Raw genomic sequence first — 57,671 nt, forward strand, 5'->3', positions numbered from 1 at the left:
TCAATGGCCTTGCAGTAGCTACTTGTAATAAGCAGTTGTATATGCTATCCGACTGTTGGGAAGTATACAGGTAGTGGTTACAGATATAGCTCTCATAATTACATGCTATACAGCTATTCTACTCTATTATTAAGCTTTATTGGCAAATGTCATTAGCCACATAAGTTGATCTTCTTATTTACACATCCTGATCAGGAACGTAATATAACATTATACCTGCAGCTATACCTCTGTGTAGTTACAATTGTATAACGATAGCAAATGCAGCTCGATATTCCCTGCTAGGGTAACCGGTTATGATGGGCTTATCCTATCAGGGATTTCATTATTGAAAACTTTGTGGCTGATGAATATCGATTGAAAAACAACGAAGATAAAAAATTAAGCAATCGTTTGTGTAGATTAAGCAAACGATTGCTTTCAAGTTTCATTTTTTATTTAGAAAAAAGTGTTATATTATTGTTATAGAGATTAAGTTCTTACATAAGAACCAAATATAAATCCAATCCAAAAGGATTTTTCTATTGACTGTTTAGTTTGTTTTAAAATAGGTGATTTTTTAGAGGGACCAATTGGTCCCTTTAAATTTATATGAACTTTAAATTATGGATTCTAGAAGAGATTTTCTAAAAAAGGCCGGAATATTGTCATCACTGGCTGTTTCACTCCCTACTTTGGTCAATGCCAATACGGCAGCAGAGTCGTTTAATATGTGTGGCCATGCAGCTCCAAAAATTGATAAAGTCAGAGTAGCGGTGATTGGACTGGGCATGCGCGGTCCTGGTGCTGTTGAACGGTTATCCTTTATTGAGGGATGCGAAATTGTCGCACTTTGCGACAAACATCCGGATCGGGTTGAGCGCGCAACAAAAATCGTTACATCGAAAGGTCTAACAGCTCCGAAAGCGTATTCAGGTGAAGATGGCTGGAAATCCTTGTTGAAAGAAGAGAAACTCGATCTCGTCTATATTTGTACGCCTTGGGATTATCATACTCCGATGAGTATTGCCGCGATGAAAGCGGGTAATCACGTGGCTTGTGAAGTGCCGATTGCTTTGACGATCAAAGATTGTTGGGAGGTCGTGAAGACATCTGAAGCGACTAAAAAGCATTGTATGATGCTGGAAAATTGCTGTTATGATTTCTTCGAAATGCTGACATTGAATATGGTGCGCCAAGGCTTGTTTGGCGAACTCGTCCATGCCGAGGGTGCTTATATTCACGATTTGCTTGATCTTAATTTTGCAAAGAATGGCTATGATAACATGTGGCGCCTGAGAGAAAATATAAAATTAAATGGAAATCTATATCCTACTCATGGACTTGGGCCTGTGGCACAATGCTTAAATATCAATAGAGGGGATAAGATGGATCATCTTGTGGCAATGTCTTCCAATGATTTTATGATGGGAGAAAAAGCAAAAGAGCTAGCGGCCAAGGATTCTTTTTTTCAGGAATTTGTCGGAAAGAAATACCGCGGTAATATGAATACAACGCTTATCCGCACCGCAAAAGGAAAAACGATTATGCTGCAGCATGATGTCACTTCTCCTAGACCTTACTCTAGATTACATACACTAAGTGGAACCAAAGGGTTTGCACAAAAGTATCCTACGGAGAATATTGCTTTTGGCCATGAATTCATTACAGAACAGAAATTAAAAGAACTGTACGATAAATACACACCAGAATTGGTGAAATATATTGGTGAGCAGGCAAAACAGGTTGGTGGACACGGTGGGATGGATTTTATGATGGACTGGCGTCTGATTGACTGTTTGCGCAACGGATTACCTTTGGACCAGGATGTCTATGATGCTGCTTCATGGAGCTGTATCGTGCCATTGAGTTTCGAATCTGTAGAAAAGAACTGTAAAACAGTTGATGTACCGGATTTTACAAAGGGTGCATGGAAAAATAATACGCCGGTAGAAATCACGTTAAAAGGCGGTGGAAATACGCCTATTCGTTCTAGATCAGCGAAAAAAGAAAATATACAATTGGGCGTATAGCCCTCTTATATAAAATGACTTATTGAAGGGGAACTTTTTATTGTTCCCCTTTTATGTTTATCTTTAATTATGTTATTCAATCTGACTCTAATTACCTGTTTATCGTTATTTTCCACCAAGGATACACTTTCCTGTTGTGTTGGGGAAAATATACCTACGCGCGCAGGTATGATAAAATCCCAAATTGCTCAGTTAAAAAGTAAGACTACGGACAAGATGATATTAGTCGAAGGGGGCAAATTTTTGATGGGAAGTTCGAACTTTGAAGATAGTAAGCCTTTACATCAGGTGCAACTGAATTCATTTTATATGGACGAACATGAGGTCACAAATGCACAGTTTGCGCAGTTTGTAAAGGAGACAGGTTATATAACTGTTGCTGAGCGGGAGCTGGATCCGAAAGATTTTCCAGGGGTGGATCCCAAGATGTTAGTTCCGGGATCGGCTGTATTTTCCAAACCTAAAGAACTCAATTCATTAAACAATTATCTGATGTGGTGGGAGTATGTCCCTGGTGCAAACTGGCAACATCCCGAGGGACCGAATAGCTCGATAAAGGATAAAATGAATTATCCGGTTGTTCAGGTTGCCTATGAAGATGCTGCAGCTTACGCGAAATGGGCAGGCCAACGATTACCTACAGAAGCGGAATGGGAATATGCGGCTAGAGGACGTAAAGATGCAAACGATGACTTGTATTATTGGGGCAAGGACTTGAAGCCTAATGGTAAATGGAGCGCCAATATTTACCAGGGAAAATTTCCTGTACAAGATTCGAAAGAAGATGGCTTTGAGGGGACTGCGCCTGTAAAATCATTTCGGGCAAATGCGTTGGGACTGTACGATATGGAAGGGAATGTGTGGGAATGGTGTGCTGATTTTTATAGACCCGATTATTATCAGCATAGTACAACTGCTAACCCCAAAGGACCACAAGATTCTTATGATCCGCAGGAACCAAATCTTGAAAAACGCGTTCAGCGGGGAGGGTCATTTCTTTGCAATGATCAATATTGCGAAAGGTATAAAGCCGGAAGCAGAGGAAAAGGGGAGGTCAACAGTCCTACAAATAATGTTGGGTTTCGCTGTGTAAAAGATATAAAATAGAAAAGGCTTGCATTTGCAAGCCTTTTCTATTTTATATTATTGATATGTCTTATTGTGCATTCAAAAACATTGATTTTTGATTGTACAATTCTCTGAAATAAGGATCTTGAAGATCTTTGATAAAGCGAATTGCTTCACCAGTTGATTTCATCTCAGGGCCTAATTGCTTGTCTACTTCAGGGAATTTATTGAAAGAGAATACAGGTTCTTTAATCGCGTATCCTTTCAGTTTACGTTCTATTGTAAAGTCTTTCAATTTATTAACACCCAACATAACTTTAGTTGCAATATTGATGTAAGGAACATCATAAGCTTTAGCGATGAAAGGAACCGTACGTGATGCACGTGGATTAGCCTCGATAACATATACATTTTCACCTTTTACAGCAAACTGAATGTTTAATAGACCTCTTACGTTCAATGCTTTTGCTAGTTTAATGGAATATTCTTCCATTTTATCCTGAACAGCTTGTGATAGGCCAAATGGAGGCAATACAGCTGAAGAGTCTCCCGAGTGGATACCAGCAGGTTCAATATGTTCCATCATACCAATGATGTGTACATCTTCACCATCACAGATTGAATCTGATTCAGCTTCTTCTGCACGATCCAAGAAGTGGTCGATCAGGATATGGTTTCCAGGAAGGTTTTTCAACAAGTTGACAACAGCTTTTTCTAAATCTTCATCGTTGATAACAATGCTCATGCCTTGTCCACCCAATACGTAAGAAGGACGAACCAATACTGGATATCCAACTTCGTTTGCAACTTGTAATGCTTCTTCTGCTGAAGTTGCTACACCGTATCTTGGATATGGAATTTCCAATTCTTTCAATAGATCGGAGAAACGGCCACGATCTTCTGCCAAGTCCATATTCTCAAATGAAGTACCGATGATTTTTACGCCAAGTTGCTCTAGACGCTCAGCCATTTTAAGAGCCGTTTGTCCACCCAACTGAACGATAACACCTTCTGGTTTTTCTAATTCGATGATCTCACGTACATGCTCCCAGAATACGGGCTCGAAGTATAATTTGTCAGCCATATTGAAGTCTGTCGATACAGTCTCTGGGTTACAGTTAACCATAATCGCTTCGTAACCACATTCTTTAGCCGCCAATAAACCGTGTACACAGGAGTAATCGAACTCGATACCTTGACCGATACGGTTAGGACCTGAGCCTAAAACGATGATTTTCTTTTTATCTGAAGAGATCGATTCGTTTTCTTCTTCGAATGTCGAATAGTAGTATGGTGTTTGTGCAGGGAATTCTGCAGCACAAGTATCTACCATTTTGTAAACACGGTTGATACCTAACTCCTTACGACGATCGTAAACTTGATCCTCTGTTACATTTCCTAATAACCATGCGATTTGTACATCTGAATAACCTTTTTGTTTTAAGGTCATGAAGAAATCGCGTGGAATATTATTCAATTGATAACGACGTAATTCTTGCTCAAGGTGTACCAACTCTTGGATCTGTACTAAGAACCATTTGTCGATACGTGTTGCCTTACGGATAGATTCCAAAGGAACGCCTAATTCGAAAGCATCTTTGATATGGAATAAACGGTCACCACTTGGATGTTCCAAACTGTCCATGATTTCGTCAAGGTTTCTCCATTGACGACCGTCAGCACCTAAACCAGCGCGGCCAGTCTCCAATGATTGACAAGCTTTCTGTAAAGCTTCGATAAATGTACGGCCGATTGCCATTACTTCACCTACCGCTTTCATCTGTAGACCTAATTCCTTGTTTGCTCCTTTGAATTTATCGAAGTTGAAACGAGGGATCTTAACGATCACATAGTCTAATGTTGGTTCAAAATATGCGGATGTTGTCTTTGTGATCTGATTTTGCAATTCATCCAAGTTGTAACCAATCGCCAATTTAGCTGCAATCTTCGCAATCGGATAACCCGTTGCTTTCGATGCTAAAGCCGAAGAGCGTGATACACGTGGATTGATTTCGATGGCAATGATCTCTTCGTTTTCTGGGTTTACAGAGAACTGAACGTTACATCCACCTGCAAATGTACCAATAGAACGCATCATCAGAATAGCCTGATTACGCATATCTTGATAACATTTGTCTGACAATGTCATGCCTGGTGCAACAGTGATTGAGTCTCCAGTGTGGATACCCATTGGATCGAAGTTTTCAATGGTACAGATGATGATAACATTGTCGTTGGTATCACGAAGTAATTCCAACTCAAATTCTTTCCAGCCTAATACCGCTTGTTCTACCAAAACTTCGTGTGTTGGTGAAGCGTGTAAACCTCTATTTAAGGCCGCATCAAAATCTTCTTTTCTGTGAACAAATCCACCTCCTGTACCTGCAAGAGTATAAGATGGACGTATAACAAGCGGATAGCCAATTTCTTGTGCCGCTTCTTTACCTTCAAGGAATGAGTTTGCAATTTTGGATGTTGCAACGCCCACACCGATATCAACCATTAATTGACGGAATTCTTCACGGTTTTCAGTTTTTTCAATGGCAGCAACATCAACACCGATAACTTTTACATTGTATTTTTCCCAAAGACCTAGGTTAGAAGCTTCGATACATAAGTTCAAAGCAGTCTGGCCACCCATGGTAGGAAGTACAGCGTCAATGTTGTGTTTTTGCAAAATTTCTTCAATACTTTCGCATGTTAATGGAAGTAAGTAGACATTGTCTGCAACAACTTTGTCCGTCATGATTGTTGCAGGGTTTGAGTTGATGATGGATACTTCAATACCTTCTTCTTTCAATGAAAGGGATGCTTGAGATCCAGAATAATCAAATTCACAAGCTTGACCGATAACGATGGGACCTGATCCGATGATTAAAACCGACTTAATGGAAGTGTTTCTTGGCATTATATCTAGTTCAAAAAATTAAATTTCCTATTGTAAATCTGAGCAAAGACAATCAAAAGTAGCTCATGGGGAAGGGTCATTCCGACTGCTTTGTCGGAGTGCAAAGTTACATTTTAAATTTTGAAAATTAACTATTTATTTTAAGAATATTTCAGAAAAAATGTAGTTTTTTAGAAAAGTGGTCCTGAAAAAACAAAAACGAGTTGGAAAACATAAGCGATATGTTTTCCAACTCGTAGGCAATAATGGGGTTGATTTGTTTAATAAATGATGATTTCGTCCGTAAACAAGTAGCCTTTTTTTGGATTGCTGGCTTTGATTTTTATATAACGAGCCTGTTGGGCTTTGTCAAGTTTGAGTTCAAACCTTTTGAAAGTCAACTTGGATTCTTTATCGGATATGTCATTTTTGATTGTTCCTACGGATCTGAAGGTACGGCCATTATCCGAAAGTAGGACTTCCATTTCTCCTGGCATATAAACGCCCGGGCCAATCATCTGCATAAAATTCATGGCTACCAGGTGTATTTCTTCTCTTCGTTCCATATCGACAACAACATCAATCGGACTGGTGAATCCTTGCCATTGACCATCGTGATAGGAAAGACCGCCCATGATTCCGTTAGTTAAGGTAGAATCTTTTTGTGCTGGATATCCAGACCATGCTGTGTTGTACGTTACTTTTTTTCCGATAGCACGATGAATGTCAATATCAAAGGATAGGGTTGGACCTATTTTGATAGAATCTTGAAAATAAGCGGCATTGATATGACCTGTTGAGCTGAGTTCAAATGGTCCAGTATATGGCGTAGACAAGATCGTAGGCTCACTGCTATCAATAGTATATCGGATCTGATCCGTTTTTAGTTGCTCCGTTGTCAGCGTAATTTTATTGTTGTTTTTAGCGGCATTGTATGTTGCTGTATAAGCGACATTAAAGGAAGGACGATAATAATTGACGTTTAGATCTTGTAAAAGCTTATAATGTGATTGCAGTCTTCGCTGAAAGTCAGTCCAGCTTTTTCCATCTTTATTCGTCCAATTGACCTCCGCCAAAGCCAATGCCCGTGGGAAAACCATATATTCGAGGTGCTCGGTGGTAGGTACATATTCTGTCCATATATTCGCCTGTGCTCCGAGGATATGCTTCGCCTTATCTCCTTGTATGGCAGCTGGAATAGGATCATACGAATAAACCTTATCAAGTGTAAGGTAACCTCCGATGGCCTCAGGCTGTGTCCGAGGGTCTGTCTGATAAGAATCAAAATAAAGGTGTGAACCGGGAGTCATGATGACATCATGGCCTGCATTTGCGGCCTTTATGCCGCCATCTTCACCGCGCCAGCTCATGACGGTAGCTCCTTCGGTGAGCCCCCCTTGGAGGATTTCGTCCCAACCGATCAGCTTTCTACCCTTGGATTGCAGGTATAGATCCATTTGTTTGATAGCATAGCTCTGCAATTCGTCGACAGATTTTAATCCTTCTTTTTGCATGAGCGCCTGATCTTTTGGGCAGGTTTCCCAATGCTTTTTCTCAGCTTCATCACCGCCGATATGAATGTACTGGGAAGGGAATATCGTGAGGACTTCATCCAAAACATTTTTTAAAAATTCAAAGGTTTTTTCATTGCCGATACAGAATTCTCCCTGACCATAGGGCTTTCCGGAACAGGAGAGTTCTGGATATACGGCCAATACTTCTTCCGAATGCCCGGGCATTTCTATCTCAGGAATAACATTGATTCCTTTGCGGGCTGCATAGTCGACCAATTCGCGGGCTTCTTCCTGCGTATAGAATCCACCGCTGGCATTTGGCTTCCCTTTTTCTACATACTGACGACCATTGTTCCACCAATCTTTCCAGCCCGTATGTGTACGCCAGGCCGCCTTTTGTGTTAACTCGGGGTATTTCTTAATCTCCAGCCGCCATCCCGCTCCATCAGTTAAATGCCAATGAAAGTTGTTGAATTTATAGATGGCCATGATGTCGATATACTTTTTTACAAAAGATAGCGGCATAAAATGGCGCGATACATCCAGGTGTAAGCCACGGTAGGCAAATCGTGGCTCATCGACTATAGTCGCATAGGCTATTTTACTTGGATCAGCTTGTAGATAGCCCAATTGAACCAGTGTGTAAATCCCATTGATAACCTGGGGTACATTCCAGGCCCTGAGCAGCAGGCCTTTTTCATCGATTTGGATGGAATAGGCGTTCTTGCTAAGGTTATCTGCATCAACTGCTTTAATAATGCGAAAGCCTTCTTTTGGACCTTTTTTATTTTTCTTGAGTACTTCGACAGCTAGGCTTTTGATAGCTGGGTGTTCAGTAAGCAGTTGTGTCGCCTCCTGAAATTCATCTGAAACAATAACCTGAAGATGTGTAGAGATAGCGTATGTTCCCGTAGCCAATGTGATTTTCGAAGGTTTGGGTATAATGTCAAAGTTGGTTTGGGCATGTGCAGTAAAGATGGTTGCACCCCCAAGTAACAACATGGATAAAGATCGGCTCAGTCGCATAGTTTTGTTATTAGATTAATGATAATCAACACAAATATCCTAATTTTTGTTTCATAATTCTATTATTGGTGGCAATCGGTCATTTTTTATGATATAAAACCAACAAATTGACGGTTAGAAATTACATTTTTAATCCTTAACTTTGTTGTATGATTGAACTTCCAGTTATTCCGGCAACTCCTGCACAACGCAAGCCTGATTGGTTGCGTGTCAAATTGCCTGTTGGTAAAGAGTATAGACATGTCAGAAGTCTTGTAGACGAGCATAAATTACATACAATTTGTGAGAGTGGAAATTGCCCGAATATGGGCGAATGTTGGGGGGCTGGAACGGCAACCTTCATGATTTTGGGAAATATCTGTACGCGTTCTTGTTCATTTTGTGCGGTAGCAACCGGTCGTCCTTTGGCGGTTGATTTGGATGAACCCAATCGTGTCGCCAATTCTGTCAAGTTAATGCAGGTGAAACACTGTGTGATCACTTCGGTAGATCGTGATGACCTAAAAGATGGTGGCTCGATAATATGGGCGGAGACAATCAATGCAATCCGTAGAGAAAGCCCAGAAACAACCCTGGAAACACTTTTGCCAGATTTTAAAGGACAATGGGATAATTTGGACCGCGTGATCGCAGTACGTCCCGAAGTTGTTTCGCACAACCTCGAAACTGTCCGTCGTTTGACAAGAGAAGTTCGCGTTCAGGCTAAATACGATCGTTCACTCGAGTGCCTACGTCGCATTTCTGAAGCTGGACTCCGTACAAAATCTGGTATTATGCTTGGCTTAGGTGAAACTGAGGAAGATGTTATCGAGGCAATGCAAGATTTATATAACGTCGGGGTGCATATTTTGACATTAGGTCAATATTTACAGCCTACGAAAGCTCACCATCCTGTAATCGAATGGATTACACCTGCACAATTTGAGAAATATCAGAAAATTGGTTTAGAAATGGGATTCAAGTATGTGGAGTCTGGACCGTTGGTTCGTTCTTCTTATCATGCTGAGAAACATTTATTCGATATGCAATAGAAAACAGTTCTAAAGTTTTTTAACAAAGAATACTTTTCGCAAGATATAAAAAGAAGCCTGAGTGATTTTTTTGCTCAGGCTTCTTTTTTTTATAGCCCAACGCAATTGTTTCTTTCCGATGTGGTCTGATGCTTTAAAGGTTAAAAACTGTGCGGAGTAAAATTGTTCTTCCGCGAAGTTCAAATTCATTCTGGGAAATCATATTGGCCGTCATCAGATAAGTACGATAGTTTTTGATATTGGCCAAATTATTCATTTCCAATTCGAAATCCATTTTCCACTTGTTGACCTTGTAGCGCGTAAAAAAGTCTATGAAGGTATAACTTGCATTCTTCATGTTTGTTTGAAAGGTGGCAAGATTGCGCAGGTTTAGCCGCATAAAGCCGTTTTTGAAGGGGCTGGTCGGAAAACCTATATTATGCATCATTGTGGTGGTTTTATTTTGGATCGTATTGTCCAGACCCTGTTGTTTACTCCTGCTCCAATTGAATAGTCCTGAATAGGAAATGTTATAAGATTTAAAGACTTTAGCTTCTATACTGGGTTGAAATAGATAGCTCATACTTCGAATAGGGACTAGGGCATTGTTTAACAATTGATTGTATTTGAAGTGAGAAATGCTTGCTTTTAGTTTGAGGGTACTTGCCAGGGGGAAAATATATTTATCAAACCCGATCTGAGAAGACCAGCGCTCCTGAAGGTTATCCATATTGACCAAGATATTTTCGGTGATGTTATTTTTTATAACGGAAGATAATATCGTGTTGGAAAGCGATCTTGAATAGCTAATACCAGCATTTGCAAATAATACTTTTAGGGTACGGGCTAAGTTATAATTGAGATTAAATGTATGTTTTTTTGATTCATTTAGCGTTGCATTATTTTGGCTGAGCATTCTATAGTTCCGTAATACTGCACCACGGTATATATCTTCTATGTTGCCAATGTCCTGCGCAAATTGATAGTTAAATTGAAGATAGTCTTCTTGAGAAACCTGCCATCTCGCTTTTAAATTAGGATTGATCAGCACAGAATTTTTGGAAGTGGACAGCTGATGACTGACGTCTTCATAATGCGTAAATAAATAGGTGACCGGGATGTCGAGCTGGGTTTCAAACCGATTTGTTTTCCATGAATATTGAGGAGTAATAAATGCTTGGGACCTGCTCCAATGCAGATCATTACGGGTATTATCGCCCAATGTTCGAATATGTTGATCATTATCCGCTATTGCAAGGAGCGAGTTGAAGTGTTGGCGATCTGTATTGAAGCCAATTTGATAGTATTGCTTGATTCTGCCTTTATTGAAGCGATAACCTGTACTGATCTCCGTAAAAAAGGAAGGAACTTCAATTTGCTGGCGACTACTTTTATAGGGAATGCTATCGTTGAGTATTTCTGGAAAAACCCCAGGATAGATCTGTAAAGTCTGTGGTTTATTACCATAATTTAAAGACCAGTTGATTGCAATAATGTCATTGTTTTTAAGTTGGGGTATATAGCTGAACAAGTTGCTGAATCCCTTGATGTGGTGTTTTTGGAACTGCTCGATCTGGCCTGAAGAGTTTGCCAACAATGCTGTTATATCTTTTTTTTCATACTCAAATGACAAGGCATTACTCGCATATTTCTTTTCCGTATTGGTGGATGCCGAAAGTCTGGCTGCGCCGAGCCATCGCGCTGTTTTCAGGTGATTTTGCTCATTAAAATAGACGTCGCCATCATCGAGCAGGTATTGTGTGCTTGAGGTATTATTTTGCCTATCGTTGTCGTATAAAACCTGAATATTTGATTTTAGCTGCCAGTGATTCTTAAGGTTATATAGGTTATTGGTGTTTAGCGAACCTGTATTGTTGAAATAATAGTTGCTTTTAGGAATATTTGGACTGCCTGTTGTGCTCGTCGCCAGGAGATTGTTGATGGGCGAGCTGCCAAACTTGGCCAGTAAAGAGGACTGATTGGCGCCGATGATATCTCCGGAAAGATCATTGCCGGTATTATTACCGCTGAGGACATTCAACATCTTAACTTTTTTGTTGAATAGGATTGAGTTCAATTCAGGATCATAGAGATTGGGCGTGCCGACGCCAATTTTGGCCTGCCCAGTGAGTTTTAGCTTTGCTTCCTCTTTGATAACGAGATTTATGGCGACGTCGTCTGTAAACCTTTTATTTTTAAGGACTTTATAATGTTCGTGATTGTCGAGTACCTGAATGTCCTTTACCATTTTATGCGGGATTGTCCGTGTACCTACACCATAGCGATTTTCCAATAGATCGTCACCGTCAATGTAAAGTTTAGAAACGGTTTTGTCCTGGTATTTAATAAGACCCGATTCAGTAACTTCCATACCCGGAAGACGTTTGATTACGTCGCCTATATTTCGATCCTCTTCTTTGGCAAAAGATCCGACGTCGTAAGAGATTGTATCATTTGAACGGCTTACTTTAGGTTTGCTCTTTACAATGACATCTTGTAGTAGATTGGTTTTTGGTACGAGGGCGATCCGAAGATTGGATGTCTGCGTGCCAAGTTTGAGCTCAAATTTTTCGTAAGTAAGGTGATTGATCTGCAGGTAGAGGCTTGCATAGTCCTTTGTTAATGTAATTGTAAAACGCCCTTCTTTATCTGTCGGTTTGAAAGCGATGATTTTGTTGTCTGAAAGGATGTTGACACTGGCAAAGGGTACGGGATGCTGCATCTTATCCACTTGGACCGTTCCACTAATCGTTTGCTGGGCAAAGGTCATTTGCCCAAGCAAAACGACTATAAATAAACATAAAAATACTTTCATTAAGGCGTCAGCTCTATCGGATTGTTGGTAACTTTTGAAGGTTTGTATTTATCGTCTCTTGAAATATTGAAACTCTTTATTTTTGACGGATCCAAAGCACCAGCAGGGGAGCCTCCTCCGGAGCCGGAACTGGATCTCACTGCAACCATATTTCCCGATGAACCTACACTGATGGTTCTGTTTTTTCCCGATTGGGCTTGCATATAAGCTTGTGGATTGGCCTTAAAGGCTTCCTGAACTTTTTTCACCTCTTCTGCAGTACTTACGATGGCGTTTTGCGGCAGGGCCACCGATGTTTTGCCATCCTCAATTTTGTCGAATCCGGCGTAAGCAAAAATCACTTCATTTTTTGTGTCACGGGCATCCAGAATTAGGCCAGGAAGGCCATGAAGTTTCCACGGACCATAGGAAAACGGCAGTTCGGTTGTAAACCAGGCGATATAGGTTCGGCCTTTGAATGTTGTTTTTGCGTTCTGGCAATTGTAGCCACCAATTTCTTTGCGGTCACCCAGTATTTCCCAATCTTGAATAGGGTAAACCTGTGGAATGGCAAAATTGTCACTGGCAACGCTGACCACTTCGGTCATTTTGTTTTGATTGGCGTCTAATAAATAGGAGGAGCTCGATGGTGTCGAACGAGTAGTAATGTTTAGTGTACCGTCGAAACTGGGGCCCTCCATTTGTTTTTTGACCTCATCTTGCATGCGCTTGGATGAATATGATGTGTAGTAGCTCGCCTGTTGATTCAGGTAAACGACTGTTTCATCGCGTATAAATTGATCCCGTTGGGTACTGTCATTTACATGCTTGAATTCGTAATGTACTTTAGCGATTGCTGGAGTACGCTCTTGTGCAAATAACAGCTGTGTCGCTAAGGATAATAGGAGTGGTAATGAATATTTCATAAATGTATGTTTATATCGTAAATATACGAAATATTCGTAATCATGAAAATTTATTCAAACTTTTCCTTGTAATCCTCCCTAGAGGAGGTTGCTGCAGGTGAAGAAATGTTTGATTTGTTAGCGATTTTTTTGTTAACTATGTTGTATTGTTAGCGATATAAGTTTAGTAGACATGTTTAGGCATATGAGCTATTGTTATCTTTTAAACACAGTCTCACCTGCAATTACTGTCCGTTCTGTTTTTACATTTCGCAGTTGCTCATTCGGGATTTTCAAGATATCCTTTTCGAGGATAACAAAATCGGCATCTTTTCCTACTTCGATACTTCCTCTTTTTTTCTCCTGAAAACAGGAGTATGCCGCCCAGATTGTCATTCCTTTCAAAGCGTCTTCACGGCTTATCGCGTCTTGCATCTGAAATCCGTGGCTAGGATACCCTTTTTTGTCGACACGGGCTACTGCCGCGTGGAAACCATATAAGGGATTGAAATGTTCGACCGGAAAATCACTCCCCAATGCGAGTTTTCCATATTCTTTCAACAGATGCTTATAAGCGTAAGCGCCTTTCATACGTTCTTCACCGAGTCGATCTTTGGCCCAGTACATATCGGAGGTTGCATGTGTGGGTTGTACAGATGGTATGATTTGATACTTTCGAAACTTATCAAAATCTGCAGGCGATATAATTTGGGCGTGCTCGATTCGCCATCTACGATCGCCATTATTATGGAGGTATTTGCCATAAATATCCAATATAATACGATTGGCCGAATCGCCTATCGCATGGGTATTTGCCTGAAACTTACTTTCGGCAATCTGTTTGATCATTGCTTCGTATTCTTGAGGGCTATGGAGGAGAAAGCCGTGGGTGGGTGCATCATGGTAATGCGCAAGGAGGCATGCACCACGGGATCCCAATGCGCCATCGGCGAGCAGTTTAAATCCTTTGATCTCGAAACGGTCTGTTTCATAGAAACCCTGATCGATAAATGACTTTATATTTTGGGGATTGCCTAGGATCATGGCATAATCTCTAATTTTCAACTGCCCTTCCCGATAGTATTTCTTTAGCAGATCGAGTCTTTCTTTTGATAAACCTGCGTCTACAATGGAGGTAAGGCCAACGGAAAGGAGAGAGTCTTGCGTCCGCTTGAGCATTCTTAAATATTCTTTTTCACTCGGAACCGGAATTTTCTTATTGACAAGATCCATTGCATTGTCGATCAAGAGACCATTGGGAGTATCATTAGTCCCGCCGACCACACCGCCGCGAATGATGGGGATACTCATTAATTTTGCCCATTCGAGCGCTTTGGAGTTCGCAACCGCCGCATGATAATCTACACGCATGAGGTAGACGGGGATATCCGGGAAAGCTGTGTCGAGTAGATCCTTGGTTGGGAAAGTTTTATCTTTCCAGCGATTTTGGTCCCAGCCACCACCGATCAGCCAAGTTTTGTGCGGATTTTTTTGTTGGTAGTTTTTGACACGTTGAATAACCTCCTCGAAAGAATCGGCGCCGTTTAGATCGACTTGATCCATTAGTTCGGCTTCGTCAAATAAATGCGCATGGGCATCGTAGAATCCCGGATAAATGGCCTTCCCCTGTGCGTCAATTTTTTCTACTGCTTTGTACTTTCGCTGTATTTCTTCATCGGAACCGATGGCAATAAACTTACCATCTTTGACTGCAAAAGCATGTGCTGTACTAAAAGCCGAATCTACAGTATATACTTGCGCATGATAAACAATAAGGTCCACTTTCGTTTGCGGTGAACATGATATGATCGTCAAGCAGAATAAAAAAATGATTATTGGGAAGGTTTTCATAACCTAAAAATAGGAAAAAGCTTTTAATAAACTAAAACTAGACTTGGGGCTAGGTCTGCTGGATATGCGGACTTGAGGTTTTGGCTGATCGAATTGCTTTACGTGAAGCGCCTATGCTGGGTTGCCGCATATTGTTCGGACAGGGGACCATCAGTAAAGTTATGAAAGGGGACGTGCAGGAAAAGTAAGGAAAATACGAATTATCCAATAGACAAAAAAGGCTATCAAAATAACTTGGACAGCCTTTTTAATTCAAAAATCAAAATACGTGATTAACAGTACTCGTCAAATGCTGCAACTAAATTGTCAGCAATCATTTGTGCCGGGCGACCTTCAATCATATGTCTTTCAATCATGTGTACCAATTTCCCGTCTTTAAATAAAGCCATTGCTGGTGAAGATGGAGGGTAAGGCAACATGTAGTTACGTGCAGTGTTTACTGCATCAGTTTCCATACCTGCGAAAACAGTCACCAATTTGGCTGGGTGTTTTTCGTTTTTTACAGCAGCTTTTGCAGCTGGACGTGCATTTGCAGCAGCGCAACCACAAACAGAGTTTACAACCACAAAAACAGTTCCTTCTGATGCGATAGCCTGATCAACTGCTTCAGGTGTTTTTAATTCTTCGAATCCCGCATCAACTAACTCTTGACGCATTGGAGTTACTAAATATTCTGGATACATTATTTCTTAAGTAAAATGTTAATATTCTATTTTAATTGTGTCTATAAAGCTTTCTGTCGCCGGGCAAGTATACTTACTCCGCATAAACAATAAGCTATATTTTATTCCTACAAATATAGCTGTAAAAGGCTGCTTCGTCAAGACACTTGTCTCAAATCAATGTCAGAAAATCTTTTACAGTATGAAGTCCATTTTCAAGACGTTGGTCGCCGAGCCCCGAAATAAGATGATAATTCGCACTAATGGCGTTCAATTCGCTTTTCCAGATCTCCATGAAATGTTCACGCTGTTCGGGAAAATCCCGTAGTGGGTCATCCTGCCAGGGTAGATCGATATCCATCAGCAGATAAAGGTCATAAACATGTTGTTGAATTTTATCGGTGACTTCCTGTGGAGTATGACCGAAAAGATGATCTGACCAAATTTTGACCGTAAGGAAGGTGGTGTCACAGATGAGGAGCTGTCCTTGTGCTAAAGGGACCAGCGCTTCCTCCAAAGCGACCTGTCCATAAAACATATTGATTTCGTCCTGTAAGGTATATTTATTGTTGAGGCTTTGGCAATAATAACGTGAATATTCGGGCACGCATACCGTCTGAAATTCCTTCGCAAGAAATTGTGCCATCGTTGATTTTCCGGTGGACTCGGGGCCAACAACGGCAATTTTTATGAAATCTTTTCCCACATCGATCGTTTTGATAGGCAATATTACGCAAAATTTTTATAGGTTTTCTGCCAATCGCGATAGCCATTCCAAGCAATGAGTGTGAAAACAAGGTAGAGTACTGCGGTCAGCATAAGGTCTTTGTGTATATAGAGCGGGATATAACAAATATCCACAAATACCCATAAGAGCCAGTTTTGAAGCACTTTGCGTGTCATCAGAAATTGAGCAACAAAACTTACGGACGTGCAGAAAGCGTCAATATAAGGAACATCGGAATTTGTCTTGCTATCGAGGAGATAACCGATTGACAGTGTCAGGACGAGGATTGCCAGGAGGCAAAGGAGCAACTGCCCCTTGCTGGCTTTGACGATGGGTTTCTTTTTTTCCTCTTTTCGTTTTATCCAATAATACCAGCCATAAACAGCAGTAGACAGAAAGTAGAATTGCAGTACAGTATCTCCGTATAGTTTGGCATCATAAAACAGAATAGCATAGGACGCCACGCTGATGATACTAATCGGCCAGTTCCATATATTTTGCTTAGCGGCCAAATAGACGCAAAGAAAGCCTGTCAGGGTACCTAACCATTCGAGCCAAGAGGTCTGGGCAAATTGACGTGCAATCTGCTGAAAAAATTCATGCATGTGGTGTATTAAAAATTACACCCTAAATATACAAAGTCTGCCTTATAGTCAATTATTGAACCTGTTTATTAGCGCAATTGGTACTGGCAAAAGACTCGGGCTTGGCCTTAAAAACAAATCCCATACCCATAATATAGCCCATGGCTTCTTTCAGGGCAACATTTGACTGGAAATTTGGATTGGTGTTGATGTCGGCGTGGACTTCGAGGTCTACTTTGTGTTTTTCGAGGAGGGGGCAGAGTTGATAGGCTATATCGATGGATTTTTGGACTTCGAGTAGCATCCTTTCTTTAATGCTCATTCGGTGGTGCCTTTTGTCCCGTTGGATAAACATAAATCCACCTTTATGTTCCCGGAGAAAGACGATGACTGTTGCGAAGTCGATGATGCCTCTCTTGACTTGGGAATCGGTGCCGATATAAACCTTGAGCTTATTCCCTAGGGCATCTTCTCGTTTAATGACTTCTTCAACAGCATCGAAAATCGTGGAGCGAATGGATTCGCCATTGTATTTTTGCCATCTCATAGCGATATAAATTAGATATAAAAAAATTAAACTTCATCATTGACATAAATTTACTGAATTTCAATGAGCTAAGTGTTAATTTAGTTTTAAATAATTTATCCACATTAATGGTGTTTTACACCATAGGCCAGGTCTCCGGCATCACCGAGCCCAGGTACAATATAGGCTTTTGAGGTCAGTTCGTGGTCGACGTCACCAACCCAGATATGCGCCGTGGGTACAAAAGCCTGAACGTGGTTTAGTCCTTCTTCGGATGCAATGGCCGCAACAATGTGTAATTCTTTGATATCATATTCGGCCAGTAGATCCTTACAGCATAAAACAAGGCTCTTTCCTGTGGCCAGCATGGGGTCTACAATGATTACTGTACGGTTGTCTAAGTTTGGTGTATTGACATATTCCTTATGAATTTCAAACTCACCGCTCTTTTTTGTATGCCGATAGGCCGCAATGAAGGTGTTGTCGGCCTGATCAAATACGTTTAAAAGTCCCTGATGAAAGGGAAGGCCCGCTCTCAGAATTGTTGCGAGCACGGGTTGTTCCATCAAGAGATGGGTTTTGGCCACACCTAACGGAGTTTCAACTTCAACAGGTTTGTAGGCCATCGTCTTGCTGATTTCATAAGCGAAAATTTCACCTAATCGTTCCAGATTCCGACGAAAGCGCATGCGATCCTGTTGAATGCTGATATCTCTCAGCTCGGCAATAAAATGATTTGCAATGCTATTTTGGGTAGATAGAATAGTGACCATGGCGTGTGTGCTAGTTCAATTAAACTAAAGATAATAAATAATCAATTGAAAGTAATAACATCTATGGTATTATTATAGTTTGCGCTAAAATGGTAAAATTTTTAGTAAATTTGTGTAAGACCGTAGGAGGATATGGCCTGGACCACAGGTCGAAAAATCCTCTTTTTTGCAGATTGAAACCATCGGATCACAAAAGCTGTTTTTGAGCCTACGGCTCAAGCAATTCGTGGTGCAATGTTTGCTGGAAAAGGCCTGAATAGTTTTCTTTAAGAAATAGGAAGTATATGAAATTTGAATTGACATCGGAGTACAAACCCACAGGCGATCAGCCAGAAGCAATTAAGCAGTTGGTTGCAGGTGTAGAGCAGGCAGAGCAATACCAGACGCTTTTGGGGGTAACGGGATCGGGTAAGACCTTTACTGTTGCCAATGTGATTCAGGAAACACAAAAGCCAACATTGATTTTAAGCCACAATAAAACATTGGCGGCTCAGTTGTACGGTGAATTCAAGCAGTTCTTTCCCAATAATTCGGTCAACTATTTTGTATCTTATTATGATTATTATCAACCCGAAGCTTTTATTGCTTCGACGAATACCTACATCGAGAAGGATTTAGCGATTAACGAAGAAATCGAGAAGTTGCGTTTGGCAACCACGTCGTCATTGATGTCGGGGCGGCGTGATATCGTAGTCGTTTCTTCGGTATCCTGTATCTACGGTATGGGAAATCCGGAGGATTTCTCCCGGTCTATTTTTCGTTTTGGTGTCGGTATGACTGTCACAAGAAATGCTTTCCTGCATAAATTGGTGGAGATCTTATATTCACGTACCACCACAGAGTTTAAACGGGGTACTTTTCGTGTTAAAGGTGATACGGTGGATATCTATCCCGCCTATTTGGATTTTGCAATTCGCGTTTCCTTTTTTGGTGATGAAATTGATGAACTGAGTGAAATCGACCCTGTTTCAGGAAAAACGCTCAACAAGATGGAAGATCTTGCTCTTTTTCCGGCGAATCTCTTCGTCACACCGAAGGAAAAATTCAAAGAATCGATCTGGGCTATTCAAGATGAATTGATGCAACGGAAAACGCAACTGGAAGAGGAAGGCTTAATGCTTGAAGCGAAGCGTTTGGAAGAGCGGGTCAATTATGATTTGGAAATGATGCGTGAACTGGGCTATTGCTCGGGAATTGAAAATTATTCCCGCTTTTTCGATGGTAGACAACCGGGGATGCGTCCGTTCTGTTTGCTGGATTATTTTCCGGAGGATTACCTGTTGGTCATCGATGAAAGCCACGTGACCTTACCGCAATTGCGTGCGATGTATGGCGGAGATCGATCGCGAAAAGTTTCCTTGGTGGAACATGGATTTAGGTTACCCGCTGCAATGGATAATAGGCCACTGAACTTTCCGGAGTTTGAATCCCTGACGAATCAGACAATCTATGTATCGGCGACTCCGGGCGATTACGAACTGCAGCAGACCGAAGGTGTTGTCGTTGAGCAGGTCATTCGTCCAACAGGACTTCTGGATCCGATTATTGAAGTGCGGCCAGCGATCAATCAGGTGGATGACTTATTGGAGGAAGTGGATAAGACCATCAAAGAAGGAGGACGTATTTTGGCTACTACATTGACCAAACGCATGGCCGAAGAACTTTCCAAATATATGACCAAGCTGAACTTAAAAGTCCGTTATATACACTCCGAAATTAAAACCTTGGAGCGGGTGGAAATCTTACGGGGTCTTCGCTTGGGTGAATTTGATATCCTGGTCGGGGTGAACTTACTCCGTGAGGGGCTTGATTTACCTGAGGTCACGCTTGTTGCTATTCTCGATGCAGATAAGGAAGGCTTTCTGCGTTCCGAACGATCGCTTATCCAGACGATTGGTCGTGCCGCCAGAAATGATAAGGGAAAAGTAATCATGTATGCGGATAAAATGACCGATAGCATGCGTGTTACGATAGACGAGACCAATCGTCGTCGAGACAAGCAGATGAAATATAACTTGGAACATGGCATTACACCGCGTACAGTCGGCAAAACAAGAGAGGAGATCTTAGAGCAGACTTCTGTTGCTGATTTCTCGGGTATTGAACCTAAAATTTATGTTGAACCTGATCCGTCGCAGGCCATTGCAGCTGATCCAGTGATGCAGTATCTCAGTGAGAAGGATCTGAAGAAAGCGATCGATAACGTACGGAAGAAAATGGATAAAGCAGCAAAAGAAATGGACTTCTTGGAAGCAGCGAAATACCGTGATGAAATGTTCTCCTTGGAGAAGCTCTATGAAGAGCGATTCCCATGGTAAAGGAAGGCGGTTTGTTAATATGTATTAATTATTGTTAATCAATATTAAGATTTGTTAAACAACGCTAAATAGCGTTTAAATTAAGATTCCGCCGTGCATATTTGTGGCAATTGTAAATAAATTGACCACATATGAAACATTTAATCTGCAGTATAATACTGTTTTCTGTGTTTTCCACAGCATGCTGCCAAAGTAAAATTTCCTACGGTATAAACGCAGGGTACACAAATGCCGGATCATTGGTATCCAATAAACGAACGCACAGTTATAGCTTCCGAAGCATTTCGGGTGTTACAGCAGGGCTTTTTCTTGAAATATCGCTCGTTGGTGGACTCTCTATTCAGCCTGAAGTAAACTTTACCCAAAATGGTATGGAGGCAAAGCATGCTCTTGAAAATAACTGGACAACATACCGAAGAAATGCGATCGATCTTCCTTTAAACATAGCTTATAATATTACGGTTGGAGAAGGTCGGATTTATCTTGCTGCTAGTCCCTATTATGGTATACAGATGTCTGTGAATAATAATGATGGAAAATTTTACGATGCAACGACCAATCCTTCAGACTATGGTTTGGGTTTTAACTTAGGTTACAAATGGAATGGGGGCTATGGTTTCTTCATTGGCTCTAATTATGGGATGAAGGATATGAGCGTCAATGAAAATGTAAAACTCTATAACCGTACGTTCAATGTTGGCTTACGATTTGACCTCCATTAGATACTGAAAAAATAGCAACTAATATAACTTTAACGGGAAGCAGCACTCCATCAATTATATCGCCTCAGAAAGAACCTGTTTTTTTTAAATCGTTATCATCGGATTTGCTGCTTTTTTGTAAGCTCAAGTTTTATGTTTTCATCTTCAGGTCATTTGTACTGATCTCTGAGATCTGTATTGACCTCTGGGATCTATTCTAATTCTTTTCCTTTCTTTCACATCGGATGTCTCCTGATCCATTGGAATCGACCTTATTTCATGAGTTTTTCAATTGAATTATATTGTTCAATTGTTAACATATTTTGCGTAAATCAAATTCTTCTCAGTAAATTAGTGCTCAAATCTAAACTAAAACATACTAAAAAATGAAAAAGCCAATTCTCGTTGTCAAATTTGGATCGGCTTCTATTACCACGAAAGAGGGAGAAGTTGATGAACGTATTGTTTTGGAGATCGCTAGGCAGATTGCTTCCTTACAAAAGAAATACAATATTGTCTTGGTCTCTTCAGGTGCTGTTGCTGCCGGTAAACGTTTTCTGCCCAGTTATACGGGGACGTTATCCGAACGAAAGGCCGCTGCTGCAATTGGGAACCCCATATTGATTAATACTTATTCAACTTATTTCCGACCGTTTAAAATTTCATTGGCGCAAAGTTTATGCGAGCGACATCATTTTTCCAATCGGGATCAATTTCTACAATTAAAAAATACCTACGAGGAATTGTGGCGGAACAATGTTATTCCAATCGCAAATGAAAATGATGTGGTGAGTAATAAAGAACTGAAGTTTTCAGATAATGATGAGCTGGCAACCTTGATTGCTGTTGGTTTTGGGGCCGAAAAGTTATTGTTTAGCACTTCCGTCCCCGGTGTGTTGGATGCAAACAACAAGATTATACCGCAAATTGAAACCATCGATCGGGATATCTTAGGTTTGGCAAGGAAGGACAAATCTTCAGTGGGATTGGGGGGAATGACTTCGAAATTGAACTTTGCCCGATTGGCCAATCAGATGGGGATCGCTGTTGTCATTTTTAGTATGCAAACCGAAGAGGCGATCCAAAAAGCGGTTAAGCACGAGACTGGCACATTGTGTCTGGCTCAAAGTAAGAAGATCTCTTCCCGCAAGAAATGGCTTGCGAGTGGAAGTTTGATAAAAGGGGAATTGATGGTTGACCGTGGAGCGGAGGAAGCATTATTGAAGCACAAAAGTTTACTAGCCGTGGGGGTAACCCGTATCGTTGAACATTTTGAAAAAGGAGAAGTGTTAAATATCGTCAATCTAGAAGGCTTAACCGTTGCCGTTGCCCGGGCGAAGATGGATTCATCTGCTTTGTCCCAAACCAGTAAAAAAAATGTAGAAATTGCACATGCAAATGATATCGTATTGTTATGAGTGAATCCATCGTAAAACAACTTCAGGCGGCGGCCAAAGCAAAACAAATTTTGCAACAACTGGCTCCTGATACCAAAATAGCTATTTTAAATGCCATCGCAGATGGTCTTGTCACACATACTGCGGATATATTACAAGCCAATAAGATTGATTTGGATCGTATGTCTGATGACGACCCCAAAAAGGATCGTCTTTTGCTCAATAGCGATCGTCTAAAAGGTTTGGCAGACAGTGTTAAGCAGATCGCTCAGTTAGCGGATCCAACAGATCAGCTATTACTAAAAAAGATATTGCCGAATGGATTGGAGATCGAGAAAATTACGGTGCCGCTTGGTGTCGTTGGGGTAATCTATGAATCGCGACCCAATGTGACGATAGATGTTGCTGCACTATGTATTCAATCGGGTAACGTTTGTTTATTGCGTGGTGGTTCTGATGCATTATACACCAACGAAGCGCTGTTGAAAGTGATCCATAATATTTTGGAACTGCATGGTATTGCAACAACTATTGTGCAACTGTTGCCTGTTGAGAGGAAGCATGTTTCGGAATTATTGGAGGCTACCGAATATGTTGATATTATCATACCACGTGGCTCACAGTCGTTGATTGATTATGTCAGGGAGCACGCTAAGGTGCCTGTCATTGAAACAGGAGCGGGAGTATGCCATACTTATGTGGACCGTACAGCAGATTTGGATATGGCAGCTAAAATTGTTGCTAATGCTAAAATTTCCAGGCCATCGGTGTGTAATTCTTTAGATACTGTTTTGGTCGATCGCGCTATTGCTCCCGAGTTTCTACGGAAATTGAAAACTTATTTTGAAGATGCTCAGGTGGAAGTTTTCGCGGATTCTACGGCTTATGAGGTACTGCAGGGTGAAAGTTTTTCAAATTTAAAGCACGCAGAAGAAGAGGATTTTGGAAGAGAATTTTTAGATTTGAAGTGTTCAATAAAGACGGTTGGGAGTTTAGATGAAGCGTTGGAGCATATTGCAAAATATTCCTCTAAACATTCGGAATGTATTGTTTCCTCTAACGAACTTCATATTGAACAATTTTTAAATACAGTGGATGCAGCTGCGGTGTATGCCAATGCGTCAACACGATTTACGGATGGTGGTGAGTTTGGCTTGGGGGCAGAAATCGGTATCTCTACCCAAAAGTTACATGCCCGCGGACCATTTGCATTGGAAAAATTGGTAACAGAGAAATGGATTGTCCGTGGAAATGGACAGATCAGATAAGCATAGATCATGGGATTAAGTTTTAAAAAAGATGTATTGATGAATTGGATCGAAGAAATTGGTAAATTTCTTCGCATTTGGACAGATGGCCATGATGCCTTTACGGAGCCTACTGATCCAACAGTGTTTGAAGATTCTTATGAGAAATTCTTCGAAAAGAGTAGAGCCTATTTTTTAAATCTTTCCGAAAGCGAGCTTTCGGCATACCTCAAAACAGATCTTCAAATACAGCAACTACATCCATTGGCTTTAACCTTGTTGTTTGATGGTTTGAATGCTACAGATGGCAATCAGGAGAACCTACTTCGCAAAGCAAAGTTTATTTTGAATCTGGCGATGGCCGAAACGGCAAGCTTTGCCTTTCAGGATTATCAATATCTTGCCATGATCGACAACAAGTTGAAGAGCCTTTAAATTTAAAAAGCTGTCAGTCATGCAATGCCACAAAAAAGTTAGACACTTTTTGGGTTCATAGCATGACTGACAGCTTAGCGCAGAATCTCGCGGGCGATCACCAGACGTTGGATTTCAGAGGTCCCCTCGTAGATTTGTGTGATTTTTGCGTCGCGCATTAACCTTTCGACGTGATATTCTTTTACGTAACCATAGCCACCGTGGATCTGTACAGCTTCTACGGTGTGTTTCATGGCGACTTCCGATGCATGTAGTTTGGCCATGGCAGCTTCTTTACCGTAAGGAAGTCCCTGGTCTTTCGTCCAGGCAGCTTTATACGTCAAAAGTCGAGCTGCCTCGATATCGACTTCCATATCGGCCAATTTAAACTGTATGGCCTGATGGTCCGAAATTGGTTTTCCAAAGGTCTTTCGCTCTTTTGAGTAAGCCAAAGCGAGATCATAAGCACCGGCAGCAATTCCTAAGGCCTGTGCTGCAATGCCGATACGACCGCCATCGAGTGTTTTCATGGCAAATTTAAACCCGAAGCCATCTTCTCCGATGCGGTTTTCCTTAGGAACCTGAACATCGGAAAATAGGAGTGAATGGGTATCAGAACTGCGGATACCCAATTTGTTTTCTTTAGGACCAATAGTAAATCCCGTCAGCCCTTTTTCAACGATCAATACATTGATTCCTTTGTGGCCTTTTTCAGGATGTGTCTGTGCAACGACAAGGTAGATATCGGCATGGCCACCGTTGGTGATCCAATTTTTTGTGCCATTTAGTAGATAGTGATCTCCTTTATCTTCGGCGGTTGTGTGTTGCGAGGAGGCGTCCGAACCGGCTTCAGGTTCTGATAACGCAAAAGCGCCAAGTTTCTCGCCCTTCGCTAAAGGAACTAGGTACTTTTGTTTTTGCTCCTCTGTACCAAAAGCATTGAGTCCATATAATACCAGGGAATTGTGGGCGGATACAATAACGGCCGCAGAGGCATCAATTTTGGCAATTTCTTCGAGAACAAGAACATAGGCCAAGGTATCCATGCCAGCTCCACCATAAGCTTCGGGGGTCATGATACCCATAAATCCTAATTCGGCCATCTGCTTGACAAAATCTGTTGGAAATTTTGCGGCTTCATCGCGCTCGATTGCCCCAGCCTTTAGCTCCTGGGCGAATTCCCGCGCTGCGTCGCGGATCATTTTATGTTCTTCGCTTAATTCAAAATTCATGGCATTTCAGTTTTTTTGGTTCATCAGTTACCAAGCCGATAACTTATATATCTAATAAGGTTTGCTGTCAAAAAGTTTTCTCCCAACTCACAATCATTTTATGAGATTGGTGTATCACCATACTCAAATATACAAAATATATATTATGCAAGCATAGTAATTAGGCAAATTACTTTTTATACTACTTTAGTTAATCATAATAAACTTTTTGGTGAATAATGGGCTGGATAGGGCATCTAGTCTCGTTTAATCTGGAGACGTATTTGCAGAGGGAAGTCAACCTCTCCATGGGATAAACATAAAGGATCATGTTGATTTTCCATTTTGTTTATAGGTGTAAAATCCTTACTTTCAATTGGATTAAGTTTAGTTTTTTCATCTTAATTTAAAAAATTGAAGAATTACTTGTTTGCTAAATTTAATCTACTATATTTGTAGACTATATGATTTAAACACATTTAAAAAATAAGATTATGAGTTTAAGATTAGGGGATGAAGCGCCAAATTTTAAAGCGCAAACAACCATTGGTGAAATAGACTTTCACGATTATATCAAAGATAGCTGGGTCGTTTTCTTTTCGCACCCATCAGATTATACGCCGGTATGTACAACAGAGTTGGGCCGTACTGCAAAATTGAAATCTGAATTTGACAAGAGAGGTGTGAAGGCCATTGCGCTAAGCGTCGATAATGTAAACGATCACTTGAATTGGATTAAGGATATCAATGAAACGCAAAATACCGAAGTGAATTTCCCGGTTATCGCTGATGAAGATCATCATGTATCCGAATTGTACGATATGATCCATCCAAATGCTTCCGCAACAGTGACCGTACGTTCCGTATTTATTATTGGCCCTGACAAAAAGATCAAATTGACGTTGACTTATCCAGCATCAACAGGTCGTAATTTTGATGAAATCTTACGAGTCATTGATTCTTTACAGTTAACAGCCGATTATCAAGTGGCTACACCTGCTGACTGGAAGCATGGTGAAGATGTTATTGTTGTTCCAGCGATAAAGACAGAAGATATTCCTGCTAAATTTCCAAAAGGGTTTAAGGAGATCAAACCGTATTTGAGAACGACGCCACAACCTAATCTGTAAGGATTAGGCTTGTATTAAGGGACAAAAAAAGGCAACGTTGGGAAAACGTTGCCTTTTTTTTTAAGTTATAAATGCGTCCTAATAGACTTTAACCATGTAGATATAGTCTTGCATTTTCTTGATTTGTTCTGTTCTTGGTAAACCTGCCAAGCTATTCTTTTTGTTGATCTTAAGACCAGTAACCAGTGAATCACTTGGGATGTCCGCTAAAGCATTCAAGATTGATTTCGTTTTGATTGCAAAGGCAGCACCATCGATGCCACGTTGTTTTCCGGAAATAATACCAATCACATTACCTCTGCTATCCAATACCGGACCGCCACTGTTACCTGGATTGACAGGCACGGAGATCTGATAAGCGATGGTATCGCCGGCATAACCTGTTGATGAGCTTAGGTATCCCTGACCATATACTGCTTCGTCACGAGGAAAGCCGATCGTATAAATATCTTCGCCAAGATCTGAAGTCGATGTTTTGAATGTATAAGGTAAGCTTTTAGCTTTCTTAAAGGTCTTATCTGCAATGTATAAAATAGCCAAGTCTTTGCTTGGATCGGTATGTACGATTTGTGCTTTATACGATTCGCCCTTACTATTTTGTAAATAGATCGAATCAGCCCCACTGATGACATGGTAGTTGGTGACGACATAGCCATCTGTTGTCAACATAAATCCTGTTGCGCCAAACTGGCTTTCGGTACCTTTTACTGATTTTTTGTCATTGATATCCCTGATTGCAGCGTTGTGTGCGTTGACGTTCTTTTTGACATTGTTCATGTCTCTACGTAGCGCACTGTAATCGGAAGATGCTTTCTCGAGGTTGCTGTAATAACCGCTCAGCCATAATGTGCCAAATACTGCAAATACCGCTACCACTGCAGCCACCAAAGAACTTGCTTTGATGCGTTCCCAAAGTGAAATTACCGTTGATTGTTTTATAGGAACGACCTTTGCGGGTTTGTTTTGGGTTTTATGGTATTCTTTTGCTGATTGCGCTAATGCATTTTTGAAATCCAGCCGTTGACTAGTTTCTTTCATATTGGCAACAAATTCCCGGTGTTGTTGTAATTGGGCAGCATAGGAGGGCTGATCAGCACAAAAAGATTCAAATGCAGCATTTTCTTCGGCCGATAATTCGCCGCGAAGATACTGGTCTGCTAATTCGAAAAATTCTTTTTGATTCATTGTTCCCATGGTGTTACACTAGTTTTAATCTGTTGAAAAAAATATTTTTTTCAGCCGTTGTAGGCATTTATACTTCTGAGTCTTGGCATTATCTGTATTGGTATAACCAAATTTTTCACAGATGTCCTGCATCGAATGGTTTAAGATGTAGAAATCATGTAAGATTGTCTTACAAGGTTCTCCCATTTTCTCTAAGGCAAGCTCCATTTGATCGAACTTTTTTTCAAGTTCTTGATGCTGTTGAAGATCTTCTTCCTCAAATAAGGAATCTTCATAACCGCGAATGTCACTATTGCCAAAACCAGCACGATTGAGTTGCTTAAGCCAAAGCCTTCTGCAAATCGAGTAAAGATATGTTTTTAGTTTGCTGCTGAGCTCAAAGTTCCCTTTGGAAACTTTATCGTAGAGCACAATGACAGCTTCTTGAAAAATATCTTTCGCTTCGTCCTCACTTCCATTGTTTTGCAAGATCATATGGCTTATAGACGGATAGTACCGCTTATAGATAGCATCTATCGCCAAGCTGTTGCCGTCTTTGATGCCTTCAATGATTTGCTCATCATTTTCTAGCAGGACTGATTTACTGAATTTACTCACCTATTAATACCTTAATGCTTAAATTGTAACCCTTTGAAAAATAAAATTCTTCGAAATATTTTCAAACGTAAACTTTTATTTGTTTAAAGCGAAATCTATCCCCAAAAATAAGGCTTATTCCTTGAAACCGAAAGCATTTGTTTTTTATTGAAATCAGCTGCTTTTGGGAGGAAATAGTGATTTTTCGCCGCCTCTATTTTTTATGTTTTTGCTTTGTTTTATGTACAATTCTCGAAAGAAGATCTTATGGGACGATTTTAACGTTCTATATGATCTTTTTTTGTATCGAAAAAGTTTCGCAATCGAGTGCTTTAATAATCTGCTTGTTATTACTGCAAAATGAAGTTACATTTGATTTCCTGGACTAAATTGCTTAATTACATTATGTTAAGAAACTCTGTTATTTTTTCAACGATTCTAGCCTCATTGCTGTCGCTGGACACTACCGTTGCGATAGGGCAAACGATTACGCCATCTATCGACGGTTTCCAGTATGGAGCTGCAGTGGCTCCAAAAGGGAATGAATGGGAATCGCCTCAATTATTATCACTTAATAAGGAGTTGCCACATGCTTCGTTCTTCTCCTTTCAGAACGTAGAAAGTGCAAGAAAAGTACTTCCCGAGCATAGTAACTATTGGCTTTCGCTCAATGGATCTTGGAAGTTTAACTGGGTAAAGACTCCGGAAGAGCGACCAAAGGACTTTTATGATCCTAGTTATAATGTTGGTGCCTGGGAATCTGTTCCAGTCCCGATGAGCTGGAATATTTATGGTATACAGAAGGATGGAAGCCTAAAATATGGTGTACCTATTTATACCAACCAACGTGTGATCTTTCATCATCAAGTAAAGGTCGATGATTGGCGCGGTGGAGTCATGCGAACACCAGCCCAAGATTGGACAACTTATGTCTACCGTAATGAAGTGGGATCGTACCGACGCAATTTTACAGTACCTACTGATTGGGACGGTCGTGAGGTATTTATCAATTTTGATGGTGTAGACTCCTTTTTCTACCTGTGGATAAATGGCAAATATGTCGGATTTTCAAAAAATTCAAGAAACGTCGCTTCTTTCAATATCTCACCTTACTTAAAAAAGGGTGCTGAAAATGTGTTGGCTGTTGAAGTTTACCGCAGTTCGGACGCTTCCTTTTTGGAAGACCAGGATATGTTTAGATTGCCCGGGATATTTCGGGATGTTTCTCTGACTTCAACGCCAAAAGTTCAGATTCGCGATTTAGCGGCTATTCCAGACTTGGATAGCAATTACGAAAATGGTTCGTTAAAAATTACGAGTACTGTACGCAATCTAGGGAATAAGAAGGCTGAAGGGTATAAAGTTGTTTATTCACTTTATAAAAATAAGCTATACAGTGACGAGAATACCCTTGTTGACCAGACAGAAGCCTCTTCTGCTGTGCCAACCCTGGATGATCAAGTTTCCAATAGCATCGCAGCAACGTTGAACGTTAAAAATCCAGATAAATGGTCTGCCGAATTACCATATCGGTATACTTTGGTAGCTGAATTGAAGGATAAAAAGAACAAAACCATAGAGACTATTTCTACCTACGTTGGATTTAGAAAGGTTGAGATTAAAGACACCAAGGCTGCTGATGATGAATTTGGCTTGGCCGGACGTTATTATTATGTCAATGGCAAGACGGTGAAACTGAAAGGTGTCAACCGTCATGAGACCAATCCTGAACATGGTAAGGTAGTGACCAGAGAGCAGATGGAAGCTGAGGTGAAATTGATGAAACGGGCGAATATCAACCATGTCCGGAATTCGCACTATCCAGAACCTGCTTATTGGTATTATTTATGCGATAAATATGGAATTTATCTTGAAGATGAAGCCAATATCGAAAGTCATGAGTATTATTATGGCAAAGAGTCTCTTTCTCATGTTCCTGAATGGAAAAATGCCCATGTAGCCCGTAATATCGAGATGGTGCATTCGACCATCAACCATCCGGCTGTTGTGATCTGGTCTTTAGGAAACGAAGCCGGTCCGGGTGATAATTTCGTGGCCGCCTATCAGGCTATCAAGAAAATTGATACGTCACGACCTGTTCAATACGAGCGTAACAATACAATCGTTGATATGGGGTCCAACCAATATCCTTCGATAGACTGGGTAAGAGGAGCGGTAAAAGGTACCTACAAATTGAAATATCCATTTCATATTTCGGAATATTCACATTCCATGGGGAATGCCGTTGGTAACCTTATAGATTATTGGGAAGCCATCGAATCGACCAACTTTTTTATGGGCGGTGCCATCTGGGATTGGATTGATCAGGCCATGTATTATTATGATAAAAAGACCGGCGAACGCTTCTTAGCCTATGGTGGCGACTTTGGAGACAAACCCAATGATGGAACCTTTGTCAATAACGGGTTGATCTTTGCCGATATGAAACCTAAGCCACAGTATTATGAGGTAAAGAAAGTGTACCAAAATGCCGGTGTAAAAGCTGTTGATATTCAACAAGGGAAAATTGAGCTTTTCAATAAAAATTATTTTAAGGATCTATCCGATTATCAGGTTCAATGGTCGCTATATAAAAATGGGGTAGAGGTGGAAAATAGCACGGGTACAATCAGTGCAACAGATTTGCCTAAGGCGCGCCAACGCAAGCAGCTTGTATTGCCGATAAATTATGCGCAGTTAGATGCGGGATCGGAGTATTTTGTAAAAGTACAGTTTATTCTCAATACGGATCGACCTTGGGCAGCCAAAGGTTTTGTACAAATGGAGGAACAACTGTTTGTAAAAGCGGCTGAAAATAAACCGTTGATTTCATCTGTGGCACACGGAGAGGCTGCGTTGCTTTCCAAAGAAGGTGATTTGCAGGTGGTGAAAGGACAACAGTTTACTGCCAAATTTGATAATAAGACAGGGTCGCTATATAACTTAATCTATGCTGGTAAACAGATCATTCGCGATGGTGAAGGACCCAAATTAGATGCACTACGTGCTCCGGTTGACAATGACAACTGGGCTTACCAACAATGGTTTGAAAAAGTATTGCATAACCTGAAACATAAGGTTTTGTCTTCAAACAGTTATACCAAGAAGGATGGAACAGTTGTATTGGCGTTTACGATTGAATCACAAGCTCCATATGGTGCGTCTTTGTTGGGGGGAACTTCGGGAACGTATACCCTTAAAGAGCATACAGATAAGCCTTTTGGTAAGGATGATTTTAAATTTACAAGCAATCAGATCTGGACAATCTATAAGGATGGCTCTATTGAATTGTCGTCAAGTATTACATCCAATAATGCGAGTGTCGTGTTAGCTCGATTGGGCTATTCTTTGCAATTACCGGCTGAATATAGCAACTATAGTTATTATGGCCGCGGACCGATCAACAATTATGCTGATCGCAAGACTGCTCAATTTATTGAATTGCACAAAAGCACCGTAAAAGATCAGTTTGTGCCATGGCCTAATCCGCAAAATATGAGCAATAACGAGGATGTGCGCTGGACAGCATTAACAAACAATAATGGTCAAGGAGCTATCTTTGTTGCAAAAAATCATTTAGCAACTTCCGCTTTGGAATATAGTGAGCTCGAACTGACGTTTGCACCGCACCCTTATCAATTGCCAAAAAGTTCAGGTGTACATCTGCATCTAGATGCGGCGGTAACAGGATTGGGCGGTAATAGCTGTGGACAAGGGCCACCGTTGGAAAAAGACCGTGTGAAAGCAGTGCCAACGTCTATGGGCTTTATTATCCGACCGATTCAGAATAATGATATGATGGAGAAGGCTCAGGTAGCGACTGCAGGCGATGCGCCAATTTCTTTGGCAAGAAGTTCAAACGGTGAAGTTTCTATTTTGTCAGGTAATGAGAATGAACCTGTTGTATACAGTTTGAACAATGCGAAAGCAAGCGTCTACAAAGCGCCTTTTGATTTACGCGCCGGCGGTACAGTAACGGCTTGGTATCAGCATAATGAAAAATTAAAGGTAACACAGCAATACACTAAAATCGAAACTATTCCAATGGAAGTTGTTTTTGCTTCAAGTCAAGAGACTGGCGAAGGTGATGCTAAGAACCTTTTGGATGGAGATCCTTCCTCGATTTGGCATACGATGTATTCGGTTACCGTAGCACAGTATCCACATTGGGTTGATTTTGATGCTGGAAGTAGCAAAACAATCAAGGGCTTCACTTTTCTGCCAAGACAGGATGGACCCAATGGTGATATCAAGGATTATAAGATTCAGGTGAGTAAAGATGGGAAGAACTGGGAAGATGTGATGTCAGGATCTTTTGAACGGAATAAAAAACTAAAAACTGTTCGATTCGAAACGCCTGTTAAAGGACGTTATATCCGTTTTACAGGACTTAACTCACAGCGTGGTGACGACTATGCTTCCGGAGCTGAATTTGCTGTTATAGCTGAATAATTTGCTTTATATCGCATATTGAGCCAGCACCTGTCACAGGTGCTGGCTTTTTTGTTAGCGACCCTATGCTATGTTCAAATAGCGATTGACAGAAACGATTGATTGTCTAGCCTAAACAGGTAAGATAGAATCTTGAGCGATAATTTTGCAAACATATTACAAAGAATGTTCGCGCACTTCTGTATTTTTAGACCAGTTTAAACCGAGGCAATCTGAACAGTATGGAAATAAATAAACTTGATAACGCGCCCTTTACGGCATATCAAAAACTTGTGGTGTTTTTATTGGCAATGACACAGTTTACGGTTGTACTCGATTTTATGGTGATGTCACCGATGGGGGATATCCTGATGAAAGCCATAGATCTCAAACCGGCTCAATTTGGTATTGCGGTTTCGGCCTACGCCTTTAGCGCGGGGGCTTCGGGCTTGCTGACTGCCGGGTTTGCCGATCGTTTTGACCGGAAGAAACTGTTGCTGTTTTTCTATACTGGATTTATCATCGGAACATTCTGCTGTAGTTTTGCCAACGATTACGGGACTTTGGTCGTTGCCCGAATCGTCACGGGATTGTTTGGCGGTGTTATTGGTTCAATTTCTATGGCTATTATTACCGATATCTTTACACTCCAACAGCGCGGACGTGTTATGGGTTTTGTCCAGATGGGCTTTGGTGCAAGTCAGGTTTTGGGTATTCCCATAGGATTATATATTGCAAACAATTGGGGCTGGCACAGCGCCTTCTTGTGGATTGCAGTGATGGCTTTGATTATTGTCGTTATCATAGCGGCCAAGCTCGTTCCTATTACAGCGCATATAGGCCTTCAGAAACATCAATCTGCGTTAAAACATCTTTGGTTGACTTTTTCACAGCGAGAGTATCGGATCGGCTTTATGGCAACAGCTTTGCTTTCGATCGGGGGATATATGATGATGCCGTTTGGAAGTGCTTTTGCAGTAAATAATCTAAAAGTAAGCCACGAACAGCTACCGATGTTGTTTATGATATCGGGTATCGCATCCTTGATTATTATGCCCATTGTAGGGAAATTGAGTGACCGTTACGATAAGTTTAAGATTTTCGCTTTCGCTTCCCTTTGGCTTATGGTCGTCGTATTTATCTATACGAACCTAGGTGTTACGCCATTTTATATCGTTGTTATCTTGAACATTTTGATGATGGCGGGCATTTTGAGTCGGATGACACCTTCTTCGGCTTTGATCACTGCTGTTCCGGAGATGAAAGATAGGGGCGCATTTATGAGCATCAGTTCATCATTACAACAGTTGGCTGGTGGAGTGGCAGCTTCAATGGCTGGTGTAATCATTGTCCAAGAAACAAAAGAAAGCCCCTTGGAGCATTACCCGACATTGGGGATGATTGTTATTCTACTTTCCATCGTGGGTATTTTTATGATCTATCGGGTGAGTAATATGATCAGAAAACGACGCGCTGTTTCTTAAAACAAAATTGTCCTTATCGTTATTAGTTCTTAAAATATGAATTGCTAAAGAGAGATGGAATTATGGAAAAAATAGTTAGATATCCACATCCAAATGGAGAGATAACCGTCCTTTGGATACCTGAACGCTGTGTACATGCTGCAGTTTGTGTAAAGAGTCTGCCGAATGTGTATCATCCGAAAGATAAGCCCTGGGTCACGGCCCAAAATGCCAGTACGGCTGAATTGATTGAACAGATCAAGCACTGTCCTTCGGGAGCTCTTCAGTACGAATTAAAAAAATAATAACTGGTGTATTGTTAAGGCAAAAAAAAAGCATCATTTATAATTAAATGATGCTTTTTTTTGTTGGCGGTCTGGACGGGACTCGAACCCGCGACCCCATGCGTGACAGGCATGTATTCTAACCAGCTGAACTACCAGACCAACAATTGTGTTTTTAAAATTTTAGCGGTCTGGACGGGACTCGAACCCGCGACCCCATGCGTGACAGGCATGTATTCTAACCAGCTGAACTACCAGACCTAAAATCTTAAGGATTGTTTTTAATAATTTTTGGCGGTCTGGACGGGACTCGAACCCGCGACCCCATGCGTGACAGGCATGTATTCTAACCAGCTGAACTACCAGACCTAAAAATCTTAAAAACTTATTTTGTTAAAGAACGTTTGAGATTTCTCTCTCTTGAAGCGGTCTGGACGGGACTCGAACCCGCGACCCCATGCGTGACAGGCATGTATTCTAACCAGCTGAACTACCAGACCTCAACCCTTCTCCTCAGAAGGTGTGCAAATATAGCGTTTGTTTACGTATCTGCAAAGATTTTTTGAAAAAAAACTAATCTACTTGGCCATCTTTCATCTTCTCTGCATTCTCAGCAAACTGCAATGCATCGATAATTCCTTGAATATCACCGTCCATAATTGCCGGTAAGTTGTACATCGTCATTCCAATACGGTGCTCCGTTACGCGGCCTTGTGGGTAGTTATATGTACGAATTTTTGCCGAACGGTCTCCTGTAGAAACCAAAGTTTTTCTTTTTGCAGCGATGTCGCCGTTCTTTTTGTTCAACTCGAGCTCGTAAAGTTTGTTCCGCAACATCTCCATCGCTAACTCACGGTTGGCTAATTGGGAACGTTCTACCTGACAAACAACAACAATGCCACTTGGTTTATGCGTCAACTGTACTTTTGTTTCTACCTTGTTGACGTTCTGTCCACCAGCACCACCTGAACGGGATGTCTGTAATTCAATATCACCCGGATTGATCTCAACATCGACATCTTCAGCTTCAGGAAGAACTGCAACAGATGCCGCAGAAGTATGTACACGGCCCTGTGTCTCCGTGTCAGGAACACGTTGCACACGATGAACGCCTGATTCGTATTTCAATTGACCATAAGCATCATCGCCAATAACTTTTAAGATCACCTCCTTGTAACCGCCAGAAGTTCCTTCAGTAACGTCCATTACTTCGTTGCGCCAGCCTTTGGTTTCGAAATAACGTGTGTACATGCGGTAAAGGTCGCCCGCAAATAAGGCTGCTTCATCACCACCTGATCCACCACGAATTTCGATAATTGCATTTTTCGCATCTTCAGGATCCTTCGGAATAAGCATTAGGCGAATTTCTTCTTCTTTTTCTTCTTTTGCTACGTATAAAAGATCCAATTCCTCTTTTGCCATCTCACGAAGTTCTTGATCCTTCTCGTTCATGATGATGTCCTTATTGGTATCAATATTACTCACCATATTTCTGTAAATATGGTATTGGTCCACAATTTTGCCCAAATCTTTGTACTCTTTATTCAATTTGGCAAAACGTTTCATATCTTGCATGGTATCAGGGTTGCTCAATTCAGCTTCCACTTCTTCCCATCTTTCTTTTATCGCTTGTAATTTGTCTAACATATATCAAAAATGCTTCTTCTAGGAATGTATGACCTAGATTACTATTGAGTGTACAAAAGTAAGGAAATTTTGTTGCTTTTAAACAACCTAGCCTGCTATTAATGAGAGGAAACTGCTTTTAGTCCTACGATGGAAGCAATCAGCGTGAAAATAAAGAATATGCGCCAGAAATCTGCTGGCTCCTTAAAAAAGATGATCCCCATTAAAACAGTACCTACCGCACCTATTCCGGTCCAAACGGCATAAGCTGTGCCCAAGGGAAGTGTTTGTGTGGCTTTGATCAATAAGCCCATACTTGCAAATAGGAATACGACAAAGGCACCATACCAGAACCATTGCCCATTCCCGGTTGCATCTTTGGCTTTACCCAAACACGTGGTGAAACCAATTTCACACAATCCGCCCAATATTAAAAATATCCAGTTCATATTGTTTTCTATTTTTTGTTTTGGTACAAAGGTCCAGCTTTTGGCCGATAATAATTTTTACAAATGTTAAAAATTTGAGTGAATATTTGCGCGAATCCGGCTTAAGGTAACCTGACTGACGCCGAGATAGGAGGCGATGTAACCAAGTTTGATCCGTTGGATATATTGGGGGTACTTTTGAAGTAATTCAGCATAGCGCTCTTGGGCAGTATTAAAGAGCTTGGACATGGTTCGTTGTTCGGCCTTGATAAACTCAAGTTCAGCCATCTTTCTTCCCCAGTTTGCAATGGCAATATCACTTTCGTAGAGGTCAAAAAGTTGCTTTTGGTCTATCTGATAAACAACACTATCTTCCAAAAGGTCTATGTTTTCATAACCCGGGGTATCATGGACATAACTATTCATCGATATGAGTGTTCCGCCGGGTGAAACAAAATCCAGGGTAATCTGACGGTTGGCCGTCTCGTAGTAAACGCGGGCTAATCCTGAAGCCAGAAAATAGATGTCTTTTTGAATTTTGTCCTGTTCGATCAACAGGCTATTTCTTTTCGCCGTGATTTTCTTACTGACCTGCTCCAATTTTGCAGCACTTTCAGGCGTTAGAAAGTGATAACCATTCAGGCAATCGGATAAAGAAATTAGGATTTGCTCGCCCATTTTTCCAAACGTAAAGTTTCACCATCCCATACGGCATAGGTATGGTAATTGATCCATTCCCCTAAATTTAGAATACGGCTATTGGAGTTCAGCTCAACATCATAGGGAAGATGCCTATGGCCAAAGATATAATAGTCGTGATGTTGGGTTGACTCCAGTTCCTTTGCATAACCGATCAACCATTCTTTATCTTCGCCCAGAAACTTTTCGTCCTCATTATTCGAAAGCCTGCTATGTTTGGACCAACGTGTCGCGATTCCGATTCCGAGATTTGGGTGCAACCGTGCAAATAACCATTGACAGAGACGGCTCCGAAATACTTTCTTGAGTATCTTGTATTTGTAATCTCCCGAACCTAAACCATCGCCGTGGTGAATGTAAAAATGTTTGCCGTTGAGTTGTAACTCCAGCTCATTGTCGATGATCCGTACATTTAATTCCTTTTTGAGGTAATCAAACATCCACATATCGTGGTTGCCTTTAAATAAAGTAATGGGAATGCCGAGATCTGCAATTTCGGCTAATTTACCCAAAAAGCGGATATAGCCTTTTGGAACAACAGTAGCATATTCAAACCAGAAATCAAAAATATCACCAACAAGATAGAGCTGTGCAGCATCTGTTTTGATCTGGTCCAGCCACTGTATAATTTGCAGCTCCCTTTCCCGTGAACGTTCCAAGGGGTAAGATCCAAGATGAAAGTCGGAGGCAAAATAAATTTTTGTTCTTGTTGACATGTGGCCAAAACTAAAAAAAATGGAGGCGAATACAAAATTCGCCTCCACAATATATTTTGCTATGATTTTGATAATTCGGTGATGAGCGCTTTTAGATATTCCGTAGCATCGGGATCAATGCGCTTCAAAGACTGCTGAAGTTGATCTGGATAAGTACTTTTTATTGCCATGATTGAACTTGCAATAACCATATAGGATTTGTCGGTTACAGCATTCAGAATTAGACTTTTGTATTTTTTATCTTTTGTCTGTGAAAGCTTTTGAATCGCAGAGGCACGGATAACAGATGCTTCGGATTTCTCTGCAAGTGTTAGGATGGTTTTTTCTGTTGACTTGCGAACCGCGGGATTGCTTAGATCGAGACCTTGAATCGCTGTTGCAGCAAGATCCGCATCGGTATCCGCCAATGCTTTTGTTAAGATTTGCTGGCTGATGGTATTTGTCGGATTTTTTGAGGCATAGGCAATCGCACCGACGCGGTTGGCAAATGAAGGGGCGTGCTCATATTGATATAGGTAGTCGCCATCTGATTTATCGATTTGAATTTGACCCACGAGTGTTTTTTCGGGATCAATATCAATAAATTCAACAGCAGCAGGTAATGGAATCATAAATTGAGCATTCCGCCTGTTGAGTTGAAAGGTCTGTCTGATCTTCCCATTTTTGGTATAGATATCGACGGCCAAGGGAAGCTGGAATGTCTGTACTGTAGAATCTTGAATTTGGGCTACATTCAGTATGACACTGTTCTCTCCGTTTCTTGTTGTGACCTTCAAAATTGGATGCCCGCCTTGGTAATACCATTGATTGAAGTACGGAGCCCAGTCTTTGCCGGTCACTTCTTCCATCGCTAGACGGAGCTGTTGCGGTTCACCGGTTTTAAAAGAATTGTCTGTCAAGTATTTTTTCAACGATTGATAGAACGCTTCATCACCCATTTGCTCTTTTAGGGCATAGAGAATCAATGAGCCTTTCGCATAGCTGATATTATCAAACATATCTTCTTTATCATGATAATGATAACGGGCTAAAGTCGGGCTTTTCCCATTTTTTGTCGATTTGAGATAGGACTGGAGTTTTTCAAATCTAGATTTATCTCCACGATCTTTACCGCCGTCGTGCTCACGCCAGATAACCTCGCCGAAAGTGGCGAAAGATTCATTCATGGTCAAATTGGACCAGGATTCTGCTGTGACCAAATCACCAAACCACTGGTGAAATAGTTCATGCGCAATCGTTCCTTCCTGATTATCGTCCAACAATTCGCGTTTTGTCTTTTGTACATGTTCGCCATGTAGTGTTGCACTTGTATTTTCCATGGCGCCTGAGACATAATCGCGACAGACTATCTGCGCATATTTATTCCAAGGGTAAGGAACACCCAATGTCTTGCTGTAGAAGTCCATCATCGCTGGTGTCTTACCGAAGATATCTTTGGCATAGGGCGCATATTTCGGTTCAAGATAGTAGTCAACGGGGATATTGTTGTATTTGTCCTGATAGATTTTAAAATCACCAACGGCCATCATAAATAGGTATGGGGCATGTGGTAAATCCATTTTCCAGGTATCTGTACGTGTGCCATCACTATTTTTCTGTTGATTGCTCAATGCACCGTTCGATAAACTTACATAATTGTCAAGAACGGTCATGGAGATTTCTGCTGTAGTCTTTTGGTTGGGGCGATCAATCGTCGGGAACCAGGCTGATGATGCTTCAGTCTCACCCTGTGTCCATATTTGACGAGGTTTGTTCGGCACGCGTTCATCAGGATTGATAAAATATAGTCCCTTAGCATCGTTAATCGCTGCGCTGCCCTGAACTTTTAATAAGTTGGGTTTTGCTGTGTAATCGAGGTATACCGTATATTGCTCCTTTGCAAGGTAATTACGGTCGAGCTTAATCAGTATCGAATGATCATCATAGGTATATTTTAAAGGAATCAATTGTGAGCCATTGACCAAAGAAACCTGTTTGATATCCATGCCTTTTGCATCGAGGCGAAGGGAGTCCGTTGGGTAGAAATGAGGTTTTAATGTAACCCACTCTTTTCCATTGAGGAATTGATTGGTATAGTCAAAATGTACATCGAGCTTGGTGTGGACAAGATCGTTGATCTTAGTAGGAGTGGCTCGATATTGTTGATCTATGGAAAGTTGTTGTGCTTCGCTTATTCCAATTTGAAGAATGGAAATTGACAAAGAAAGATATATGACTTTTTTTAACATTGTTGTAATATTTTCAAGATTTAAATAAATCTAAAGAAATTTCGGTTGCTATAAAAATATACCGCGAAGAAATATGTGTATAATGTTGTTGGATAGGTTGTTGTGAGTAAAAAAATGCAGGTGTATCGTATATTTTAAGATAAGAGATCGATAAATTTATTTATATTCAACTCAAATTGAATTTTCAGATGCTAAGTGAATAAAACTTAGGTTGGTTGAAACAAGTAGACGATTTTTTATGATAAACAAAAATTTTGGCCTTATTCTAATGATGATAGGTATGGCAGGTACGGCGACGACCGGTTATGGACAACAGTTGACATATCCGAAGACAAATAAAGGAACCGTCGTGGATGAATTTTGGGGTGAAAAGGTTGCAGATCCTTACCGCTGGTTGGAGGATGATCGTTCAGCTGAGACAAAAAACTGGGTACAGGCAGAGAATAAAGTGACTTTTGACTATTTGAATGCAATTCCATTCCGTACAAAATTAAAAGATCAATTAACCGAAATATGGAATTATGAAAAAATAGGGACTCCGTTTAAGGAAGGTGCATATACTTATTTTTTTAAGAATAACGGTTTGCAGCAACATGCTGTGCTTTATCGTAAACTAGGGGAGACGGGAGGAGAAGAAGTTTTCTTGGATCCAAATACATTCTCGAAAGATGGATCAACTTCATTGGCCGATGTTTCGTTTTCAAAGGATGGCAGCTTAGTCGCCTATTCTATTTCTGAAGGAGGATCAGACTGGCGGAAAGTCATTGTACTGAATGCCAAGGATAAGTCGCCTGTAGGTGAAACGCTAATGGATGTCAAATTCTCCGGTATTGCATGGAAAGGAAATGATGGTTTTTATTACTCGAGTTACGATAAGCCAAAGGGATCTGAACTTTCTGAAAAAACAGACCAACATAAATTATACTACCATAAACTTAAAACAGCCCAATCTACAGATAAATTGATTTTTGGTGGCCCTGCAACACCGAGACGTTATGTAGGAGCTTCATTAACAGACGATCAACGTTACCTGATTATTTCCGCTGCAAATACGACAACAGGAAATGAACTTTATTACCAAGATCTCAATCAGCCGAATGGCAAGATTGTCTGCCTACAAGATCATTTTGATGCAAATACAGGTGTCGTTGACAATATTGGGGATAGTTTCTTATTGGAGACGAACTACAAGGCTGCCAACAACCGTTTGGTAAAAGTTGATTTGAAGAATCCTGCCAAGGAAAACTGGAAAGATGTTATTCCAGAAACTGAAAATGTACTTTCGATCAGTACAGGTGGGGGCTATCTTTTTGCAAACTATTTGAAAGATGCCGTTTCGGTTGTGATTCAATACGATTATACAGGTAAAAAGATTCGGCAAATAGAATTGCCTGGTGTGGGTACGGCGAGTGGCTTTTCGGGTAAGAAAAAGGAAAAAGAAATCTATTTTGGTTTTTCAAATTACATTACACCTTCTTCAAGTTATACGTTTGACGTAAATTCTGGTCAGTCTACACTTTATATCAAACCTAAGGTGAAATTTGATTCCGATCAGTATGAATCGAAACAGGTTTTCTACACATCCAAAGATGGTACTAAGGTTCCGATGATTATTACGTACAAAAAGGGGATTGTCTTGAATGGGAAAAACCCGACGATTGTGTATGGTTATGGCGGCTTTAATATCAGCTTGACACCTGCCTTTAGTACTTCCGTTGCGGTTTGGTTGGCAAATGGTGGTGTTTATGCTGTTCCGAATTTGCGCGGAGGCGGTGAATATGGTCAGAAATGGCATGATGGCGGTAGACAGTTCAACAAATTGAATGTGTTTAACGATTTTATTGCCGCGGCACATTATCTTCAGGAGAATGGTTATACATCACCCGAGTATACTGCTTTATCGGGGGGATCCAATGGTGGCTTGCTCGTTGGGGCAACAATGACAATAGATCCCAAAGTCGCCAAGGTCGCACTGCCTGAGGTTGGTGTTTTGGACATGTTGCGTTATCATACCTTCACAGCTGGTGCAGGTTGGTCCTATGATTATGGTACGGTCAGTGATAGCAAAGAAATGTTTGATTATCTGAAAGCATATTCTCCGGTGCATAATGTGAAATCTGGAGTTTGTTACCCCGCAACGATGGTCTTTACCGGAGATCATGATGATCGGGTGGTACCGGCGCACTCCTACAAGTTTGCTTCCGAACTGCAGGCAAAGCAAGCTTGTGATAACCCAGTATTGATTCGTATTGAGACAAAAGCTGGCCACGGTGCTGGACGGTCAACAGAAGTTCTAATCAATAGTACAGTTGATAAATATGCTTTCGCGCTCTGGAATATGGGGGTCAAAGAATTAAAATAAGTAGACAGTTTTCCAATGCTCAAAGCATTATCTGTTGGTTCAAAGCACTGTCTGTAGAGCAATGAATAAAAAATCCGCGATCAAGTTATTGACCGCGGATTTTTTATTCATCGACGATTAGAATATCTTCTTATTGCCAAGTCTTTTCACCTTTTTTCATTTTTTGTAAGGTCGCTACATATTCTTCTTTTTGGGTAGCATCTGTGATCAGTGAAATTGCTTTTTCTTGCGTTTTAATAGCTTTTTCTTTTTCTCCAAGGCGATACAATATGTTTGCAAAAGTGTCTAGATACATCGGCGCATCTTTTTCTTTCTCATTGGACAATTTACTCCATTCCGCTGCTGCTTTTAAACAGGCAGGATCATTGCAGTTTTCAAAAATAGACCAAGCCATGTTGTTCAGTTCTGCGGCTGTGATGGTCGACCCATATTTTGCAATATATTTATTGAAGCTATCTCTTAAGCCCGGGTAATTTTTGGTATAACTGTAATAACGTGGTTGCATTTCGAGACTTGCTTTTTCTGTATTGACAGTTGGATATTTTTGGGCCAATTCTTTTTCTATGCTTGCGAAATCAACCGTTTCCTTTGCCTGGATTTTGGTATTTACGGCGTTGCTAACCAACAGCTGGGACAAGAAGTCATTTGCTTTTACTTTTTCACTAACGGCGTCAAATTTAGCAGGGTTATCTTTGATTAAATTAAAAGCCTTAGAATCGACAACATTCGCCGCCGAAAGTAATAAACTGATATTCTCCTTTGTAAAGATTTGATCTGTAGTCAAGGACGCTAATACGACTCCTTCCGCTTTTGCCTGTGTCTCTTGATCATAAGCTTCTTTGGCTGCCATAGCCATACTTTTGGCAATGTTTACATTAGTTGGGTCGGCATTAAATTTTGCTAATAGCGTTTCATATTGTGTATTTGGATCAAGTGATTTTTGTGCTTTCGCTATAAAATCGTCCGCTTCACCGCCACCAACGATACGATGCACAAGGGTACCTTTTGAATCAAAGATCAGAAAAGTTGGGTATGCCCTAACTTTATAATCTTTGGCAAAACGGTCGGCCTCTTCGTACCATGATTTTATATCTTCATTGTCATTCTTGGTTTTATCCATCTGAATTTTTGCATTGATAAACTTCGCATTGAAGAAATCACCTACTTTAGCTTGTGGGAAGATGGTACTCGACATATATTTACAAGGGCCACACCAGGTTGTAAAACAGTCTACAAAAATGAATTTGTTTTCTTTAGCCGCTTTTTCCTTAATCTGACTCCAGTTGAGCCCATGCTCAAATTTGACCCCCTCGCTTTGCGCAAATAGTAGGGTAGGAATTAGAAATAGCATTAAAATCAATTTTTTCATAATGTCGGTATTTTAGATTTTTAATTTAATCGTTCACATTGGTCGGGATAAGGTTAGTTCTCCCAAGTTTTTATTCCTTTCATCATTTTGTCCAGTGTTTCTTGATAGATAGGACGATCGTCCTCACTGGCCATTTCAATAGCTTTGTTTTGCCACTTTATGGCTTTTTCTTTTTCTCCTTTCTTATAGAGTAGGTTTGCATAGGTATCCAAGAATGCACTGCTTGGATCTTCAATGATGGATTTCTTGCTCCAGCTTAACGCGGATTCAATACATGCAGCATCACTGCTATTGTTAAAAATAGTCCAGGCAAAGGTATTTAATTGGTGTGGAGTAAAATCTTCTGACGAAAGGTAATCATTGATGGTATTCTTCATGGCTATATAATTCTTCACCTGAAGGTAATAGTGTGCTTTTATCTTCTTGAACATCGGGACGAAATCGATGTCTGGATATTTTGCAGCAAGTTCATTTTGATAACTATCCCAGTTGGGTTCATGTTTGGCATCTATTTTAATCTGAAATAATTCGTTGACGACAACATTTGCCAGTGTGCGGTTGGCAATACCTGGTGACTCTAATAGAATATCAATTTTCTCTTTATTGTTGCGAATAAGATTGAAAGCTTTTGAATTGGTGAATTTAGCAGCTGCCAATAAAATATGGACATTTTCTTTTTTGAATAACTCATCTGTGCCCAACGAATTTGCTAAAGTATTTTCTGCCCTTCGTGCTGTATTTTCATCGTAAGCGATATTCGCTGCTTTCAGCATCTGCTTGGCAGTGTAAATATCTTGAGGTCTTTTCTCGAATTTTTTTAACAGCGTGTAATACTGTGTTTCGGGATATAGTCCATCCATCACATGACCGACAAATTCGGGAGCATCACTTGCACCGACAATTCGGTGTACCACTTGCCCATTGGGATTAAAGATAAGAAATGTGGGAAAGGATTGAATGTTGTATTCATTGGAAATAGCACGCGCATCGGCATACCATTTTTTGACATTGGCATTGTCGGACTCTGTGGAATCCATTTGTACCCTGACACTAATGAAGTTCTGATTAATTGGCTGCCCCACCTGCTCTAAGGGAAAGATCTCATTGCTCATATATTGGCAAGGGCCACACCAGGTTGCAAATAGCTCTACAAAGATAAACTTGTTCTCAGCTTGTGCCCGCTCCTTTATTTGCTTCCAACTCAACCCTTCTACAAATTTCACCCCCTTAGTCTGGGCCTGAGCCAAATTCCCGAATAAAATTGTAAGACATAACGCGATTATACTTCTCATACTCACTCAACAAAAGATTCATAATTATGTTTAAGTTATTAAATTAATCTGAAAACAAAAACACCTCTGAAGTATTAATTTCAGAGGTGTTTTCGTGGACGGATAAATCGCTTATTTGATATTTATCTTCGATTTTAAATCTTTTGTTAGACCGTCTTTATGTAACATCAAAGAAGTTGTTTTATAACGTACAAATTCTTTTGATGCATATAAATAACCATGATAGTCATTTGTTGTGCCCCAAGAGTTTTTAACGATGTAATACTCTTTTCCGTTTTGATCTTTTACAAGACCTACAATATGCATACCGTGGTCATCTGTAGTTTGCCAGTTGTCGAAAGCTTTTTGTCTTTCTTCCGCTGTTACTTTTAACTCTGGTTTAGGACCAACAAACATCGTTGACTTTTCCTGATCTGTCATTTCCTCGAAAGGTTTTTCTGGTACATAAGCTACACCATTTTTCCAAGAGAACCCTTTTTCTGATACGTCAGTTGCCCAAGCTACAGTATAACCCTTTTGTAAAGCATTGTCGATGATGTCCGTTAAATCGTTCATCTTAACATTATAGAAACGGTCGAATGACCAGTTGTCAGGAATCAACAATACGAATTGGCTGTAGTATGGATGGTCACTTACCGAAGCAATACCTACGTAATCATCCGGATTGATACCGATTACCTGATCTGCAAAAGTGCGTGGTGTATAGGATTTACCGTTGTAATCAAATTTCTCAGGTACTTCCCCAAGATAAGAATCCATCGCTGCGGTATATGCTTTCTCCCAGTTTGTAGTTAATGTTTTGCCTTTTACTACTGCTCCTAACATCGCATCCAACATATTTGTCATTTCACCAAAGTTGTTACGTGTAGTACCGTAGTGAAGACCTGTGTAAGCAGATTGCGGCATTGTACCGTATTTACGGAATGAGTTCAAAACATCATGGAATTGACCACCTTCACCCAATGACAATCCACCATGAAGGCGAACATAAGTACGTGCTTTATCTAAGTACGTATTGCGCGCAGTATATATTTGGGAGATCTCAACTGGTTTTTTACCCATACGGATCATCTCTGACTCCAGGAAAGAATTACCTGAATAAGACCAACAAGTACCTGATGAACCTTGGTTTTTGATGGATGTGTTACCTAAATTGATAACTTCAGTAAATGTAAATCCAGATTTGCTATTGTCATTTTGATTTGCTTTTAGTGCATTGATCAAATTGTCCTGTGCTTGTACTTGGAATGAAGCTGCGAAAAGTGAAGCAGCTAGTACAATCGTTTTATTCCAATTCATTGTTAGTATTTTGTTAATTTAGTGTGGTGCTAAATTAAATAAATTAAATTTAGTAAGGTAAATTCCTCTGTAAAATAATTGTTCTTAAAAATCTACTATTTTTTTGCTAATCTTTTGTTGGAGAATAGGATATGTAAGAAGCGATAACATCAAATAGAAATGGTCAGAAATTTTTTCTGACCATGGTGTTTTGTATCGTTTATAATTTAGCGCTGATTACTGGTGTTTCTTGTCGAACAATGACCACCGGTAGGTTGTCAATAATCGCTTAATCAGCCGGTGAAGGCTTTTTTGGAAAAAGCAGCGAAGCAATGATACTCAACGCAAGTATGCCAACAATAACGATCAACGAATGTGTTGTTGTAAAACCTAATTCGGCCAACCAGTGATGCAGCAGCATCTTTAAACCAATGAAGACCAGCAAAAATGCTAAACCGACTTTGAGGTATTGGAATTTGTGGATAATATTGACCAAAAGGAAAAACATAGACCGCAATCCAAGTATGGCAAAAATATTGGAGAAAAATACAACATAGGCATCTTTGGTAACCGAGAAAATTGCAGGGATAGAATCCACAGCAAAAATCAAATCCGTAAATTCTATGACCAGTAATACAAGAAATAGTGGCGTCATATATTTCACTCCGTTCTCTACATGGAAGAAGTGCCCGCCATCTAATTTTGGTGTTACCTTAAAGTATCTGGAAGCGAATTTAACAACTGGGTGGTTTTGTGGATCTACTTCTTCTTCCTGGTTACGGTTGATAAACATTTTTACCCCTGTAAAGACCAAAAAAGCACCAAAAACATATAGAATCCAGCCGAATTTAGCAATCAGGGTAGCGCCAAGGAAAATAAATAAGAAACGCATAATGATTGCGCCCAAAATTCCCCATACCAAAACTTTATGGTAATAGCGCTCCGGAATCCCAAAAGATGTAAATAATAATACCATCACAAAGATATTATCTACGGATAGGGCATATTCCACAACGTAACCGGTGAGATATTCCAGACCAAGATTTTTGTTGTAGAGCTCGAGACTCGCCGCTAAATCACCCGGAATGATTTTAATATCATGGTGGTGTTTGGTAATGATTTCCTGAAGGTGGTCCAAGTCATGGATGTTGTGTAGTTCAAATCCATAGTGACGAAGAAGCCAATAGAAACCCAATGAGAATAAGACCCAGATGGCGCTCATGATGCTAGCCATCTTTAGGCTAACAGGCTTGTCGCCTTTGGAGAATAAGCCTAGATCTATTGCGAGCATAAGTGCAATAAAGATGAGGAATCCGCCAAAAAACATTAATTCGTGACTCATTTTATTTTTTTCTTTCTGTTGTATATTTTACCAGCTGCTCCAACCCCGCTTTGTATTCACTGTCGGGAAAGTCTTCCAAAATCCGGAAAGCGTCTTGTTGGTATTCCAGCATCTTATTTGTAGCGTATTCGAGCCCTCCGCTCTGGCGGACAAAGGCAATGACTTGGGCCACTTTGTGCGTATCTTCATTATGGTTTTTAATCAAATTAATGATTCTACGCTTTTCACTTGAAGTCACTTGATTCAAGGCATAGATTAGCGGTAAGGTCATTTTCTTCTCTTTGATATCATTGCCGAGCGGTTTGCCGACATCATCTAACCCAAAGTCGAATAAATCGTCCTTGATTTGAAATGCAATTCCGATTTTTTCACCAAATTGATGGAGCTTATCTATTGTTTCCTGATCTGCATTGGAAGAAGCCGATCCACAGGCACAGCAAGAGGCAATCAGGGAAGCTGTTTTCTTCCGTATGACCTCAAAATAAATAGATTCTTCAATATCCAGTTTACGGGCCTTCTCGATTTGAAGCAATTCACCTTCGCTCATCTGATCCACAGCTTCCGATACAATTTTTAACAAGTGATAATCCTGATGTTTTACAGAAAGGAGCAGGCCTCTAGACAGCAGAAAATCACCCACCAAAACAGCGATTTTATTTTTCCATAATGCATTGATGGAGAAAAAACCTCTGCGTTCGTAGGAATTGTCCACTACATCATCATGTACGAGTGAGGCGGTATGCAACAATTCTACAAGAGCAGCTCCTCGGTAGGTGGACTCATTAATGCCGTTGCATATACCAGCAGAAAAGAACACAAACATAGGCCGCATTTGTTTGCCTTTACGTTTGATCAGGTATTGTGTAATACGATCCAACAAGGGGACGGAGCTTTTCATTGAAGCTTTGAATTTTTTTTCAAAAGCCTCAAGTTCGTGGGCAATAGGGCGTTGGATCTCTCTTAATTTTGACATGAATTGGGGTGAAATACCAAAATAGTTAAAGCTTAAAGATAGTGATTTTGTTACAACTCTTCGACTGCTTTCTCAAGATTTTTGTACCATTCTTCACCATAGGTGCGGATGAGAGGATCCTTTAAAAATTTAAATACAGGCACCTGTAATTCTTTGCCAAATGAGCATGCATCTTTACAGATATGCCAACGGTCATAGTGAAGTACGTCGAATTCGGGATAATGTGTTGTCCTGATAGGATAGAGGTGACACGAAACGGGTTTGCGCCAATGGACCTCACCAAGTTCGTACGCCTTTTCGATAGCACATTTTGTAATGCCATTTTCCCAGGTCACATAAGCACATTCTTTATTTCCATCGACACAGGTGGTGGTTAGATCGCCATCAACATCGACAACATACTTCCCTTGCTCTTCAATCGCTTCAATGCCTTTCTCGGTCATATAGGGCTTTACTTTGGGATAAATTTCCTCCAATATAGCCTTTTCACTCTCCAATAAAGGGGCGCCTGAATCGCCTTCAATACAACAGATTCCTTTACATTTTGATAAATTACACACAAAGTCATTGTTGATTAGATCTTCGTGTACCAATACATTTCCTACTTCAATCATTCTAATTATTTTGAGTAGCTTGCTTTTTGTCCCAATTTGTATTTTAATCCACTGGCTTCGAGTAATTCTAATGTTACCGAGCCGATGAGAATATCTACATTGGCTTTGACCGGAATACGGTTGCCATCGTTGGTTACCCACAGATAAAGCTTGCTATTTTTTTTAAAGATACGTCCCGGTTTAATCTCAGGACTGAATTTGAGACATTCTAATGTGCCTAATTCCGTTTTTATTTTTTCTATTCCAATATATTGTATGCCTAAGGTGGCAATCTCATCATTCAAAAAATAAGTCAGCTTAAAAGATTCTCCTGGTTTAACAGTCGACAGATCTAAATTACGGGCGAAATAATAGGAAGAAAGCAAGTCGAAAGTCTGATCTACCTTCGAATTGAAAGTCCCTTTATTGCCTACAACGCTATTTGTCTCCTGGTTGAAGCGCACCTTATCATTCCGTCTATATCCACCTTCACGAATGTTCTCTGTATAATAATACGGTAAAAATGTTTTGCTGTTGATATACGAGTTGTATTCATTTTTTACGGTATATATCGCAAAGGCGCCAGCTGTTTTGCCGGCAGCGTATAGATGAAAGGAAGGGTTTCCAGCTCCGTCCTTGGTATCTTCAACGGTTAATGTCCCCGTGGCGGCTGAAATAAAGCCATAACGGAGTTTATATTTTAATTTCTCACCACCTTTAAATGCCGATTCTTTTAAATGCGGTAAATCTTGAGCGAAAGCAGTACTTACGATAACGGATAAGTAAAGGAGCAAAGTCGATATAAGTTTCATGTACGTAAGTTTACGAAATTTGTTTGAAAAAGAAATGTTAATTTCATTCAAATAAATTTAACTTTTGGAGTTAATGAGACGTTCATGGACGATGATTTATACTTATTTCTGAGCTGATTTATTTAGGCTGTGTCCGCTTAAATACCGGGACTGTAGAACAGGGTTCACCGTACATAATACTTTTTGCCACCTTACTTAGTTTTACCGTAAACTGTACAAATGTAGACTCTGGAATAAAAGTATCGCCACAACCTTTCACAACGACACGTTGATCCCGAAATTGTTCCATGTCAATCTGTTCAATTGCCGCAGCATACTGAATGCGCAATAACTCTTCTGAATCCCCAAAAATAACTGTCGTTGCATAGGGCTCCAATTTGTTGGCCAATAACATATAAGCCCAAGTCGGGACAATAGCATCGGCAGTGCACGTAATGGCGACATGTTTACCCGCGTATTGCGACCAGTCGTGTGTCTTAATGAATTCGCGGAAGTCCTTTTCTTTAAGAATCAAGCCATGGAAGAGATTATCCTTAATATCATATACTACATTGTCTGCTTTAGGATGGTAGTTGGCCAAGTCAACTGTGACTAACCCACTTTGCGCAACTTTGTTGACAATATTTGTTTGAATATCCATATTTACATCAAAAAAAAGCCGGACGATAATTCGTCCGGCTACAAATTTACTTAAAAATCTTTTAAAAGAATTTCACTCTATTGTCAATGATTTCAGCTTTGTCTTGTAATGCGCGGAAAATAGATCCCCAAGCACGTTGTGCTTTAGCTGCAAGCATTTGTTTCTTTTGTCCGTTGATATCCGAAATAGCGGCAGGATTGGTAAAACCATTCACTTGTACAACATATACACCTGTATTACCTTCAATAGCTTTGGAAGGTTTGTTTGGCTGTAGTCCAAAAACAGTACCAACTACCTTGTTTTCTAATGCAACACCAGGGATAACTGGATTTGCGAAGACAACATTTTCAACGTGAATAGCTGCTTTACCGACTTTTTGTGCAACTTGATCAATAGAAGATGTACCTGCTAAAGCCTTGTCAAATTTATCTTTCAAGATTTTAGCTTTAACCATATTTCTTACTGCAGGTTCAATATCTTTCTTAACAGCATCCAAGGAAAGGGTTCCTTTAGGCTGTATGTCGACCAGGCTTGCTAAGATATATGAGGTTTCAGTCTCAAATACTTTATCTGAAATTTCACCTTTTTTAGCTTCGAAAGCCCATTTGATTAAATCACGTGGAGCTTCGGCACCATCTAGTACATTGTCCATCGCTGTTACGCGTGAGGCTGTTTTTGCTTCTAGACCAAGTTTTTTCGCTTCTTGAGCAAAGTTCTGTGCTGTAGCTGCAGATAAGAATGCTGTTGCTTTGCTATGCGCATTGTTCAACGTTTCTTTTCCACTGTTGATCACTTTGTCAATGATGGCAACTTTAGCATATTTTGAACTACCTGATTGTTTCTCTATTTTAATGACATGGACACCATATTGTGATTTTACAACTTTGATATCGCCTGTTTTACTTTCGAAGATGGCTGTCTCAAGATCTGGAGCCATACGGCCTCTTGTTAAAGTACCCAGCTCTCCACCGTTGGTTTTGCTCTCTGGATCTTTGCTGAATTGAACTGCCAATGCTGCGAAATTGTCTCCTTTTTGAATCAAACCTTTGATAGAATCTGCTTTCGCCAATGCTTTATCCATTCCACCTTCGGCAGTAGGATCCAACAGGATGTGTGATGCTTTCACAGAGTCAGGGCTTACGATCGTCGAAACAACTTTCGCGATTTCAAACGCATTGTTGTTTAAGAAAGGTCCAACTGTTGTTCCGGCTGCCACATTGAATACAACTGAATCCAAAGAAGGACTCAACTGTCCTTTTTTTACATAAGTAAACGGAAATTTGTTGTCTGAATTGATCGAAGCAAATAAAGAGTCATCTTTGGCAACGATTAAATCTTGTTTCAATTTATTGATGGTCTCTTTTACGGCCAATGAATCTTTTGCAAGAGGTTTTGCATCTACCATTACGTATTGAATCGCACGTGTTTCCTCTTGTGTTTTGAACATATTTTTATGTTCATTATAATATTCTTGGTAATCTGCATCAGTCAATTTAGCATCAGCATCTTTAATAGAAGCGTAATCTAAAAGAATGTATTTGAAGTCTGCTAGTTTATTACGCTCTTGGTATTCTTCGTTTGCTTCCAAAGAAGTAACATATACGCTATTGGAAAGCAATTCGCCATATTTGCTGCTTAAACGCTCATCTCTAACGCCTTCCAGTAGTGCTTCCCATTGATCAGCCACTTGTTGGTTGCCTGATGTGTTCATTTGGCTAATAAAAGCACGAAGTTGACTCGGGTCAAATTGTCCTGTTTGTGGGTTGGTGAAGGCTTGAACGATTTGAGGCGAAGGGTTGTTGCCTTGTACTAAATCATTTAATTCGTCTTTACCGACAGTCAAACCTATTTTTTCAATTTCCTTTTTCAAGATCTCTCTTGACAAAAATTGATTCCATACTTGTTGAACAGCGTAGGTCCGCATTTGAGGGGTAACTGCACCGCCCATTTGTTGTTTGAACATTTCCTCTGTTTGTTCAACTTGCTTACTGAACGCAGGATATTCAATTTCAGTTCCGTTGACTTCCCCTACACGATTTTGATGTCTCGCCCAAAAAGGAGCTCCTCCTCGAACGACATCGCCTAGTAAAAATGCTAAAATTGCGATAGCCATAGCCGCGGTCAAGATGACGCCAGCTTTGTTACGCAAAAAGCCCATTAATCCCATAGTCTGCTTATTGTGTTTATATTGTGTAAATACTTGTATTTCGTTAATTTATGCATAGCATAGCAAAATGCGGTGCAAGATACAATTTTTATAAAAAAAAACGGAATATTTTCCTGAATGTAGCAAAACAAATTTGAAAACTATTTGTATAAAGCGGAGTTTTTTGTTCTCTTTTAGTTCAAACGATTCGTTTTGAGTAACTTAATCGTATAAATAAACTGGCTGAAGCCATCCTGTCAGATCCATACCGGCTGTTAAACTAAACCTGAATCCGATTTATGGCCTGTACATAGCTATTTACCTAGCGAGGGGAATAGGTTATTGTTGGTAACGATGGTATAGCCGGTTGCGTTAGCAATATTGACATGTTTAAAATCCTTGTCCGAAGTAAATGATGAACCTTGTAAGTTGCCGCGATTATCTCGAAAGAATGCCGTAATGGGAACATGATTATAAAAGGTCATGTTGCTGTTGCTATCGGCTTTACTTTCGTCATAGATGATCTCTTCTGTTTTGATGATAGAACCGTCGGCCATCGTTACCACCACATTTTTTGTAAAGGTGGTCGTCTTTTCTTTTTCCCTTCGAATGGCGTGGTCGGAAGTGATTCGCTGAGTTTCCTTTAAATTGTCGTCATAAAAGATGATTTTTATGCTTTTTGGAAATTCGTATACTTCGGTGCTATCGTGTTTGATACGCATTTCGGGCGCTGTGAGATTCGCTTTCACCCGTGTGGAATCGCTATAGATAATATCGACATGACGTGAAATGTCGACCGCCTCTTCCTTTTTCATGTTAGCAAGGCGGTCCACCTCTTTTAGATCCGGTTCGCAAGAGGTCAATGAGAGCGCCCCTAGTAAAGATAATATTACTAGGGGTGATATATTTTGGAATATGGATGAAGCAAATGTCTTGCGTACCATCGTATTAATTAATCTAAAGGAGGTTTTCTAAACCAGCGGTCATTTAGGGTAAAGCCGATATTAAAGTTAATATAACGCTCACGTAGGAGACTATTGCTGATTTTGCCCATTTGGCCAAATTCTGCAGAGAAGTTTATTTTAGAGAAGGCCCCTGAAAATTGATTTCTTGCCAATGGCAAGCCTACGCCTACAGTAACCGCCATATCGTTGATATTCTGGTCGCTTAAGAAATATTGTGTTTTATTATACCTGAAACCAACTCTATAGTCTACTTGGTTCAAATATTTGAGCGAAGTAACATCTGGTGTTATCTGACCACCAATCGCTACGCCGTAATTCTTCCTTAGTTCGTTTTCACCCGCTCTTGTCTGAAATCTTGACCAATCGGCATATTTAAAGTCGGCTCCTATTAACCATCGGTTATTACGTGCAAGGGTAATACCTACGTTATGTCTCAACGGAAGCGTCAAATGCCTGCTGCTACGGTCTGAAATATAGGTACTATCCAAAGGAATATTTTGGTTGTCTGGATCCGTTGAAGGTGTAACTCTTGTATTAAAAATTGTTGCTCTTTCTTTGACGTCATTATTTAGCGATCCTGAATAACCAACGATCAACGAATATTCTCTATTTAAAGGTTGTTCGTATTGCAGGCCATAATCAAAGATAATCCCCTGGATTTCACGTTTATTTTGTTGTTGCGTATTTAATGCTCCGGATGTAGGTAAAAACTCAACACGGCTATAATCATTTAAGGTTCCAAATAGATAAGACATATTGGCACCAATACTCAGACCTTTTACAATGCGTACCCCCCAACCGGCATAGGCTTTAGTTAAACCACCTTCGCCCGTGAAAACTTTCGTATAGGGATCAGAATTTACTGTTCCAGCTGAAGATGTCCGATAGCCTATATCTGAGTAGGGAAGGATACCCAAGCTGATACCACCAAATCGTTTCATTGGGAAAGTCATGGTAATGTGGCTAAAGGCAAAATCCGCGGTATTATCGGATCTGGTCGTCGAATTCAACTGCGTGTAATTCCCGTATAAACCAGCATCAAAGGTTGTAAACTGTGTTGCAGAATAAGATGCAGGATTGCTTGGGTTGGTATTGTATACGCCATTGATTCTCCGGACAGCGGTATTGACACCTCCCATCCCTCTATATTGTGGCAATAAATCTTCACGCATCTGACCAAGTCCAAATTGAGAATAAGGTGATGCGGATGTCGTTTTTTGTGCAAATGCGGTAGTAGAACTAGCTAAAATTCCACCTGCTAACAACAGTTGGAGTGATTTATTTCTTAGAGAGCTTGTAAAGCGTTTCTGCATGGTCAATCTATAAAATTGAGAAACTAATGTTTATTTAGTTTTAGTGAAATTTTCGAGTTATCTGACTCTTATATTAAATGTTCTTTGCTTTTAATCGCATACAAAACTATTCAATTTTTGCGAGCTTGTTAAGCCGATTTTGTTAAAAAAGGTTAAACACCTATTGTACAACGGCTTAGAAAAACTGAAAGTAGATTATGGTAAGTGTTATGATGGCGTATACGACTTCAAAAAACCATTTCTTTTTGGCATAAGTGAAATAATAAGCCATATAAATAGCGATAGAAGGGGCACAAAGTAAAAAATGGGCCTCCGTTAGTTTTTTATTCCAATAAAAAGAGACGATCGCTAGGCATAACATAAAAAACAACAGTTGAAATGACTTGCGAATATGCACGACACTTTTGAAAAAATTGTCTTTCAATACCAAAAGGAAGAGTATTAACGTAAAGATTACCGGGACGAGTACCAGATAATCGACTAATTGAATGCGAATCGCAGTAGGGAATTTGTAGGTAAATGGCAGCCAAATGGTATAAAATTGCTCCATTTTACCCATCCATAGGTAGATAACCGCTAAGATGAAATAGACTGTTGCTAGGCCAAGTAAAGGGGTGATCCACTCACGCCAATTGAAGGGTCTAAAAATGAGTAGGCCTATCCACAATAAGAAGAACATACTCAGAAACGGGAAGTAGATCAGACTTCCTATACCTACAATCATACCGAGATCAAACATTTCGGCTTTAACATCTGTCTGCCGATAGAGGGAGAGCAACTTGCTTAACATCCATATCGAAATAAAATTACAGATCAGGGTCGGAGATAGTACCAAAAATGGTAAAAACAAGCTGGCCAATGTCATGTACATCAAAGCAACCAAGAAACTGGGTTTGCCCAGTAGGTTAAAATGGCTTGTGATGCGATTGAGTATCGTTGCCTGAGAAATCGTCAAGATCAGTGTGATAAAAACATTGGTCGAAGGAGAGAGGTTGATTAAGTTATTCTCTCCCAAAAGATTCCCCAAGGCAGGTTCAAAGATTACAGAATCAAGTTTGTCCGGAAGGTGAAGAAATATGCCTAAACATAAAACAAAACCCACGAGGGATAGAAATAAAATATTGATGGGTGAATAATTTCTAAACTGACTTATAATCATTGTATGCGATCAATAAAATGCTATTTATTCTTTTTTTCCAATTTACTGATACGGCGATCGAGCAAGAAAAGGAAGAAAGCCAAACCTAAAAAAATGACCAACATGACCAATACAACAACGTAGATCTTACCTTCGCTACGCAATCCAGTCGCCATCTCGACATCATCCTGTGCAAATGTGCTCAAAGTCGATAAGAGTAGTAAGGCGATTGACAATGTTATTTTTTTCATTTGTTTAAAATATTATTCGTGTCGTTTTCATTGTTATACATGATTCGATACACGCTATTTGATTATGTAATATCCTGTTTTTTTATTGATTGGGCTTTACCGGATTTCTCTATTTTAGAAATAAAGGATCGTATTAGCCGTTCAATTCTATGCGTTCAAATCTTTCTTTTCGAGCAAACGTACTCTATAGCGGAGTGAACAGATCCAAGCTGCAATCATTGGCCAGCCAATCATCGCTGCATAAAATGTAGGACGCAGCTCGCTGCTCATTTTTAAATCGCCAAAGGCGGCGTTCCCACCACTTCCGGGGTGAAGCGAGTCTGTCATCTTCGGTAGAATATAAAGTAGCACGACGATAATTGGAAATGCAAAGATATTGTACACCGCCGATATTTTGGCTCTTTTTTGCTCTTCTTCCAGCGCATTACGGAGCACCAAATAGGCCAGATACATGAGTGTTGCTATTGCTGAGCCATTAAGCTTCGGATCGTTTGGCCAAGGTTCTCCCCAGGTGATGTTTGCCCAAAGCATGCCTGTCGCAAGTCCAAGAAAACAAAATGTTATTCCTGTATTGACAGCTTCAATGGCCATTAAATCATACTCCTGTTTGCCCGTATTGAGGTATTTAATACTGTAAATAACGGAAACCAAGTACATAACGAACATGGCAGACCACATTGGGACATGAAAATAAACATTTCGTATGCTTTCGTGAAGGATGAATAGACGGGGAACAGGTCCTAAAAGACCATTGATAATGACCGCACAGATAATCATTACCGCTAATATTTTCCACCATTTTTT

At 40.3% G+C, this 57,671-nt stretch carries 45 protein-coding genes and 4 tRNA genes (1 of these 49 running past the window's edge); 13 read left to right on the top strand and 36 right to left on the bottom strand.

The features are described from left to right. The first annotated feature begins 605 nt into the window (after positions 1-605). Positions 606-2,012, top strand: a complete 1,407-nt coding sequence (locus tag M2419_RS18175; protein WP_259255493.1) for a Gfo/Idh/MocA family protein — start codon at positions 606-608, stop codon at positions 2,010-2,012. Positions 2,013-2,180: 168 nt separating this feature from the next. After that, entirely contained in the window at positions 2,181-3,119 is a 939-nt protein-coding gene (locus M2419_RS18180) for a formylglycine-generating enzyme family protein (protein WP_259255494.1), read from the top strand. 49 nt (positions 3,120-3,168) lie between these two features. Here the strand turns inward: M2419_RS18180 and carB are convergent, their stop codons facing one another. Both carB and M2419_RS18190 read right to left on the bottom strand, forming a co-directional pair. Next, positions 3,169-5,988, bottom strand: coding sequence for a carbamoyl-phosphate synthase large subunit (carB, locus tag M2419_RS18185; protein WP_120333934.1), 2,820 nt, complete (start codon positions 5,986-5,988; stop codon positions 3,169-3,171). A gap of 260 nt (positions 5,989-6,248) precedes the next feature. Continuing rightward, positions 6,249-8,483: a beta-N-acetylhexosaminidase gene (locus tag M2419_RS18190; RefSeq protein WP_228280071.1), complete on the bottom strand. Its 2,235-nt coding sequence runs from the start codon at positions 8,481-8,483 to the stop codon at positions 6,249-6,251. 173 nt (positions 8,484-8,656) lie between these two features. Here M2419_RS18190 and lipA point away from each other — a divergent pair, with 173 nt between their 5' ends. Further along, positions 8,657-9,538, top strand: a complete 882-nt coding sequence (gene lipA, locus M2419_RS18195; RefSeq protein ID WP_046672297.1) for a lipoyl synthase — start codon at positions 8,657-8,659, stop codon at positions 9,536-9,538. Between the two features lie 133 nt (positions 9,539-9,671). On the opposite strand, the gene M2419_RS18200 is transcribed toward lipA, so the two are convergent. The 8 genes from M2419_RS18200 to upp form a co-directional block, all read right to left on the bottom strand. Further along, positions 9,672-12,332 carry a carboxypeptidase-like regulatory domain-containing protein gene (locus M2419_RS18200; protein WP_259255495.1) on the bottom strand — a complete coding sequence of 887 codons (2,661 nt, stop codon included), beginning with the start codon at positions 12,330-12,332 and terminating at the stop codon, positions 9,672-9,674. Beyond that, a complete protein-coding gene (locus tag M2419_RS18205) occupies positions 12,332-13,237 on the bottom strand; it encodes a GLPGLI family protein (RefSeq protein ID WP_120333931.1) in 906 nt (301 codons plus the stop codon). The genes M2419_RS18200 and M2419_RS18205 overlap by 1 nt, the downstream gene beginning before the upstream one ends. A gap of 195 nt (positions 13,238-13,432) precedes the next feature. Next, positions 13,433-14,998 carry an amidohydrolase gene (locus tag M2419_RS18210; protein WP_227550291.1) on the bottom strand — a complete coding sequence of 522 codons (1,566 nt, stop codon included), beginning with the start codon at positions 14,996-14,998 and terminating at the stop codon, positions 13,433-13,435. A 341-nt stretch (positions 14,999-15,339) separates the two neighbouring features. Continuing rightward, on the bottom strand, positions 15,340-15,750 hold the full coding sequence (locus tag M2419_RS18215) for a BrxA/BrxB family bacilliredoxin (protein WP_070563263.1): 411 nt from the start codon (positions 15,748-15,750) through the stop codon (positions 15,340-15,342). 151 nt (positions 15,751-15,901) lie between these two features. After that, complete coding sequence (locus tag M2419_RS18220) at positions 15,902-16,435, bottom strand: ATP-binding protein (RefSeq protein ID WP_259255496.1); 534 nt, start codon at positions 16,433-16,435, stop codon at positions 15,902-15,904. Positions 16,436-16,458: 23 nt separating this feature from the next. Then, the gene (gene pnuC / locus M2419_RS18225) at positions 16,459-17,061 is read right to left on the bottom strand and encodes a nicotinamide riboside transporter PnuC (protein WP_075990952.1); all 603 of its coding nucleotides are present in this window, start codon (positions 17,059-17,061) and stop codon (positions 16,459-16,461) included. 52 nt (positions 17,062-17,113) lie between these two features. Further along, positions 17,114-17,587: a ribonuclease H-like YkuK family protein gene (locus M2419_RS18230; protein ID WP_046672303.1), complete on the bottom strand. Its 474-nt coding sequence runs from the start codon at positions 17,585-17,587 to the stop codon at positions 17,114-17,116. Between the two features lie 104 nt (positions 17,588-17,691). Next, positions 17,692-18,339, bottom strand: coding sequence for a uracil phosphoribosyltransferase (gene upp, locus M2419_RS18235; protein WP_153847513.1), 648 nt, complete (start codon positions 18,337-18,339; stop codon positions 17,692-17,694). Between the two features lie 284 nt (positions 18,340-18,623). Between upp and uvrB the strand changes: the two genes are divergently transcribed. The 5 genes from uvrB (at position 18,624) to M2419_RS18260 (ending at position 24,437) form a co-directional block, all read left to right on the top strand. Continuing rightward, positions 18,624-20,657 carry an excinuclease ABC subunit UvrB gene (gene uvrB, locus M2419_RS18240; RefSeq protein ID WP_182330275.1) on the top strand — a complete coding sequence of 678 codons (2,034 nt, stop codon included), beginning with the start codon at positions 18,624-18,626 and terminating at the stop codon, positions 20,655-20,657. Positions 20,658-20,788: 131 nt separating this feature from the next. Then, on the top strand, positions 20,789-21,379 hold the full coding sequence (locus M2419_RS18245; RefSeq protein WP_259255498.1) for a PorT family protein: 591 nt from the start codon (positions 20,789-20,791) through the stop codon (positions 21,377-21,379). Positions 21,380-21,744: 365 nt separating this feature from the next. After that, positions 21,745-22,776, top strand: a complete 1,032-nt coding sequence (gene proB, locus M2419_RS18250; protein ID WP_046672306.1) for a glutamate 5-kinase — start codon at positions 21,745-21,747, stop codon at positions 22,774-22,776. Then, a complete protein-coding gene (locus tag M2419_RS18255; protein ID WP_259255499.1) occupies positions 22,773-24,023 on the top strand; it encodes a glutamate-5-semialdehyde dehydrogenase in 1,251 nt (416 codons plus the stop codon). The genes proB and M2419_RS18255 overlap by 4 nt, the downstream gene beginning before the upstream one ends. 39 nt (positions 24,024-24,062) lie before the next feature. Continuing rightward, entirely contained in the window at positions 24,063-24,437 is a 375-nt protein-coding gene (locus tag M2419_RS18260) for a hypothetical protein (protein WP_259255500.1), read from the top strand. Between the two features lie 74 nt (positions 24,438-24,511). On the opposite strand, the gene M2419_RS18265 is transcribed toward M2419_RS18260, so the two are convergent. Further along, complete coding sequence (locus M2419_RS18265) at positions 24,512-25,648, bottom strand: acyl-CoA dehydrogenase (protein ID WP_159730690.1); 1,137 nt, start codon at positions 25,646-25,648, stop codon at positions 24,512-24,514. Between the two features lie 473 nt (positions 25,649-26,121). Here M2419_RS18265 and M2419_RS18270 point away from each other — a divergent pair, with 473 nt between their 5' ends. Continuing rightward, on the top strand, positions 26,122-26,757 hold the full coding sequence (locus M2419_RS18270) for a peroxiredoxin (protein ID WP_145331041.1): 636 nt from the start codon (positions 26,122-26,124) through the stop codon (positions 26,755-26,757). A gap of 78 nt (positions 26,758-26,835) precedes the next feature. Here the strand turns inward: M2419_RS18270 and M2419_RS18275 are convergent, their stop codons facing one another. After that, positions 26,836-27,942 carry a serine protease gene (locus M2419_RS18275; RefSeq protein WP_227550289.1) on the bottom strand — a complete coding sequence of 369 codons (1,107 nt, stop codon included), beginning with the start codon at positions 27,940-27,942 and terminating at the stop codon, positions 26,836-26,838. Positions 27,943-27,966: 24 nt separating this feature from the next. After that, complete coding sequence (locus M2419_RS18280; protein ID WP_075990961.1) at positions 27,967-28,539, bottom strand: RNA polymerase sigma factor; 573 nt, start codon at positions 28,537-28,539, stop codon at positions 27,967-27,969. Positions 28,540-28,923: 384 nt separating this feature from the next. Between M2419_RS18280 and M2419_RS18285 the strand changes: the two genes are divergently transcribed. From M2419_RS18285 to M2419_RS18295, 3 genes are all read left to right on the top strand, one after another. Next, positions 28,924-32,970: a glycoside hydrolase family 2 TIM barrel-domain containing protein gene (locus M2419_RS18285; RefSeq protein WP_259255501.1), complete on the top strand. Its 4,047-nt coding sequence runs from the start codon at positions 28,924-28,926 to the stop codon at positions 32,968-32,970. A 221-nt stretch (positions 32,971-33,191) separates the two neighbouring features. Further along, positions 33,192-34,433: an MFS transporter gene (locus M2419_RS18290; protein WP_153847504.1), complete on the top strand. Its 1,242-nt coding sequence runs from the start codon at positions 33,192-33,194 to the stop codon at positions 34,431-34,433. Between the two features lie 62 nt (positions 34,434-34,495). Continuing rightward, the gene (locus M2419_RS18295) at positions 34,496-34,717 is read left to right on the top strand and encodes a (4Fe-4S)-binding protein (RefSeq protein WP_088160155.1); all 222 of its coding nucleotides are present in this window, start codon (positions 34,496-34,498) and stop codon (positions 34,715-34,717) included. A 64-nt stretch (positions 34,718-34,781) separates the two neighbouring features. Here M2419_RS18295 and M2419_RS18300 read toward each other — a convergent pair. From M2419_RS18300 to M2419_RS18340, 9 genes are all read right to left on the bottom strand, one after another. After that, positions 34,782-34,858 (bottom strand) — tRNA-Asp (locus M2419_RS18300). A gap of 25 nt (positions 34,859-34,883) precedes the next feature. After that, a tRNA-Asp gene (locus M2419_RS18305) sits at positions 34,884-34,957 on the bottom strand. A gap of 31 nt (positions 34,958-34,988) precedes the next feature. Next, positions 34,989-35,065 (bottom strand) — tRNA-Asp (locus tag M2419_RS18310). Between the two features lie 57 nt (positions 35,066-35,122). Beyond that, a tRNA-Asp gene (locus tag M2419_RS18315) sits at positions 35,123-35,196 on the bottom strand. Between the two features lie 73 nt (positions 35,197-35,269). Next, on the bottom strand, positions 35,270-36,343 hold the full coding sequence (gene prfA, locus M2419_RS18320) for a peptide chain release factor 1 (RefSeq protein WP_153847503.1): 1,074 nt from the start codon (positions 36,341-36,343) through the stop codon (positions 35,270-35,272). 98 nt (positions 36,344-36,441) lie between these two features. Next, a complete protein-coding gene (locus M2419_RS18325; protein WP_153847502.1) occupies positions 36,442-36,771 on the bottom strand; it encodes a multidrug efflux SMR transporter in 330 nt (109 codons plus the stop codon). A gap of 66 nt (positions 36,772-36,837) precedes the next feature. After that, positions 36,838-37,428, bottom strand: coding sequence for a Crp/Fnr family transcriptional regulator (locus tag M2419_RS18330; protein WP_120333600.1), 591 nt, complete (start codon positions 37,426-37,428; stop codon positions 36,838-36,840). Then, the gene (locus M2419_RS18335) at positions 37,410-38,165 is read right to left on the bottom strand and encodes a UDP-2,3-diacylglucosamine diphosphatase (RefSeq protein WP_120333599.1); all 756 of its coding nucleotides are present in this window, start codon (positions 38,163-38,165) and stop codon (positions 37,410-37,412) included. Before M2419_RS18335 ends, M2419_RS18330 begins: the two co-directional genes overlap by 19 nt. Positions 38,166-38,224: 59 nt before the next feature. Continuing rightward, positions 38,225-40,393: a M1 family metallopeptidase gene (locus M2419_RS18340; RefSeq protein WP_159730686.1), complete on the bottom strand. Its 2,169-nt coding sequence runs from the start codon at positions 40,391-40,393 to the stop codon at positions 38,225-38,227. Between the two features lie 238 nt (positions 40,394-40,631). Here M2419_RS18340 and M2419_RS18345 point away from each other — a divergent pair, with 238 nt between their 5' ends. Beyond that, complete coding sequence (locus M2419_RS18345; RefSeq protein WP_159730684.1) at positions 40,632-42,755, top strand: prolyl oligopeptidase family protein; 2,124 nt, start codon at positions 40,632-40,634, stop codon at positions 42,753-42,755. A 130-nt stretch (positions 42,756-42,885) separates the two neighbouring features. On the opposite strand, the gene M2419_RS18350 is transcribed toward M2419_RS18345, so the two are convergent. The 14 genes from M2419_RS18350 to ccsA all read right to left on the bottom strand — a co-directional run. Beyond that, positions 42,886-44,124, bottom strand: a complete 1,239-nt coding sequence (locus M2419_RS18350) for a thioredoxin family protein (RefSeq protein WP_159730682.1) — start codon at positions 44,122-44,124, stop codon at positions 42,886-42,888. Between the two features lie 53 nt (positions 44,125-44,177). Beyond that, a complete protein-coding gene (locus M2419_RS18355; RefSeq protein WP_159730680.1) occupies positions 44,178-45,416 on the bottom strand; it encodes a thioredoxin family protein in 1,239 nt (412 codons plus the stop codon). A gap of 111 nt (positions 45,417-45,527) precedes the next feature. Beyond that, complete coding sequence (locus tag M2419_RS18360; protein ID WP_159730678.1) at positions 45,528-46,715, bottom strand: aminopeptidase C; 1,188 nt, start codon at positions 46,713-46,715, stop codon at positions 45,528-45,530. A gap of 268 nt (positions 46,716-46,983) precedes the next feature. Then, positions 46,984-48,036 carry a TerC family protein gene (locus M2419_RS18365; RefSeq protein ID WP_159730676.1) on the bottom strand — a complete coding sequence of 351 codons (1,053 nt, stop codon included), beginning with the start codon at positions 48,034-48,036 and terminating at the stop codon, positions 46,984-46,986. Position 48,037: 1 nt separating this feature from the next. After that, complete coding sequence (locus M2419_RS18370; protein ID WP_159730666.1) at positions 48,038-49,009, bottom strand: polyprenyl synthetase family protein; 972 nt, start codon at positions 49,007-49,009, stop codon at positions 48,038-48,040. Between the two features lie 50 nt (positions 49,010-49,059). After that, positions 49,060-49,623 (bottom strand): DUF3109 family protein, encoded by a 564-nt coding sequence (locus M2419_RS18375; protein ID WP_046672325.1) that lies wholly within the window; start codon positions 49,621-49,623, stop codon positions 49,060-49,062. A 5-nt stretch (positions 49,624-49,628) separates the two neighbouring features. Then, positions 49,629-50,414 carry a DUF3108 domain-containing protein gene (locus M2419_RS18380; protein ID WP_153847495.1) on the bottom strand — a complete coding sequence of 262 codons (786 nt, stop codon included), beginning with the start codon at positions 50,412-50,414 and terminating at the stop codon, positions 49,629-49,631. Between the two features lie 118 nt (positions 50,415-50,532). After that, positions 50,533-51,054 (bottom strand): DUF2480 family protein, encoded by a 522-nt coding sequence (locus tag M2419_RS18385; protein WP_075990973.1) that lies wholly within the window; start codon positions 51,052-51,054, stop codon positions 50,533-50,535. A gap of 61 nt (positions 51,055-51,115) precedes the next feature. Continuing rightward, complete coding sequence (locus M2419_RS18390) at positions 51,116-53,221, bottom strand: SurA N-terminal domain-containing protein (protein WP_259255502.1); 2,106 nt, start codon at positions 53,219-53,221, stop codon at positions 51,116-51,118. A 293-nt stretch (positions 53,222-53,514) separates the two neighbouring features. Then, entirely contained in the window at positions 53,515-54,144 is a 630-nt protein-coding gene (lptC, locus tag M2419_RS18395; protein WP_153847492.1) for an LPS export ABC transporter periplasmic protein LptC, read from the bottom strand. A gap of 8 nt (positions 54,145-54,152) precedes the next feature. After that, complete coding sequence (locus M2419_RS18400) at positions 54,153-55,478, bottom strand: hypothetical protein (RefSeq protein ID WP_153847491.1); 1,326 nt, start codon at positions 55,476-55,478, stop codon at positions 54,153-54,155. Positions 55,479-55,653: 175 nt separating this feature from the next. Continuing rightward, entirely contained in the window at positions 55,654-56,637 is a 984-nt protein-coding gene (locus M2419_RS18405) for a DUF6427 family protein (protein WP_153847490.1), read from the bottom strand. A 20-nt stretch (positions 56,638-56,657) separates the two neighbouring features. Then, positions 56,658-56,867, bottom strand: a complete 210-nt coding sequence (locus tag M2419_RS18410) for a CcmD family protein (protein WP_046672332.1) — start codon at positions 56,865-56,867, stop codon at positions 56,658-56,660. Between the two features lie 147 nt (positions 56,868-57,014). Next, positions 57,015-57,671: the 3' portion of a cytochrome c biogenesis protein gene (ccsA, locus tag M2419_RS18415; protein WP_153847489.1), read on the bottom strand. The gene runs 6 nt beyond the window's last position; the window shows 657 of its 663 coding nt (coding positions 7-663); its start codon lies beyond the right edge, outside the window; its stop codon occupies positions 57,015-57,017.

The sequence above is a fragment of the Sphingobacterium sp. BIGb0116 genome (genome assembly GCF_024808035.1).
In the GTDB taxonomy this organism is placed as follows: Bacteria; Bacteroidota; Bacteroidia; order Sphingobacteriales; family Sphingobacteriaceae; genus Sphingobacterium; species Sphingobacterium paramultivorum.

What these genes read in the sequence shown, in the direction of transcription:
- M2419_RS18175 (WP_259255493.1), top strand. Translation starts at nt 606, where the DNA reads ATGGATTCTAGAAGAGATTTTCTAAAAAAGGCCGGAATATTGTCATCA.
- M2419_RS18180 (WP_259255494.1), top strand. Translation starts at nt 2,181, where the DNA reads ATGATAAAATCCCAAATTGCTCAGTTAAAAAGTAAGACTACGGACAAG.
- carB (WP_120333934.1), bottom strand. Translation starts at nt 5,988, where the DNA reads ATGCCAAGAAACACTTCCATTAAGTCGGTTTTAATCATCGGATCAGGT.
- M2419_RS18190 (WP_228280071.1), bottom strand. Translation starts at nt 8,483, where the DNA reads ATGTTGTTACTTGGGGGTGCAACCATCTTTACTGCACATGCCCAAACC.
- lipA (WP_046672297.1), top strand. Translation starts at nt 8,657, where the DNA reads ATGATTGAACTTCCAGTTATTCCGGCAACTCCTGCACAACGCAAGCCT.
- M2419_RS18200 (WP_259255495.1), bottom strand. Translation starts at nt 12,332, where the DNA reads ATGAAAGTATTTTTATGTTTATTTATAGTCGTTTTGCTTGGGCAAATG.
- M2419_RS18205 (WP_120333931.1), bottom strand. Translation starts at nt 13,237, where the DNA reads ATGAAATATTCATTACCACTCCTATTATCCTTAGCGACACAGCTGTTA.
- M2419_RS18215 (WP_070563263.1), bottom strand. Translation starts at nt 15,750, where the DNA reads ATGTATCCAGAATATTTAGTAACTCCAATGCGTCAAGAGTTAGTTGAT.
- pnuC (WP_075990952.1), bottom strand. Translation starts at nt 17,061, where the DNA reads ATGCATGAATTTTTTCAGCAGATTGCACGTCAATTTGCCCAGACCTCT.
- M2419_RS18230 (WP_046672303.1), bottom strand. Translation starts at nt 17,587, where the DNA reads ATGAGATGGCAAAAATACAATGGCGAATCCATTCGCTCCACGATTTTC.
- upp (WP_153847513.1), bottom strand. Translation starts at nt 18,339, where the DNA reads ATGGTCACTATTCTATCTACCCAAAATAGCATTGCAAATCATTTTATT.
- uvrB (WP_182330275.1), top strand. Translation starts at nt 18,624, where the DNA reads ATGAAATTTGAATTGACATCGGAGTACAAACCCACAGGCGATCAGCCA.
- M2419_RS18245 (WP_259255498.1), top strand. Translation starts at nt 20,789, where the DNA reads ATGAAACATTTAATCTGCAGTATAATACTGTTTTCTGTGTTTTCCACA.
- proB (WP_046672306.1), top strand. Translation starts at nt 21,745, where the DNA reads ATGAAAAAGCCAATTCTCGTTGTCAAATTTGGATCGGCTTCTATTACC.
- M2419_RS18255 (WP_259255499.1), top strand. Translation starts at nt 22,773, where the DNA reads ATGAGTGAATCCATCGTAAAACAACTTCAGGCGGCGGCCAAAGCAAAA.
- M2419_RS18260 (WP_259255500.1), top strand. Translation starts at nt 24,063, where the DNA reads ATGAATTGGATCGAAGAAATTGGTAAATTTCTTCGCATTTGGACAGAT.
- M2419_RS18265 (WP_159730690.1), bottom strand. Translation starts at nt 25,648, where the DNA reads ATGAATTTTGAATTAAGCGAAGAACATAAAATGATCCGCGACGCAGCG.
- M2419_RS18270 (WP_145331041.1), top strand. Translation starts at nt 26,122, where the DNA reads ATGAGTTTAAGATTAGGGGATGAAGCGCCAAATTTTAAAGCGCAAACA.
- M2419_RS18275 (WP_227550289.1), bottom strand. Translation starts at nt 27,942, where the DNA reads ATGAATCAAAAAGAATTTTTCGAATTAGCAGACCAGTATCTTCGCGGC.
- M2419_RS18285 (WP_259255501.1), top strand. Translation starts at nt 28,924, where the DNA reads ATGTTAAGAAACTCTGTTATTTTTTCAACGATTCTAGCCTCATTGCTG.
- M2419_RS18290 (WP_153847504.1), top strand. Translation starts at nt 33,192, where the DNA reads ATGGAAATAAATAAACTTGATAACGCGCCCTTTACGGCATATCAAAAA.
- M2419_RS18295 (WP_088160155.1), top strand. Translation starts at nt 34,496, where the DNA reads ATGGAAAAAATAGTTAGATATCCACATCCAAATGGAGAGATAACCGTC.
- prfA (WP_153847503.1), bottom strand. Translation starts at nt 36,343, where the DNA reads ATGTTAGACAAATTACAAGCGATAAAAGAAAGATGGGAAGAAGTGGAA.
- M2419_RS18325 (WP_153847502.1), bottom strand. Translation starts at nt 36,771, where the DNA reads ATGAACTGGATATTTTTAATATTGGGCGGATTGTGTGAAATTGGTTTC.
- M2419_RS18330 (WP_120333600.1), bottom strand. Translation starts at nt 37,428, where the DNA reads ATGGGCGAGCAAATCCTAATTTCTTTATCCGATTGCCTGAATGGTTAT.
- M2419_RS18335 (WP_120333599.1), bottom strand. Translation starts at nt 38,165, where the DNA reads ATGTCAACAAGAACAAAAATTTATTTTGCCTCCGACTTTCATCTTGGA.
- M2419_RS18340 (WP_159730686.1), bottom strand. Translation starts at nt 40,393, where the DNA reads ATGTTAAAAAAAGTCATATATCTTTCTTTGTCAATTTCCATTCTTCAA.
- M2419_RS18345 (WP_159730684.1), top strand. Translation starts at nt 40,632, where the DNA reads ATGATAAACAAAAATTTTGGCCTTATTCTAATGATGATAGGTATGGCA.
- M2419_RS18350 (WP_159730682.1), bottom strand. Translation starts at nt 44,124, where the DNA reads ATGAAAAAATTGATTTTAATGCTATTTCTAATTCCTACCCTACTATTT.
- M2419_RS18355 (WP_159730680.1), bottom strand. Translation starts at nt 45,416, where the DNA reads ATGAGAAGTATAATCGCGTTATGTCTTACAATTTTATTCGGGAATTTG.
- M2419_RS18360 (WP_159730678.1), bottom strand. Translation starts at nt 46,715, where the DNA reads ATGAATTGGAATAAAACGATTGTACTAGCTGCTTCACTTTTCGCAGCT.
- M2419_RS18365 (WP_159730676.1), bottom strand. Translation starts at nt 48,036, where the DNA reads ATGAGTCACGAATTAATGTTTTTTGGCGGATTCCTCATCTTTATTGCA.
- M2419_RS18370 (WP_159730666.1), bottom strand. Translation starts at nt 49,009, where the DNA reads ATGTCAAAATTAAGAGAGATCCAACGCCCTATTGCCCACGAACTTGAG.
- M2419_RS18375 (WP_046672325.1), bottom strand. Translation starts at nt 49,623, where the DNA reads ATGATTGAAGTAGGAAATGTATTGGTACACGAAGATCTAATCAACAAT.
- M2419_RS18380 (WP_153847495.1), bottom strand. Translation starts at nt 50,414, where the DNA reads ATGAAACTTATATCGACTTTGCTCCTTTACTTATCCGTTATCGTAAGT.
- M2419_RS18385 (WP_075990973.1), bottom strand. Translation starts at nt 51,054, where the DNA reads ATGGATATTCAAACAAATATTGTCAACAAAGTTGCGCAAAGTGGGTTA.
- M2419_RS18390 (WP_259255502.1), bottom strand. Translation starts at nt 53,221, where the DNA reads ATGGGATTAATGGGCTTTTTGCGTAACAAAGCTGGCGTCATCTTGACC.
- lptC (WP_153847492.1), bottom strand. Translation starts at nt 54,144, where the DNA reads ATGGTACGCAAGACATTTGCTTCATCCATATTCCAAAATATATCACCC.
- M2419_RS18400 (WP_153847491.1), bottom strand. Translation starts at nt 55,478, where the DNA reads ATGCAGAAACGCTTTACAAGCTCTCTAAGAAATAAATCACTCCAACTG.
- M2419_RS18405 (WP_153847490.1), bottom strand. Translation starts at nt 56,637, where the DNA reads ATGATTATAAGTCAGTTTAGAAATTATTCACCCATCAATATTTTATTT.
- M2419_RS18410 (WP_046672332.1), bottom strand. Translation starts at nt 56,867, where the DNA reads ATGAAAAAAATAACATTGTCAATCGCCTTACTACTCTTATCGACTTTG.